General features: G+C 29.0%; 44 protein-coding genes and 1 other annotated feature. Of the genes, 6 read left to right on the forward strand and 38 right to left on the reverse strand.

Annotated elements, in window-relative coordinates:
• Nucleotides 1-577 precede the first annotated feature (577 nt).
• The 14 genes from ASHG_RS05425 to ASHG_RS05490 form a co-directional block, all read right to left on the reverse strand.
• Nucleotides 578-1,840, reverse strand: a complete 1,263-nt coding sequence (locus ASHG_RS05425; protein ID WP_040398044.1) for a glutamate-5-semialdehyde dehydrogenase — start codon at nt 1,838-1,840, stop codon at nt 578-580.
• Nucleotides 1,809-2,603 (reverse strand): glutamate 5-kinase, encoded by a 795-nt coding sequence (proB, locus tag ASHG_RS05430; RefSeq protein WP_040398046.1) that lies wholly within the window; start codon nt 2,601-2,603, stop codon nt 1,809-1,811. Before proB ends, ASHG_RS05425 begins: the two co-directional genes overlap by 32 nt.
• A gap of 508 nt (nt 2,604-3,111) precedes the next feature.
• A complete protein-coding gene (locus ASHG_RS05435) occupies nt 3,112-4,218 on the reverse strand; it encodes a 5-methyltetrahydropteroyltriglutamate--homocysteine S-methyltransferase (protein ID WP_040398048.1) in 1,107 nt (368 codons plus the stop codon).
• Nucleotides 4,219-4,313: 95 nt separating this feature from the next.
• Nucleotides 4,314-4,538, reverse strand: a binding site (T-box leader).
• 55 nt (nt 4,539-4,593) lie between these two features.
• The gene (locus tag ASHG_RS05440) at nt 4,594-5,769 is read right to left on the reverse strand and encodes an iron-containing alcohol dehydrogenase (protein WP_040398049.1); all 1,176 of its coding nucleotides are present in this window, start codon (nt 5,767-5,769) and stop codon (nt 4,594-4,596) included.
• Nucleotides 5,770-5,882: 113 nt separating this feature from the next.
• Nucleotides 5,883-7,307: a PTS sugar transporter subunit IIA gene (locus ASHG_RS05445; protein ID WP_244264251.1), complete on the reverse strand. Its 1,425-nt coding sequence runs from the start codon at nt 7,305-7,307 to the stop codon at nt 5,883-5,885.
• Nucleotides 7,308-7,326: 19 nt separating this feature from the next.
• Nucleotides 7,327-7,704: a PTS sugar transporter subunit IIBC family protein gene (locus tag ASHG_RS09350; RefSeq protein WP_244264252.1), complete on the reverse strand. Its 378-nt coding sequence runs from the start codon at nt 7,702-7,704 to the stop codon at nt 7,327-7,329.
• 18 nt (nt 7,705-7,722) lie between these two features.
• A complete protein-coding gene (locus tag ASHG_RS05450) occupies nt 7,723-8,472 on the reverse strand; it encodes a DeoR/GlpR family DNA-binding transcription regulator (protein WP_040398050.1) in 750 nt (249 codons plus the stop codon).
• Nucleotides 8,472-9,518, reverse strand: a complete 1,047-nt coding sequence (locus tag ASHG_RS05455) for a glycerol-3-phosphate dehydrogenase (RefSeq protein ID WP_040398051.1) — start codon at nt 9,516-9,518, stop codon at nt 8,472-8,474. The genes ASHG_RS05450 and ASHG_RS05455 overlap by 1 nt, the downstream gene beginning before the upstream one ends.
• 226 nt (nt 9,519-9,744) lie before the next feature.
• Complete coding sequence (locus tag ASHG_RS09355; protein ID WP_244264253.1) at nt 9,745-9,900, reverse strand: hypothetical protein; 156 nt, start codon at nt 9,898-9,900, stop codon at nt 9,745-9,747.
• Nucleotides 9,901-10,072: 172 nt separating this feature from the next.
• Complete coding sequence (locus tag ASHG_RS05465) at nt 10,073-10,576, reverse strand: hypothetical protein (RefSeq protein WP_040398053.1); 504 nt, start codon at nt 10,574-10,576, stop codon at nt 10,073-10,075.
• Nucleotides 10,566-11,216, reverse strand: coding sequence for a YveK family protein (locus ASHG_RS05470; RefSeq protein WP_040398054.1), 651 nt, complete (start codon nt 11,214-11,216; stop codon nt 10,566-10,568). The genes ASHG_RS05465 and ASHG_RS05470 overlap by 11 nt, the downstream gene beginning before the upstream one ends.
• Nucleotides 11,217-11,225: 9 nt before the next feature.
• On the reverse strand, nt 11,226-12,344 hold the full coding sequence (locus ASHG_RS05475) for an EpsG family protein (protein ID WP_040398056.1): 1,119 nt from the start codon (nt 12,342-12,344) through the stop codon (nt 11,226-11,228).
• 267 nt (nt 12,345-12,611) lie between these two features.
• Nucleotides 12,612-25,487 carry a SpaA isopeptide-forming pilin-related protein gene (locus ASHG_RS09360; RefSeq protein WP_244264254.1) on the reverse strand — a complete coding sequence of 4,292 codons (12,876 nt, stop codon included), beginning with the start codon at nt 25,485-25,487 and terminating at the stop codon, nt 12,612-12,614.
• A 368-nt stretch (nt 25,488-25,855) separates the two neighbouring features.
• Nucleotides 25,856-26,806 (reverse strand): alpha/beta hydrolase, encoded by a 951-nt coding sequence (locus tag ASHG_RS05490; protein WP_040398057.1) that lies wholly within the window; start codon nt 26,804-26,806, stop codon nt 25,856-25,858.
• A gap of 234 nt (nt 26,807-27,040) precedes the next feature.
• On the opposite strand from ASHG_RS05490, the gene ASHG_RS05495 reads away from it, so the two are divergent.
• On the forward strand, nt 27,041-29,023 hold the full coding sequence (locus ASHG_RS05495; RefSeq protein ID WP_040398059.1) for a C69 family dipeptidase: 1,983 nt from the start codon (nt 27,041-27,043) through the stop codon (nt 29,021-29,023).
• Between the two features lie 136 nt (nt 29,024-29,159).
• On the opposite strand, the gene ASHG_RS05500 is transcribed toward ASHG_RS05495, so the two are convergent.
• The 10 genes from ASHG_RS05500 to ASHG_RS05545 all read right to left on the reverse strand — a co-directional run bounded on the left by ASHG_RS05500 (nt 29,160) and on the right by ASHG_RS05545 (nt 38,634).
• A complete protein-coding gene (locus ASHG_RS05500; protein ID WP_040398060.1) occupies nt 29,160-29,684 on the reverse strand; it encodes a cysteine hydrolase family protein in 525 nt (174 codons plus the stop codon).
• Nucleotides 29,685-30,008: 324 nt separating this feature from the next.
• Nucleotides 30,009-31,058, reverse strand: coding sequence for an enoyl-CoA hydratase/isomerase family protein (locus ASHG_RS05505; RefSeq protein ID WP_040398061.1), 1,050 nt, complete (start codon nt 31,056-31,058; stop codon nt 30,009-30,011).
• Between the two features lie 72 nt (nt 31,059-31,130).
• Complete coding sequence (locus tag ASHG_RS05510; RefSeq protein WP_040398063.1) at nt 31,131-31,946, reverse strand: MurR/RpiR family transcriptional regulator; 816 nt, start codon at nt 31,944-31,946, stop codon at nt 31,131-31,133.
• A gap of 9 nt (nt 31,947-31,955) precedes the next feature.
• Nucleotides 31,956-32,852 (reverse strand): ROK family protein, encoded by an 897-nt coding sequence (locus ASHG_RS05515; protein WP_040398065.1) that lies wholly within the window; start codon nt 32,850-32,852, stop codon nt 31,956-31,958.
• Nucleotides 32,853-32,906: 54 nt separating this feature from the next.
• Nucleotides 32,907-33,356: a NanQ anomerase/TabA/YiaL family protein gene (locus tag ASHG_RS05520; RefSeq protein WP_040398066.1), complete on the reverse strand. Its 450-nt coding sequence runs from the start codon at nt 33,354-33,356 to the stop codon at nt 32,907-32,909.
• 8 nt (nt 33,357-33,364) lie between these two features.
• Complete coding sequence (locus ASHG_RS05525) at nt 33,365-34,876, reverse strand: sodium:solute symporter family protein (protein ID WP_040398067.1); 1,512 nt, start codon at nt 34,874-34,876, stop codon at nt 33,365-33,367.
• A gap of 10 nt (nt 34,877-34,886) precedes the next feature.
• Nucleotides 34,887-35,807: a dihydrodipicolinate synthase family protein gene (locus tag ASHG_RS05530; RefSeq protein ID WP_040398068.1), complete on the reverse strand. Its 921-nt coding sequence runs from the start codon at nt 35,805-35,807 to the stop codon at nt 34,887-34,889.
• Between the two features lie 29 nt (nt 35,808-35,836).
• Nucleotides 35,837-36,541 (reverse strand): N-acetylmannosamine-6-phosphate 2-epimerase, encoded by a 705-nt coding sequence (locus tag ASHG_RS05535; protein ID WP_040398069.1) that lies wholly within the window; start codon nt 36,539-36,541, stop codon nt 35,837-35,839.
• A 347-nt stretch (nt 36,542-36,888) separates the two neighbouring features.
• The gene (locus ASHG_RS05540; protein ID WP_040398070.1) at nt 36,889-38,190 is read right to left on the reverse strand and encodes a pyrimidine-nucleoside phosphorylase; all 1,302 of its coding nucleotides are present in this window, start codon (nt 38,188-38,190) and stop codon (nt 36,889-36,891) included.
• A 36-nt stretch (nt 38,191-38,226) separates the two neighbouring features.
• Nucleotides 38,227-38,634, reverse strand: a complete 408-nt coding sequence (locus ASHG_RS05545) for a nucleoside transporter C-terminal domain-containing protein (protein WP_244264255.1) — start codon at nt 38,632-38,634, stop codon at nt 38,227-38,229.
• A 160-nt stretch (nt 38,635-38,794) separates the two neighbouring features.
• Here ASHG_RS05545 and ASHG_RS05550 point away from each other — a divergent pair, with 160 nt between their 5' ends.
• Nucleotides 38,795-39,574 carry a DeoR/GlpR family DNA-binding transcription regulator gene (locus tag ASHG_RS05550; protein ID WP_040398071.1) on the forward strand — a complete coding sequence of 260 codons (780 nt, stop codon included), beginning with the start codon at nt 38,795-38,797 and terminating at the stop codon, nt 39,572-39,574.
• A gap of 64 nt (nt 39,575-39,638) precedes the next feature.
• On the opposite strand, the gene ASHG_RS05555 is transcribed toward ASHG_RS05550, so the two are convergent.
• Complete coding sequence (locus tag ASHG_RS05555; RefSeq protein ID WP_040398072.1) at nt 39,639-39,866, reverse strand: hypothetical protein; 228 nt, start codon at nt 39,864-39,866, stop codon at nt 39,639-39,641.
• 91 nt (nt 39,867-39,957) lie between these two features.
• Between ASHG_RS05555 and ASHG_RS05560 the strand changes: the two genes are divergently transcribed.
• Nucleotides 39,958-40,362, forward strand: a complete 405-nt coding sequence (locus tag ASHG_RS05560; RefSeq protein ID WP_040398074.1) for a hypothetical protein — start codon at nt 39,958-39,960, stop codon at nt 40,360-40,362.
• Between the two features lie 13 nt (nt 40,363-40,375).
• On the opposite strand, the gene ASHG_RS05565 is transcribed toward ASHG_RS05560, so the two are convergent.
• From ASHG_RS05565 to ASHG_RS05600, 8 genes are all read right to left on the reverse strand, one after another.
• The gene (locus ASHG_RS05565) at nt 40,376-40,825 is read right to left on the reverse strand and encodes a hypothetical protein (protein ID WP_040398076.1); all 450 of its coding nucleotides are present in this window, start codon (nt 40,823-40,825) and stop codon (nt 40,376-40,378) included.
• 63 nt (nt 40,826-40,888) lie between these two features.
• Nucleotides 40,889-42,292, reverse strand: coding sequence for a uracil-xanthine permease family protein (locus ASHG_RS05570; protein ID WP_051145887.1), 1,404 nt, complete (start codon nt 42,290-42,292; stop codon nt 40,889-40,891).
• 456 nt (nt 42,293-42,748) lie between these two features.
• A complete protein-coding gene (locus ASHG_RS05575; RefSeq protein WP_040398078.1) occupies nt 42,749-43,831 on the reverse strand; it encodes an ABC transporter substrate-binding protein in 1,083 nt (360 codons plus the stop codon).
• Nucleotides 43,828-44,625, reverse strand: coding sequence for an ABC transporter permease (locus tag ASHG_RS05580; protein WP_040398079.1), 798 nt, complete (start codon nt 44,623-44,625; stop codon nt 43,828-43,830). The genes ASHG_RS05575 and ASHG_RS05580 overlap by 4 nt, the downstream gene beginning before the upstream one ends.
• Entirely contained in the window at nt 44,615-45,412 is a 798-nt protein-coding gene (locus ASHG_RS05585; protein WP_040398080.1) for an ABC transporter permease, read from the reverse strand. Before ASHG_RS05585 ends, ASHG_RS05580 begins: the two co-directional genes overlap by 11 nt.
• Nucleotides 45,405-46,517 carry an ABC transporter ATP-binding protein gene (locus tag ASHG_RS05590; protein ID WP_040398415.1) on the reverse strand — a complete coding sequence of 371 codons (1,113 nt, stop codon included), beginning with the start codon at nt 46,515-46,517 and terminating at the stop codon, nt 45,405-45,407. The genes ASHG_RS05585 and ASHG_RS05590 overlap by 8 nt, the downstream gene beginning before the upstream one ends.
• A gap of 55 nt (nt 46,518-46,572) precedes the next feature.
• Complete coding sequence (locus tag ASHG_RS05595; protein ID WP_040398081.1) at nt 46,573-47,856, reverse strand: sensor histidine kinase; 1,284 nt, start codon at nt 47,854-47,856, stop codon at nt 46,573-46,575.
• Nucleotides 47,857-47,858: 2 nt separating this feature from the next.
• The gene (locus ASHG_RS05600) at nt 47,859-48,554 is read right to left on the reverse strand and encodes a response regulator transcription factor (protein ID WP_040398082.1); all 696 of its coding nucleotides are present in this window, start codon (nt 48,552-48,554) and stop codon (nt 47,859-47,861) included.
• Between the two features lie 124 nt (nt 48,555-48,678).
• Here ASHG_RS05600 and ASHG_RS05605 point away from each other — a divergent pair, with 124 nt between their 5' ends.
• Genes ASHG_RS05605 through ASHG_RS05615 form a run of 3 tightly spaced genes read left to right on the forward strand, consistent with a single transcriptional unit; the run spans nt 48,679 to nt 51,039 of the window.
• Complete coding sequence (locus ASHG_RS05605; RefSeq protein WP_040398083.1) at nt 48,679-49,572, forward strand: ABC transporter ATP-binding protein; 894 nt, start codon at nt 48,679-48,681, stop codon at nt 49,570-49,572.
• Between the two features lies 1 nt (nt 49,573).
• Nucleotides 49,574-50,326 (forward strand): ABC transporter permease, encoded by a 753-nt coding sequence (locus tag ASHG_RS05610; protein ID WP_040398417.1) that lies wholly within the window; start codon nt 49,574-49,576, stop codon nt 50,324-50,326.
• Nucleotides 50,327-50,334: 8 nt separating this feature from the next.
• Nucleotides 50,335-51,039: an ABC transporter permease gene (locus tag ASHG_RS05615; protein WP_040398084.1), complete on the forward strand. Its 705-nt coding sequence runs from the start codon at nt 50,335-50,337 to the stop codon at nt 51,037-51,039.
• Nucleotides 51,040-51,342: 303 nt separating this feature from the next.
• On the opposite strand, the gene ASHG_RS05620 is transcribed toward ASHG_RS05615, so the two are convergent.
• The 5 genes from ASHG_RS05620 to ASHG_RS05640 all read right to left on the reverse strand — a co-directional run bounded on the left by ASHG_RS05620 (nt 51,343) and on the right by ASHG_RS05640 (nt 57,417).
• Nucleotides 51,343-51,801: an NUDIX domain-containing protein gene (locus tag ASHG_RS05620; RefSeq protein ID WP_040398085.1), complete on the reverse strand. Its 459-nt coding sequence runs from the start codon at nt 51,799-51,801 to the stop codon at nt 51,343-51,345.
• 53 nt (nt 51,802-51,854) lie between these two features.
• Nucleotides 51,855-54,965 (reverse strand): isoleucine--tRNA ligase, encoded by a 3,111-nt coding sequence (gene ileS / locus ASHG_RS05625; RefSeq protein WP_040398086.1) that lies wholly within the window; start codon nt 54,963-54,965, stop codon nt 51,855-51,857.
• A gap of 319 nt (nt 54,966-55,284) precedes the next feature.
• Complete coding sequence (locus ASHG_RS05630; RefSeq protein WP_040398087.1) at nt 55,285-55,698, reverse strand: EamA family transporter; 414 nt, start codon at nt 55,696-55,698, stop codon at nt 55,285-55,287.
• 42 nt (nt 55,699-55,740) lie between these two features.
• A complete protein-coding gene (locus ASHG_RS05635; protein ID WP_040398088.1) occupies nt 55,741-57,204 on the reverse strand; it encodes a sodium:solute symporter family protein in 1,464 nt (487 codons plus the stop codon).
• Entirely contained in the window at nt 57,205-57,417 is a 213-nt protein-coding gene (locus ASHG_RS05640) for a hypothetical protein (protein ID WP_040398090.1), read from the reverse strand.
• Nucleotides 57,418-57,671 lie beyond the last annotated feature (254 nt).

Genomic DNA, 57,671 nt, shown 5'->3' on the forward strand with positions numbered 1-57,671 from the left:
CCCCTAAGAACCCCCATCTTTATAACCCCTTAACCGGCCCTTGCAGGGAGCAAAATTAGAAAGAAACTAAAGTTTCTTTCAGTTTTAAATTGTTTATCCAAATTTTTAAAAGAAGAAAAGCCCAAAATAAATAAATTCTAAGTTCATTAAAAGAGAAAAAATAAAATCACTACCGTTCAAACAATTTTTTCTCTAATAATTCACTTGAATTTATAGTTATTTTTAAATAGCTCTTAAACTTCAAAAACTTGAAAGAAGCGTTAGCTTCTTACAAAACCAGCTCCATGCAATGGTCGGTTGCAGGGGGGCAAAAAAGTGGGGGTTTTAGGGGATATAATTATCTTGAAATTGTTCCAGTGGTACAATTTCAATAATTATACCGCGGAGATTATTCGTAGTTTTAATTTGAAATTGAATTTTGATTTAAGATTTTTTTAAATTTAAAAATCAAGTTAGCGTGGAAAAAGGGGGAGAATCGAAACTCCCCCATTTCCTCCGCCCTAACATTACGAAGAATTAATTAAATAAAATAATTTGTTCTAAAACAAAAACTTTCTAAAATAATCTTTCAAAAAGATTATTCCCTAATTTGCCCTTTACCCAAAATCACATATTTATATGTTGTAAGTTCATTTAATCCAACTGGGCCCCTTGCGTGGAGTCTTTGGGTTGAAATTCCTATTTCTGCTCCAAATCCAAATTCTGAACCGTCTGTAAATCTTGTTGAGGCGTTTACATAAACGCAAGCTGAATCTACTTCATTAACAAATTTATTCGCCCTTTCTATTTTTTCTGTAATTATTGCATCTGAATGTCCTGTCGAATATTTATAAATATGATCAATCGCCTCGTTTATATTTTCCACTTCTTTTATTGAAAATTCATAATCTAAATATTCTTTTCCATAATCTTCATCGCTTGCAGGAATTGCACCTTTTATTTTTCCTATAGAATTTTTACAAGCATGAACTTTTAATTTGTATTTTCCAATAATTTTATTTAGTCCATCATAAAAACTTTGGTCTATATCCTTGTGAACGACTAAGCTTTCAAGAGCATTACAAACGCCAATTCTTTGAGTTTTGCCGTTTTCGAAAATCTTCAATGCTTTTTTTATATCAGCATATTTATCAACATATAAATGACAATTTCCTACTCCAGTCTCAAGGGTTGGTACACTTGCATTTTTTACGACAGCATTAATTAAAGATGCAGATCCTCTTGGAATTAATAAATCTACATATCCATTTAATTTCATAAGTTCAGTTGATGAATCTCTTGTAGTATCATCAATTATTTGTACAATATTTTCGTTAAAGCCAGACTCTTTTATAGCTTCTCTTATGGCATTTGCGATTGCAAGGGAAGAATTTATTGCTTCTTTTCCACTTCTTAAAATTATGGTATTTGAAGATTTTATGGCAAGAATTGAAGCGTCCAAGGTTACATTTGGTCTTGCCTCATAAATCATTGCCAAAGAACCTATAGCAACTGATTTTTTTCCAATCAAAAGTCCATTTTCTAAAGTTCTAACATCAGTCATTTTTCCAATTGGATCAGGAAGTTTTATCATTTGATCAATTGATAAAATCATTGAATCAATTCTCTTGTTATCAAGCTTTAATCTATCAAGAAGACCTTCTGCCATATTATTTGAAAGACCATTGTCATAGTCTTTTTTATTAGCAATAAGTATATTTTTTCTATTATTTTCTAAAGAAATTTTTATATTTTCTAAAATTTTATTTTTATCTTTTGTTGAAAGCTTTACAAAATCTTTTTTCGCTTTTTTGGAAAGCTCTCCCATCCTAGTTAATTTTTCTTTTAAAGATTGTTCCAATTTCTTCACCTTTCACAATTTTTCTTATATTTTTCAAATCACTTGAATTAGCAATTACTGTATCAATTCCTTTTTCCATACAAAGATTGGCAGCATTTATTTTTGTCGCCATTCCACCTGTACCTATATTTGAGTAAGAATCTTTTCCCATAGCTCTTAATTTTTCATCAATTATATTTACTTCTTTTACTAATTTTGCATCCTTATTAATTCTTGGATCATCAGTATAAAGTCCATCAATATCTGATAAAAGCATTAATAAATCAGCATCTACAAGTCTTGCAACTACTGATGAAAGTGTATCATTATCTCCAAAATCTATTTCGTAAGTTGAAATTGTATCATTTTCATTTACAATTGGAATAACTCCCATTTCCAACAAATCATTAATGGTATTTTTAGCATTTACATTCATAACCTTGTTGGTTTCTACCATTCTTGTAAGAAGAATTTGTCCTATAGAATATCCATATTCTGCAAAAGCTTTTAGGAAAGTATTCATCAAAGTTACTTGACCAACAGCAGCTGTGGCTTGTTTTTTACTTATATCATTTCTAGGTCTTTTTACATTTAGTCTATTTGATCCAGTTGCTATAGCTCCTGATGAAACCAAAATCACTTTGATTCCTTTATTTTCCAAATTTACAATTTCCTTGGCCAAATCTTCTATTCTTTCGATATTTACTCCACCGTTTTCGTGGCTTACGGAAGAAGATCCGACTTTTATAACTATTTTTTTTAATTCATTACTAAATTCTCTCATATTTTTCACCATATTATATTTTATAAGAAAACACAAAAATAAGCAATTTAAAACACCCAATTGCAGGGTGGTATTTGAGAAGAAATATTAGAATATTTTAATTGCTAAAGCTTAAATTTAATTCTACTTATCATTTTTTAAGAGATCTCTCCACACTAAAACCAATTTGCTTTGCAAATTTCCCCTTGATTTCACCTAGTTTTAGGGATAAATATGCCAAATCAAGGCATATTTATCAAGTCGAGATGGGTTATTGCGGTATGTTTTTAATTGCTGAAGTTTAATTTTTTTATTATCTTTCAAATTTAAAAAAATGAAATTTAAGCATTATATTAGTTTATTCTTCAGCTATTAGTTCCATATAAAAATTAACCCATCTCGAGCGAATGTAATGAGTCGAGAGATCTCTTTTATTTGCTTTTCTTATTAATCTATCTTCCCTAGAATTAACTATATACAAAAATTAAATTAATATATATAAAAATTAAATTATCTCCTAGTCAAGTATCTACAAAACTTCTTCAGCTACTTCTTTTATTAGGGCAATTTTTTTCCATTGATCTTCTTCTGTAATTTTATTTCCTTCTTCTGTTGAAGAGAAACCACATTGTGGGGAGATTGCTATTTGGTCCTTATCTAAATATTTTTTAGCCTCATTAATTCTAGCTATCAAATCTTCTTTTTTCTCTAAATCTGCCCTTTTACTTGTAACTAGGCCTAGGACAACTTTTTTTCCTTTTGGAACTTTTTTTAAGGCCTCAAATGATCCTGATCTTTTATCATCATATTCTAAGAAGAATCCATTTACATGCTCATCTTTTAGCAAATAATCTGCGATTTTATCATAACCACCCTTAAAGTGGAAGGCTGATTTATAATTTCCCCTACAAATATGGGTTAAAACATTTAATCCTTCTGGTGCCTTATCAATTGCCTCATTATTTATTGTCAAATACGTCTTCTTTAATTCTTCAACGTTTTTGCCGTCTTTTTCATATTCTTCTATTGCATCATCATCAACCAAGGCTCCCCAAGTGCAATCATCAATTTGAACAGTTTCACAACCTAAATCATGAAGTTCTTTGAAAAATTCTCCATAAGCCTTAGCCACATCTTTTATAAAATCATCTTCGTTTTCATAAACCCCGCCTTCTCCAATTTGATTATAAACTGTTCTTAATAATTGGGCAGGAGCAGGTATGGTTTGTTTTGCTTTTATGTCATTTTCTTCAAATTTTTGTACGTATTTAAAATGTTCTAAAAATGGGTGGTTTGTACCTAAAATTTTACCTACAATTTTTACAGAGTCTGGCCTTAAAACTTCTCCATGAAATTTTATTCTCTTATCTTCTTCTAGGGTATATTTTTCTATTCCATTTAGGCCCCAAAAAAAGTCATAGTGCCACCAGCTTCTTCTAAATTCACCGTCTGTTATAAATTTAAGACCAGCCTCTTTTTCCTTTTCAATTAACTTTTCAATTTCTTCATCTTCAATTTTTTTAAGGTCAATTTCCTTAATTACTCCCTTAGAAAAATCTTCTCTTGCTTTTTTTAATCTTTCTGGTCTTAAAAAAGATCCTACAATATCATATTTGTATGGTGCTCTTACTGTCATTTTTTTCTCCTTAAAAATATAAATTTTTAGGCCTGAGTTAAAATCTGGTTGATAATTTTGTAATAAAAAAGTCCTTATTATAATCAAATGATTATAATAAGGACGAAAATTCCGCGTTACCACCTTAATTGCATAATATTTTATGCCACTTATCAGATACATTCATATCCTATCTCTATAACGGGAGATCCCGTCTTGTCCTAAATATCGAACAAGCCCATCAGAGGCCATTTTCGTTTTTGCTTTGTTTTATTCCATCTCAGCTTACGGAACTCTCTTTGAAAACTCTACTAAACTACTTTTCTCGTTTTATGGTTTTTTATTCTTCTAACTTGATACTTATTCTAGCAGGGATTTTTTCTTTTGTCAAATTTTTTAATCTTCAAGGCACATTTCATAAATTTTTCTTACATCAGCTGGACTAAGTTCAATAAATCCATTGATTTTTCCTTTTTCACCACACGCTTTTTTGCTCATTTGGTCAAAATATTTTTCATCAATATTTATTTTTTTAAGATTTGAATCAAGTCCTAAAGTTTCGAAGAAAAATTCTTTTACTTTTTCTATTGCTTTTTTGGCAACTTCCATTTGGTCAAGATTTTTGTCAATATCAAATACATTTACTCCCAAATCATAAAATTTATGAGCAGTTGATTCATTTAATACATATTCCATCCATCTTGGTGTTAAAATTGCAAGACCAAGTCCGTGAGTTATATCATAAAAGGCTGAAAGTTCATGTTCAATTGGGTGAACTGTCCACTCAGATTTACTTGATGATGATACAAATCCATTAATTGCCCAAGAAGAAGCCCACATCAAATTTGCTCTTGCCTCGTAATTATTTGGATCTTTTACAGCAATTGGTCCATATTTAATTACAGTTTTCATTAATGATTCCATCATTCTATCAAGCATATACATTGATTCATCTTGGTTAAAATAATTTTCAAAAATATGAGACAAAATATCACTTGATCCACAAGCTGTTTGATATTTACTTACTGAGTAAGTTATTTCTGGATTTAAAAATGAAACTTTTGGTCTTGTATCAGGGTGACCTGATGAAAGTTTTTCTTTTGTTTCAGGATTTGTAATTACTCCTCCATTATCCATTTCAGATCCTGTTGCAGCCATAGTTAAAACTGATAAAAGTGGAATTGCAGGACTCATTGGTTTTGCTTTAGAAATAAATTCCCAAGGATCAAAATCTGCGAGGGCTCCTGCTGCCATAAATTTTGAGGCATCAATAGTAGATCCACCACCAACAGCAAGAATTGCTCCTATATTATTTTCTTTTATAATTTCAACACCTTTTCTTACAGAATCAATCCTAGGATTTGGTTCAATTCCTGAAAGTTCAAAGATTTCTACTCCAGAATTTTTAAGTTCTTTTACTACCTTGTCATATACACCATTTTTTTTGATAGATCCTCCACCATATGTCAAAAGAACCTTATTTGAATATTTTTTAACTTCTTCTCCCACAAAATCTAGGGCGTCTTTTCCAAAATGTATTTTTGTAGGAATACTATAAGTAAAATCTAACATAAATCCTCCTTAATTTTTCATCTAATTTATTCTTACCCAAATTATAAGTTAAAAATTTTTATCAATTAAAAAAGGCATATATAGCAAGTAAGATTCTATATATGCCCTTAATTTTATTCTAGTACTTTTTTAATTTTTTCCTTATCAGCGAGTTCTACTATTTCTTTTACTTTTTCTTCAGTATCAAATTCTGTAGCAATTTTTGATAAGATTTCTAAATGCTCGTCTCCTTTTCCAGCTATTCCTATCACTAAATATACTTTTTCATCATTCCAAGTAATTCCGTTTTTATTTACTATAACAACAAGTCCAGTATTTAAAATTTCTGACTTATAATCATAAGCTCCATGTGGAATTGCAAGACCGTTGCCCATATTTGTGTGGAATTCTGATTCTTTTTCTTTCATTCCATCTAAATATTTTTCTGTTGTATAGCCACCTGATACAAATTTTTGGTTGATTTTTATGAGGGCGTCTTCTTTTGTTGTAATTGAATTATCAATTATAATATTATCATTTGGTAAAACTTCCAAGCTTGTTTTTAAATCTGATCTTTTTTCATTTAATAATTTTACTACATCATCAAATTCTTTTGGGTTTATATAGGATGATATTATAATTCTTGTTTTATTTGGTGCTTTTTTCTTAGCAGCTTCTGCTAATTCTTTGTGAACAACTATAAGATCAGCATCATCAGGAATTGATTGGATTGATGTATGGATTACGTCAATATCAAAGCCTTCATTTTTTAATCTTTTCTTTAATGATGAAGCTGTCATTGCGCTTGATCCCATTCCAGCATCACAAGCTACTACGATTTTTTCAATTTCTTTTGAAGAAATTTCATTTCCAATATTTTCATTTAAATTTTCACTTGTTTCTTCTTCATCACCAGTATAATTTTTGTAATATCTTTTTACAAAGATACTTGCAACTAAGAAAGTTACTATTGTAGCTGATAATACTACAATTAACATAGCTAAATATTTTCCCTTAGGTGTCATAGCTATTACTGAAAATATTGATGCAGGTGATGGAGTATAAACTGTTCCGTAATGTAAAAGTTGCATTACAATAATATTTGTAGCTTGTCCTGCAATACAAGCAATTAATGTTAATGGGTTTGATAAAACATATGGAAAATATATTTCATGAATTCCACCCAAAAATTGAATAATCATAGCACCAGGTGCTGCTTCTTTCATATTTCCTTTTCCAAATTTCCAATATGCAAGTAGTATTCCAAGACCAATTCCTGGATTTCCAATTATCATAAATAATGGTGAATATCCTACTTTTGCAACTTGAGTTAGGCCAAGAGGTGCCATTATACCGTGGTCGATTGCATTATTTAAGAATAATACCCTACCAGGTTCTATTAATAATGAAACAAGTGGTAAGAATCCTTTGTTCATTAAATATTCAATTCCCCCAGCCATTGCATTTGTAACTGATACTACGACAGGTTCTATAAATAAGAAAGATAGAACACAAATAATTCCACCAAGAATTCCAAGTGAGAAATTATCAACTATCATTTCAAAGCCATTAGGAACTTTATCTTTTAACTAAATCATCAAATTTTTTAATTACTAAACCTGAAAATGGACCAATAATCATTGCTCCCAAAAACATTGGTATATCTGCTCCTACAACTATACCAAAAGTTCCTATAGCCCCTGCTACTGCTCCTCTTTTTCCATGTACAAGTCCACCACCACTATAACCAATCAAAATTGGTAAAAGATAATTTAAAAGTGGTATAATAAGTTTTGCTATTTTTTTATTTGGTGCCCAACCTGACTCTATAAAGATTGCAGTAATAAGACCAAAAGCTATAAAAGCTCCTATATTTGGAATTACCATTCCACTTAGAAACGACCCAAACTTCTGGAATTTATCACGAGTATTATTAATATTTTTTTCCCTTGCCATAATTTCACCTTTCAAATACTATATAATTTTTGTAGTTTTTATAATTTTTTCTCTATAATCTTCGCTTACCTTATCACTTATTAAATAATCAAAATCTTCAATTTTAGAAAAAGTAAATGATGAAACCTTATCAAATTTACTTGAATCTAAAAGCATTATTTTTGTTTTTGATGTTTCCATAAGTCTTTTTTTAAAGGCTGCTTGATTTTCATCAAAAGTTGAAAACCCTTTCTTTAAATCGAAGGATTCACAAGCTAAAAATGCCTTATCACAATTTATATTATCCAAAAAACTTAAAGCCTTTGGCCCATTGGTAGAATTTATATCTCTTCCAATAAGACCACCCACAAATATCAACTTGAAGGTAGAATTTTCTGATAAAAAATTTGCTATTGCAAAATCATTTATAATCAATGTTAAATTCTTAAAACTTGTAAGTTTTTTACATAGGGCAAAACTTGTAGTTCCTGAATCCAAAGCTATGGTGTCATTTTCTTCAACAAGCTCAATAGCTTTTTTTGCAATCATCATTTTTTTGTCAGTATTTATAATCTTTTTTTCACTAATAGTTTGATATTCGCCAATTTTTTTATTTAAAATTGCTCCACCATGTGTCCTAGTTAATTTATTATTTTCTTCCAAAAAAGTTAAATCAGCTCTGATTGTAGGCAAGGAAACATTAAATTTCCCTGCCAAATCAGCTACACTTGCTTCTTTTTTTTCTCTAAGGTAAGTTAAAATTTCGATCCTTCTTTGTTCAGTAAACATTATTTTATGTCTTCTTTATTAAATTTTTTCCAAGGTATATTTACTTCAGCACCATTTTCAATTATGTCATATACATGCATTAATAATGGATATTCTTCCTTATCAATTTTTCCGTTTTTATCAAGAACTGTTATAGCTTGACCCATTCTTTTTGAAATTACTACAGACTCTAAAGTAACTCCCTTTAGCTCTTCCATAGCCTCATCAAATGAAAGACCACGACCTAAAAGAGTTCCAATTTTTCTAGTTCTTCCACCAAAAACTGTTACATATAAATCTCCAACTCCAAGCTCAATTTGATTATCACTTCCATTTACAAATTCAAGTAAATGTGTCATTTCTCTTGTTGCTTGAGTAAATAGAGCTGCTTGAGAGTTATAATGAACTGCTCCTATACCTTCTCTTTTTACAGCAAGACCAACTGCCAAAGTTACAGCTAAAGCATAAGCATTTTTTAAAGCAACTGCAAGTTCAACTGCCCTTACATCTGTAGATGTTGAAATATGATAATAATCTGTTTCAAAAATTTCTTTAAAGAAATTTACAGTTTCTATATCTTCCCCACAATAACAAACAAGAGAATCATCTTTGTCTGCTAGTTCATAGGAAGTACAAGGTCCACCAACTGCGCAAATTTTTCTATCTATTCCTTTTTCTTTTAATTTATTTTGCCAATATTCTGGATAAGTTAACAAATTTCCTTCTTCATCGTTTATCATTCCCTTTGTAACAGAAATTATCGGAAGATTTGGATCGATTTTTGGAAAAATTTCATCTAAAATCCAATCAACACCAAAAGATGATACACCACAAATTACAGCATCTGCTCCTTCTAAAGCCTCATTCAATTCATTTAAATAATAAAATTTAGTGTTTTTATTAAGTTGTCTTTTTAAAGTGTTGTGATACGCTGTTTGTTTTCCTTCTTTGATGATATCATCATCGAGTGGAGATCCTACAAGTCTAATTTCATGGCCGTTTTCATTTGCTGGCATACTCATAGCTGATGCCATCATACCAGAACCTATAAAAACTAATTTTTTCATATTTTCCCTTCTTTCTTTGTTTATTTTTTATTTTTTCTTTTTCTTTCGTTAGCTTAATTATATTAGCTATAAACTTATTGTCAAATGTTTTCATAACTTTTTTATTAAAAATATTTATACAAGAAAATAAACAAAAAAAGACTTGCTAATCTTGAAATTAATCAAGATTTGCAAGTCTTTTCAATTATCAAAGAAAAATATTACAAGATATAATTTTTTATTAAAACTAACTATCTATATCTAAATCTTCTTTTTTCATGTAAGCTTGGTTTCCAAAATAATCTACCCTCACATAATCATCTTTTTCATTTGATATTATTTTTACGCTAGATCCTTTTTTTATTTTATCCCATTTTCTTAAAGGGTCTAATTTATCATACATAAAACAATCTCTTTTTACTACATACAAACCATCAATTTGAAATTCTTTTTCCTTTTTACTTTTATTACTTTGACTAATTTTTTCATTTTTAATTTCTAAGGGGTAATGATGATTTGTTTTTTTCTTGCATCCAGTAAGTGAAAATAATATTACTAGACCTAGGCATATTTTCTTAAATATTGTAAACCACCCCCACAATTGGGCAGGATAATTTTTTTAATTCTTCAAAACTTTCTTCAAATTTTTCTTTTTTACTTTTATTTTCTTTTACAAAGGCAATTTTACCATCTTCAAATTTTGCCATCATATATGAAATTGATTGGTAATTTTCTTCATTTATTAAAACTAAATCATAAGAATTTTTTATATCACCCATCATTTCTTTAAATTCTATAGAATTTATGATTTTTGCAATATCTTCTTCTATACTAATATTTAAAATTGACAAGTCTCCATCTTTACTAATTATTTTTTCAATATTTTTATCTATTTTATAATTATCTAATTTGGTGAAATCAATATATAAAGTAGATTTTATTTTTGCACATTCTTTTGCAATTTCTAATCTTTGACCTTCTTTTTTGCTATTACCTAAATTTATTAGGCCTAAAGTTTGTTCACTTTTGTTAGAAAGCTTTACTGCAATTTTTTCATTTACTAATTTATTATTTTTCATCAACAACTCCTAAAAGATCCACATCTTTATTATCAAAATAATGGTAAGATCTAATTCTTCCAGCAAAAAATTCTTTTGTTACTATAATTACAAGAGATAAAATCAAAGCCATAAGTCCTAAAAATATTCCTATAATAAGAGGTTTTTTGCTAGATGCATCTTCAACACTTACATTTTGTAAATTTTCAATGTTATCTTTTCCCAAAAGATTATTAACTTCTTTTTTAAATTCATTGATAATAAGGTTTACAACTTGACTTGTTTCTTTTTCTCCCTTATCCTTATATTCAAAAGTTATTATTCCAGCTGGAGCATTAATTTCTGTTTTTAAGTTATCTTTGATTTTGTCAGCTATTTCTTCATCATTCATTTTTTTTGCTACATTTTGATAAAGATCTTCTGAATTTAAAATTTCTCCATAGATATTGGCTAATTTTTCATTTAACATTAAAGTATTGTATGTTAAATCTTCTCCCTTATTTTCTGTTATAAGAATCGCTGCCTTTGCCTCATAAGTATTTTCTGTTTTAGAATTTGTGTAAAAATATCCAATAAGGAAAAATACTACAGCTGAAATACAAACATATTTTAAGTTATCTTTGATTATTTTTCCTATTTCTGACGATTTAATTTTTTCCATTTTCTCCCCCTAATCCTTCAGTGATAATATAGCTTGTTCATTTGTAAAGAAAAATTCATAACTTGGTGCCTTTGCCATCAAAAATATAGCATAAGGCAAAATATAAACAAAAATAGATAAGTAGACTAAAAAATGAACATACTCATCTTCTTTTCTAAGTTTTTTTACTAAAATTGGTATATAAAGCAATTGGAATATTCCAAAAAAGTTTGAAAATCTAAAAGCAATAGCTGTTGATGACCTAAATACCAACAAAACTATGGCACAAAACCAAATAGCTTTTATACTTATATCCTCAATTGACATTTTTTTTATTTGCTTTTTATTAAAATAAATTAAACTAGTAAAAAATAAAAACAAAGCAAACAAAATTCTAGGATCAACAAAGCTCATTTCCTTGGCAAATCTACCTTCAAAAGTGTAGTTCATAATCTTTACACTCATTGTGCCCATACCAATAGATCCTAAAATCTTACCTACAATCATTAAAACTTGCTTTGAAAATACAGAAATTAATAAACCAAGTCCTATTGCAATAATTTCAAATCTCTTGGATAAGTCTATCTGCATCAAGACAAAAAATGGCAACAAAATTACTGCCGATTTATGAAAAGAAAGTGCCAACAAAAGAGCCAAAATCGACTTAATTTTCTTATTTTTACTAAATAAATAAATGCTCAAAAAACCAAGTCCAATAGAACTTGCAGTTCTTGAAGTCTGCATATCAAATTGAATAAAAATCGGCAAAAAAATTATAGCCGACAAGAAAGGATTTTCACTTTCTTTTAAACAAATATATGCAGTAGGAACAATAGAAAGTAAATTCATCAAAATAATTATAGCTTGTCTAGAAATTCCCAATAAATTTATAAGATAAGATGAGATTCTAAAGCCTATTTCCACAGGATAAGAAGAAAAAACTTTAGATAAGTCTGTTCCAATATCTTTTGCAAAATATAGGTAATTATAATAATCTGCATCTCCACTTCCTCTAAGACCTGCAAATATAAAAAAGGCCAAAAACATCAGACCCGCAGCGTATTTTATTTGTTTTTTCTTATCAAAATCAACCATAGAATTAATAGCATACAAAGATAATTCTATAGTAGTAAACATTAAAAAACCCATTTTTACTCCTTCTAAGATATTATATCACAGAAAAAAATAATCATAGCATAAAATTAAAACAAAAGATTTTAAACACATATTTTCTTATATGAGAATCTTAATAAAATCTATTACTTTATTTTATTATTTAAAAAATAAAATTTAGGAATATACTTTTATAATTAAAATATTATTAATATCTACTTATTTAATATTCCAATAAATATTTTATTAATATAAAAAAGACCCCAGTAAAACTGAGGTCTAAAAATTATCTATAATTTTTATTTACTTAGAACTAATTTCTAATTCCTTGTTTTTTCTTTTGTTATAATACCAAACACCAAGAATCATTAAAATTAATCCTAAAATTGTAAATCCAAGCCATGGCCTAATTCCATTAGTTAATGGAAGAGTTAGTTTTTTATTTTCTATATTAATAGAATTATTACTAATATCTGCCATATTATCAAAATTAAAACTATGATCAATATGTTGATCTGTCCTTGTTCCTATATGGAAAGTTCTATCTTCTTTTTCTTTATCATTAATTACAAGGCTAGAATTAATATCTAATACTGTATCTTGATTTAGAAGTGAAGACATTTCAAAGACTATAGTTTTATTTGTAGTATCTTTCTTTTCTAGCTTGTTAACCAAATTATAAAGATCAATTTCTATTTTTCCTTTACCATTTGTATAATCACTATCTGTTAAAGTATAAGTTTCAGAATCAGTTTTCTTACCTTCAGAATCTACTAAATAAGCCTTAATTGATATTGGTGTATTTGAATTTGATGATTCATTTGCATAAGCAAATCCTGATAGAATAAGTTTTGATTTATCCTTAATATAAGTTATATTTTCATGATTAGGATTTATTTTCGTACTTATATCAGTCTTATACATTGGTTTTGAATTTGACCAAGTTTGTGTCTTTTTAACACTCATATCAGTCTTATATTTTTCTTCTTGAATCTTTCCATCGATTGCTGCAAATTCTTTTACATAATCTTTTGGTCTTATATATCCACTAGGAGCTTTAATTTCCTTTAGGGCATAATATCCAGACTCGTAGAAGGTAAAGTCTACTATTCCGTCATCACCTGATGTAAAGCTTTTAACTTCATTAAATCCACTTGGAGCTTTTTCATCAGATTTTAGTACTAATCTTTCAACTTTTCCATCTGTAGTTTTTTCATATAGTTTAAGAAGTTCATTTGAATACTCATCAGATTTATTTTTCTTGTAGTAAACATCAAATTTAGCATCTTTTAAAGTTTTCTTTGTGCTTGCATCAATTTTTTTGAAGCTAATATTTTGTTTCTTCTTATTTTCTATATAAATTGGAACAAGTCCTTCTTCTATTTCAGTATTTTCATCAGAATCAGTAGTTTTATTTGTAATTATCTTTCCATTACTATTTACTACAAACTCGTAGGCAGGATTTGTTAGAATCTTATAACCTTGTGGTGCGGATACTTCTTCTAACTTATAGAATCCTGGTTTTAGTTTAGTAAATTCAAACTTACCGTCTTCGCCACTTGTTAATTCTTCCTTAACATAAGACCATTCCTTGTCTGTAGATTTTGCTTTGTATTTTAGTTTAAACTTAGCATTTGCTAGAGCCTTACCATCTTGGTCTACCTTTTTGAACAAGATTTTGTTTTCTGGGTTGACTGCTTTAATTTCTGGCTTGACACTACCGCTTGCCTCATTTACAAAGTAATGAACTGAGTCATGTCTTTCAGCATAGGTTGGTGAATAATTTTGGTTAAATTTAAGGAGTGTTCCATGAGCTGTATATTCAGACTTATCCTTTTCAGCTACCCTTCCAGTTACTTTTATTATATAGGAGTGAGTATTGTAGATTCCATTATTAAATTTAACACTTGTGTAATATCCTTTATTTAATCTTTGAAAAGATCTTACAGTATCAAATTGAGATAGGTTAGAACTATTTTCATTTACAGCAAATGATTCTGGCATATCCTCTGCTACATTGGAATTATCATGTAAGTAGCTTACAGACATGTTGAAGTTTTCTATATCTCGGTCTGATACATATCTTAACTCAACAGGTCCATCTGTATTTTCTTTTAGTCTATTAACATAATAGTAATGTAGGAATTCACCTGTTTCTGGATTGTATTTTACTATCTTTGAAACAAGATTGATCCTATTTCCATATGCATCGATCTCGTGACCATAATCAAGATCATAGATTACTTTCATATCTCTTAATTGACTATTATCATTTCCAACGTAGAATCCAACTTTTTGTTTACTTAAACCTTGATCTGTTTGTTTAACCTTATATAGGTCAATAAAGGAAGTTAGTTTGTTTGAAAATTCTACTAGATCGTAGGTTTTTGCATAATCTGTGAATGTATAGGTTATAGTTCTCTTTTCTCTATCATAATCAGCTTTAGCTATAGTACCAATACCAGCTGCAATGATGTCTAAGTTTTCTACTTCATTTTCAGCTATACCATTTAGGTCTGTTACATCACTCATATTGAGTACGAAGTAATCCCCTGGGTTAATCTTTACGCTAGGATCAACTGCATATTTGTTGGTAAATTCCATACTTTCGCCCCAGTGTGGATGGATTTTATTTCTATCTTCACTGGTTTTATCTTCTGGATTTAGAACATTCATCTTTGTTGTATTTAAAGTAATCTTATCTGATAAATCTCTTCCATCTCTTGCGATAGGACCTGCATATGGATCTAAGCCTTCTCCACCTACTGTGAAGTTCCAAACTTGGTTAGTATTTACATATCCATCTGGTGATTCAATTTCTTCTAGTCTGTAGTTACCAATTGGCAATTTATCGAAAAGAATAGTACCATCTTTGCCTACAGTTTTAGTTGTTATTGAACCATTTTTTGATAAGTTAGTTAATTTAAACTTAGCACCAGCTAAGAGATCACTTGCCTTAATTTCATTACCATTTTGATCGACCTTTTTAACTGTCATTTCACCTTCGCCTGGTTTTTCGTTTATGATTTTACCCATGTTCTTGGCTGTAGCACTAGTTACAAAGTCTATAAGTTTACCATCTTTTGCAGAAGTTTTGTCTTCTGGAACGTATTGGTATACGCCATTTGCATTGTCATATTCTAGGGATATATAACCACTAGATGCTGGGACAATTTTGATTTGCTTTACTGGATATTCATTGTAGTATGAATTTCCTTCTTCATCAAATTGTTTCTCACCTACTACTATCATATCTTTTAGTAAAACTTCTTTTTTGGTATCAGGGTTAACTATTTTACTTGTTTCTATATTTATATCTTTTGAATCTACATCCTTGATATCAAGATTCTTAGTAGAATCTTTTGGATCTACCATTTGAAGGTCAGATAGATTATAAGTTTTTCCTTTACTTACAAATCTCACATTTATAGTTTTAATATCAACAGTATCACCTGTTTCAGGATCTACTACATCTCCTGAGTTTGTATTAACAGTTTTAATTGTGAAATAAAGTAGTGGATCTGTGATTGGCTTATATCCTTCTGGTGCTTTGACTTCCATTAGTCTATAACGACCTGGCTCCAAGTTTCTAAAACCAAAGTATCCGTTAAAGGCTGAACCAACATATGAACCATCTACATCTACATAGGTGTTGGCGATTTCTTTTTGAAGTTTGAATATTGCACCTTCAAGTCTGTTTGTTGTTACATTTTCACTATCAACTTTATCGTTTAGATTGTCACGACCGTGTTTAGAAAATGTTACATTATATCTTTCTTCTTCATTTATTACACTCATTCCATCTTGTGGAACTTCTGTATAGTTTTTAGATGAATAAAGTGTATGAAGATCAATACTTGTTGAAACTCTAGTTCTGTCTTCTTCATTTAATGGAGGATAAATACGTCCACCAGTTTTACCTAATTGACCAGTTGGAGATTTTTCAAATTTAGTTAAACCAAGGGCTATGTTACCAGCTTGGTAAGAGCCTTTTTCAACTTTTTTAAATATTATTTTTCCTTGATTATCTCTACCAACTGCTTGTTGGAATTCTCTCGCTCCATCGTAGAAGTCAAAATTGAGTTCAAGTTTTTGCAAATCATCTGGATTTGTAATAGTTTCTTTTCCACTTTGATGATTATCTTTTCCAGTAAGAATAGCATCATCGTAGAAACCTTCAACGTCAATATAATATACTTCGCCCTTATCTAGGTTCATTATATCTTCATCAAATCCCCAATCATATGGTCTCCATCTTGCAGTATTAAGCATTGTTACATCATTTTTAGATAAGTCATAATTGTTTAATACTGTATCAGCAAAGCTGTCATCATTTGGAGCACCTGTTATCTTGTAGGTTGATCTGTAGGCAGTTTTTACACCTTCTACATCTATATTAGGTTCTTTTCCTGGCCCATTGTCTGTTTCTTCTCTTTTATATTTTGGATTAATTTGAATATTAATCTTATTACTTTCTCCTCTATATCCTCTTGTATCAATGTATATTCTTTGAATATAAGTTTTAGACTGAGTATTTATATAAGTTATTTTAGACTTATACTTAATACCATTATCTGCAGTTTTTATACTTTCTCTATCATAAGACTTATTATCTTTTAGATAATCATATGAAGTATGTTCTGCTGATTTATATTTTGCTTTTAGCTGTCCAGCATTTTCATATACTTCTATATCAAAAGGAGCTTGTGGCTTTTTGTATCCTGATGGTGACTTAGTTTCTGTTAATCTATAGAAACCAACAGGTAAACTTACAGGATTATCATCCTTATCTTTTAGTGTAACATTACCATTTTGATCTGATACACCGAAAAGTTTTTCGAAAGCAGAGTCCTTAGTTGTATAGTTTCCATCAGTGTATTTTTCTAATTCAAACTCTGCCTTTTCAAGTCTTCTATCATAATTGTCTCTTTTTATAATCTTAAGAGCAAGACCTGTTTGTTTGTTGGTGATTATAGCAGTATTATCTATTAGTTCTTCTCCATCAGCTTTTGATCCATGACGTTCAATTCTGTCAGTTTTTTCTTTAATAGTTCTTACCAATTTGATATTGTAAGCTGCTATTCTTTCACCTTCTTGTTTTGCTGGAATTTCTAAATCATCTGGCCAGTTTTCAGGTTTAATTGCATCAGCTTTATTTTTTCTATCGAAAGTTACAGAATATTGATATTTCGCCTCGCCATTTTGACCTTCTGAATCAACTTTGATTTCACCTTGGGCTAAGTTCGGATCATCTTTTACAATCGTTTCAAATGGTATCTCTATAGTTTTATTTACTGGATCACTCGTTCTTGATTCTGGTCTTTTCTTTGTACCATGGTGGTACTCATCAGCTATAGCCTCTGGATTAGCTCTGGTATTTCCAGTAGCTGTTTTATTTCCAGATCTTATACCATCAGCTAATTCGTATTTATATTCTTTGTAAAGTTTTCCAGTAGAGCCTGCTACTGTCCAAGTTTCATCTTCATATCTGTCTGGTTCTGGAACACTAATAGTTTGTGGCTTTGGTATTTCACTATCATATTCCCAAACTGTTTCGTAAGTTACAACTGGACCTTTATTAATAGCTGATTCATTAGTGTATGAGTTAGCTAGCCATGATTTACTACTATGAGTCGCAGCAGTATTTGACTTATAGTTTGTTCCAAGACCTACACCATATTTTTCATCATACTGTGTTTCAATTTCTACTCTAATTGTTCCATTATATTTGGAAGGTATTGTAGCTACTAATCTTTTTTTACCATTTACAGTTTTTTCACTGAAAGTTATTTTTGATGTTATATCAGTGAGACTTCCTGGATTGTCAACATTATAGTTTGAAGCTTGATATACTTTGATAACTGAATTAGCTTTTGTTACATTAAAGTTTTCAGGTTGACTATGGATTTGGATTTCACGGTTTTTTGCACCATAAGGACTTTGTCCGTAGACAAAGACTTGTCTTAGTCTATTATCAACTTTATTAATTTCAGTAATCTTGGTTAAGACTGGAGCTGTATTATCATCAGCATGATTTGATCTAACATCTAATTTTCCTGATCTAGTTGGATCTATTTTTTCCCAATCGCTTACTGCTTTTTTAGTATTTTCCATAAGCTCGCTTGGATTAATCTCTGAAATTTCAAGTTCATCATTTTTATCTCTAGAATCTTTTGCTATTTTTACAAATAGATATGACCTCTTGTCTATAAATCCTTTATTTGAAATTCTATTATCTGATAGTACTCTAGCAAAATCACCTCGTAGAAGAGAAGATTCTCCAATATCAACCATATTTGATTTGATATAAGATTTTCCATCTTGGGTTATAGTTACAGTCCATATTTCATCGGTCTTTTGATAGCCTGGTGCAGGTTCGCTTTCTTCTAACTTATATTTACCTGGTTTTAGACCGTTAAATGAAATCATTCCGTCAGATCCTGTTGTCATATATCTTTCATTTGGACTATCGTCTGGACTAGTTAGTTTAAATGTTGCACCTTGGATTGGTGTAGTTTTATCAATTTCTCTTACCTTTTTAATCTTGAATCCATAAGTTTTAGGCTCGTTAGTAACATTAAGTGATCCTTCTGCTACGTAAGAACCTATTATAGATCCTTCTTCTCTTCTTGTTGGATCGCTTTCTACAATATCAGATACTCTTTCATAGTAGTCAGATTTCCAGTAAGTTTGTCCACCTTCAAACCAATCCATTCCAGTACCTACTCCACCATCTAAAGTTTTGTAAGGTATTTTGACATCTATTACTATTGGTTTATTGCTAGCTGGTAGATCTAGTTTTAACCTTCTTTCTCCATAATGAGAATCATCTACTGATTTTCTTACAGATGAAGTTATATCTGTTTCCTTAAAATCCGCAAGTCTTAAATCAGAGATAAATCCAGTTACTTTTCCACTAGTGTTGCCACCTTCTTTGGGTTCAAGAGTAAATACTTTTACTTCTTCATTGTTATACCAATCCATATTTGGATATTCTGGTTTTTCTCTATGAATTATTGCTTCTGATTGACCGATTTGTCTTGCTTCTGGATTTATTACATATCTTTGGATAACATAATTATTTTCTTTATTGATAGCTACGATTCTTGTACCCATATATCTTGCGTCAATTGAATTTGCAGCCCAGCCTGTAAGTCTATTATCATAGCTCGACCATCCTGTTGTTGGTCTTTCTTTTACATTAACCCAATGAGTACCATCTTCACCAAGGATTGATTTTATATCACTAGTATCTGATTTTGAATAGGTATAGATTTTGGTTTTACCATCTTCTATTCTTAGTACCCATTTTTTATTAAGTGAATTATATCCTGCTGGTGGCTCTACTTCTTCAAGGACGTAATTTTTGCCCTCTTGTGGAGTTCCATTAAAGTCTACAATACCATTTTGATCTGATGTTGCATATATTGGTAAGTTTTGATCTTTACCTTCTGGATCAGATATCTTAAATTTCGCTCCAGCAAGTGGTTTTCCATAGCCGTCTTTTTTGTATACTCTAAATTTTTGTCCTGCTGGTTTGTTCGTTACTGGAATATTTATAGTATCTTTTCCAGTGTATTCTTCACCTCCACCTATGATTGAAGCTGAAGTTATTTTTACATTTCCATCACTATATACTGTAACATTCCATCCTTTAGTAGACTTAATATATCTTTCTGGTGCCCTATATTCTTTTAGGATGTATTTCCCAGGAGCAAGATTATCAAAGCTAATCTCACCGTTTTGATTCGATGTTCTGTAGATTTTTTTATTATCAGAATCTGTTAGGACAAAGGTTGCTCCTTTAAGTTTTTCATTTTGATTTGCTTCATTTAGCTTAGTTATCTTGAAACTTGCGGGTTGGTATTTTTTATTTATGATACCAACTACTTCTTTAGCAAATGAGGGTAGTTGTTCACCTGTTTGGTCTGCCTTAGAATAGTTTTTATTAGGGCCTGTTACAAAGGATGAATTTAAAGATTTTGCCCTATTTCCGTTTTCATCACCATTTGCCATGTAGAAGGCTCTCCAGTGAGTGTTAAACTCGTCTATATCTCTAATCCTAAATGTTTGTTCTATTAAATAAGCATCTTTTATAGGATTTATCTTAGGTACGGATATAGTTAGAGGAGGATTTTTTGTATCATATAATTCTCCCGTGCTTATTACCTTATTTGGATCATAAGTTAAATTAAATCCACCTTGTGATATATTGTAAGCTTTTGTATGATCAATTTCTGCATGATATACAAGACTATAAATATCTGGATTTTGTTCAGGTCTTACACCCATTGACAATGGCATATAGTCATTTACTTGAGGGTAATAATCACGGTGAGCCTCGTATTTTTTAAGTGGTGGAATAGTTGTTTCATAAATCTTGACATCATCCAAGTAGTATGGAGGATCGTATTGACCTTGCCAAGTTTCTTGCTTTACACCTTGGTAGTTTGCAAATTTCCAGTTAAACCAAATCTTGTTGGCATTACCTGTCTTGTAATCACCAAGTGGGTTGTAGTATCCAATAGCTTTTACATACCAATTTCCATCGTCTGCCTTGTAAACATCTCTAAAGTAATAAGCTTGACTTGGGAATTTCCCTGCTGTGGTATGTGTGTCATAACCACCGTAGTCTGCATGAACTGTTAGATTTTGTACTTGATTACCTTCAATTTTTCCTGATTGGTTAGGAGCTACTGTATTAGTAAATTTCCAATCTCCAGAATGAGTTGCATAGAATTTAGATGGTATCATTCCCTTAAGATCTAGACTAAATCTTGTTTCACCATTACTTAGTGAGTTTTCATTAAAGACATAAGTTAATAGGTTAGTCTTATAATTAAAGTATGGCTCTGCTATCATTTTCCCATTGAAATATAAGTTTGGGAAAGTCTTAAAGTATTGGGTAAAGTCTAGGTTAGGGTCAAATTGGATTTCAAATCTAGATTCTGGAGCTGCATTACTTATGGTAGCATCTAAGTGATATTTTAGAGATTCTAGTCTGTATGCTTCCCATACTCCTCTAAAGTTACCTAATCCTTCATCATCATTTATAACCATGCTTTGATTTACACGAGTTACTATGGCAGTATCTTCTGTTTGACCACCTTCTTCTCTTTCTATATAATAGTCAACTCCTGCTTTTGGTGAACCAGATGAGTCTTTAAACTTAGCATCGTAAGATACTTGTCCGTCTTCACTTACAGTTACTCTGAAGTATACGTTAGATTTTTCATAACCTTCTGGAGCTTTCACTTCTTCTAGGTAGTAGGTTCCTGTTGGATATTTTCCAAAGCTTAACTTTCCATCTTCACCAGTGATTTTGTTTGCAATTATTTCTCCATTTTCATTTTTAAGGACAAATTCTGCTCCACCTAATCTATCTTTCTTGCCATCAGTAGAAGTGCCTGCAAATTTTGCCACTTCTATTTCACTTTTTGGAAGCTCTTCATTAGAAATTGTTATTGTTGGATGTCCATTTTCCTCAGAATTTTTGCTTAAATTTACATTTGCTCTAATTTTGGATTGACCCGCTGGGGCTTCTTTTGCAAGCCAATCATAAGATAAAACTGTACTATCTTTATCTCCAATATTGGCATTTACTTCCACTAAGAAACCCCATTTGTCACCAAATCTTCTTTGAGGGAATGTTATTTGATAAGAATTATTTCCTGATAGAGGATTTTTTGTATTTGCATTTCCTTCAATTGCTCCATTATTGTTTGGAGCTCCTGGAGTAATTTTACCTAGGCTAGATAGTTTTTGATCAACGTTTTGATTATTCATAGAGGCAAAAATATCTGGTCTTTTGTTAGGACTTACATCATATACCTTAATATTTGAATCTTGTAAATTTACTCCTGGTATAAAGATATTAAATGTTGTATCCTTGTCAGTTCTTCCGCCCACTCTTTGGTCGTATGGTTTTAGATATACATAAAATTTTAAATTTCCATTTTCATCAACTTTTCCGTAATGTTGAGTGTTCATAAAGTCTTTCCAGTTTGGAAAGTCAGAGTGTTCTAATATATCTGTTTTACCAGAACCAGAAGAAAATTGAGCGTTTTTACCTGATATAGATACTTTTCCATCATCTGAAATTGTGATAGTCTTATCTTCTTGATCAAGCTTATATCCTGCTGGTGCTTTTGTTTCTTTTAAAGTATATGTGCCTGGTTTAACATTATTAAATGTAGCTTCACCATTAGAATCTGTTGTAATTAAAATTTCTGCACCTAGTAGGTAGAAGTTTGCTCCTGGAATTCTTTTTTCAGGATTATTTGCATCTACTTTTATTACAGTAAATGTTGCAGGTATTTTGTCATTTTTTTCTATCAAGTCATTTACAATTTGGTGAGATTTTGAATCTATATCATAGTAGTTAGCATTTTCTTTAAATGTATATTTTTTATCACCTACTGAAATAATTTCAGTTGGTAGAACTTGATCTACCTTGTGGTCGATCATAGAAGCTTTGCCGTCACTTCCTATATTCCAAAATCTTACATTTGGTATATTTATTACTCTTTGATGACCTTCTTCTTCTTTAAGTTCAATTTTTCCTAATTCTTTTTTATCATTATCTATAATAGTTAGATTTTGAGCTGGCATTTTATCATAGTCTTCTGCTAATGACCAGTGTTGGTCAACTATTATGTCTTTATATTTTGAAATTGTAACTCCACCAACACTGTAATCAGTTGGGTCATTTGGTGTATTTAACTTTGTATCAAACTTATATACTCCAATATTTCCTACTGCTTGTGTGCCATTTGGATTAGTTTCTTTTTCTGGTACATTTGAGATGTTAGTTTCAGGATTTTTAACTTCCATCTTTCCAGTTTCTTTGTTTATACCATAAACTGCTCTTTTGCCAGTAGCTAATGTTTGGTTTTCCAGACTTCTTGTTTCTAGTGGAAGACCATTATTAGTATCTCCTGTAGACACCGCATCTGTTATTGTCCACTCTGCCTTATCTTCTTTTTTGAATTCTCCTTTTATAGTAGTTCTGTTATTCATACTAGTACGGTTAGGAGAATTTTGTTCGATTTTTTCTTGTGGGTATCCTTCTTTTAATATATGTCTTAGGGCACCAACTTTATTATTTTTAGCTGTAAGGATAGTTGATACATCTATCATATATGAAGCTTGTTTATTTGTTACTGGAGTATTGAAAGTATAAACAAGAGTTTTGACATTTTCATTTAGATCGTGGTGTTTAGAGTCTGATATTCCTAATTTTCCACCTAATTGATCTGTTAGGTCAACAGATTTTCCATTTATTTTAACATTTTGGATTTCGCCAAGACCAGAGCCTTCTACTGTAGTTAGGTTTAGTTTGTAGCCTAATTCTTTTAGGTCTACTGTAGAGTCGACTCTTAGTGTCCAGTTGATTCCTGCCATACCCAAGCCTTCAACTACAGGGTTTCCTACAATATCCATATTTACCTTGTAGTCCTCGTCATCTTCGCCAATTATTTGAACTACATCATCTCTACCTTCTTCTATTATAGTTCCTGCTGGATTTCCGTTTTTGTCTATTTTTTCTGCAGGTAGAGTTTTTGGATTTGTAACTCCTAGACCAGATATGCTATTTACTATAGTAAAGCTTTTATCTGCTGGAATGTTTGCTGTGTTATAATCAACATCTATATTTAGTAGCTTATTTATATCTTCATCTATATCGCTTACTATTTGATATTTAATGGTATTTGTAGCTTGATCATAGCTAGGTCTTGCTATAACATTTCCATTGTAGATAATATCTTCTAGGCTAGATGGGTCTTTTACAGTTAATTTTTTATCTAGGTGAATATTAAAATATTGGTCAGCCTTGATTGGACCAAGTCTGTTTGATGTATCAAAACGAGTCCTAATTGTGAATTTTTTATTTTCTAAATTTGATTCACTTTCATTATTTTGTGCTGCCTTAACTTTTTCTTTTGATGGTTCATCTTGACCCAAAAACAACATTCTAAGTTTTGGCATCAAGCCACTTTTTTCTGCCTTTTTCTTTTCATTTTTATCTTCACTTTTTTCTTCTACTTGATTATTTTTGGAAGATTTTTCATTTTCATCTTTATTTTCTTCTTTTTTTGTTGTTTGTGTAGAATCTTTTTTGTCTGTAAGATTTTCTTTTTCATCTTTACTTTTGCTATTTTCAATTGATTTTTCATTTGATTCTACTGTTACTTCAGTTTTACTTTCTTTATTTTCTTCTTTTTTATTTTGTGAAGAGTCTTCTTTATTTGAAGATGATTTTTCATCTTGTTTCTTTTCTTCAGTGATAGAAGAAATTGAAGTATTTTTATCTAGTTCTGTTTTTATTGGTTGATCTTGTTGAGATTTTTCTTTCTCAGCTTCTTCTTTTTGAATTTTTTCTTCTTGTTTTTTATTTTCTTCTTGTTTTTTATTTTCTTCTTCTATTAAGTTATTTAAATTTTCAAAATCTTCTTTTAAAGATTTTGTAGTATATAAAGTTTTATTTTCGTCTCTAATTAAGGCAAAAATATCCCCTTCATTTTTTATAGTCAAATTTCCTTCTTGGTCTTTTTCATAAAGGTTGAAGTTTGGATCTAGGGATTCATATTGAAGAAATTCTAGATTGAAAACTAACTTGTCTTCATTAAATATTTTTTGATTTCCTTTTTCATTAAAGTCAAAATCATCCATTATTTCAAAGTCTATGTATGAATAGTTTTCTCCATAAGGATTTTCTTTTTCTGTGTCTTTATTTTCTAGTTGTTCATTTGTTAGTAATTTAAAGCCATTTTCATCTTCGATTATTTCTAAATCAAGATCAAGTCCTTGGTCATTTAGCATATCTTTAACACGCCAATATTCCCTACTAGCCTGTTCGTTTGAATCAAAATATCCGTCATCATACAATTTTAAATCAATTCTTTTTACTAATCTAAAATTTGAAGTAGTATCTGGCATTGTTACAGCTACAGAAAATTTATCCTCATCTTTTTTGATATTTTTTTTATAATAAATTTGCTGTGCTTTTGTGATTGAAAGATTCACATTATAACCATCTTTCATCTGTTCAATTGATTTTATGGTATTTAGATTATCTTCTTGAGCTTTGGATGTCGTCTTAAAAGCTGGAAGCATTACTTGAAGTACCATAAATAAAGCCATCAAAAATGACGTCATTTTTCTTGATAATGTTTTCATATGAGCTCCTTTTTATAGATTATTTTTATAAGTAACTATATTTTTATTAAGTTATAAATATTAAGACATTTTAATTTTCTTATTTATCTTTTTACCTTGGTAAAGTTAAATAGTAAAGTTAAATACAAATTTTCAACCTTTTTTCCTTTAAAATCATGTAAAAAAACTAAATTTACACAATCTCCCTTATATTAATTATAAAGCCAATAATTTTTTTAGTCAATCATTTTTATCTTTATTATTTAAATAAATTACATTACTAAAATTATTTTTGGTCTTAATTTAAAAACAAAAAAATCTGCTACAAAATTATAATTTTTGCAACAGATTTTAATTTAAAATAAGTTTTTATTTAATTTTTATAAGAATTATTTATTAAATTGGTCTAGAACCCATAAATAAGATTCTTCTGTAATTTTGTTCCAATAATCCCAATTATGTTCAAATTCTTTTCCATCTTTTTTAAATTCAGTATTTATTTCAGCTTGTTCAAGTTTCTTGTTGAAATTTTCGATATCAGAAATTTTTATTGTTGTATCTCCCTCGCTAGATCTTATATAAAAATTCATATCTTTTGTATTCTCATTTATAAAATTTGCAGGGAATTTTTCTTTATATACTTGGTCTGACCAAATTTCTTTTCCATCAGAAAAAGCCCTGTAATTTCTTCTAATTAAGCTATCTTTATCAAGTTTTTCCCAAAGCGTTGGTGATATTAAAAGTGCTTTTGAAAATAAGTCAGGATTTCTAAGACTAAGACTTGCTGCTCCATATCCTCCTACAGAAAACCCACCTACTGCCCTATTATCTTTGTCAGATTTTGTCTTATATTTATTGTCAATTTCATTTATAAGTTCATCTTTGATTGCGCTTTCCATTTTTTTATCATAATCACTATCTACATAAAATGAAGAAAATCCATCTACAAAAACTACAATCATCTTTTCTTTTTTATCTTTCATTATTTTATCAAGTACATTTTTTGTATTTGATTTTTCGAGTATTAATGAAGAGTTTTCTCCCATTCCATGAAGCATATATAATACTGGGTATTTTTCTTTGCCTTTTTCCTTATATCCATTTGGTAGATAAACCTTATATTTCCAATTTTGTTTTAAAATTTCAGAATTAATTGATCCATCTAAAATTCTCCCCTGATCTTTTTTGTCAATATTTGATTTTTTCTCATTTGAAATATTTTCACTTGAAGAGAAGCTTTTCGAATCTATATTTTGTTTTTTTTCATTTTTATTAGAACAAGACGAAAAAATTAAAGCTAAAGCTAAAAAAGTTCCTATCAATTTTTTATTCTTTTTCATAAAATCACCTCATCATAATCAATTGTATTTATTATACATTAAAGATATTTTTTCTTCAATAAGGAAATATTTTCACAAAAAATTTCCAGATTTTTCAAAAAATTATAATTTTTAATAAATATTTGCCAATTAGTATTTCTTTTTCACAATATTATGATAAATTATATCAATTTTATTGTGTTAACGTTTGTCTATTCTTGTTTAATGTTCTATAATAAAAGTCGGAGGTACACTATGAAAATATTTAATAAATTATGTGTTTCAATATTTGTAGCAGTATTTTTATTTACTGCCCTTGCCTTACCTGCAAAAGCTTGTACAGGCGTTATAGTTGGTAGCGATTTGACTGAAGATGGTTCTACTATTTTTGGTCGTACAGAGGATTTGGAAATAAACCACAACAAAGTTTATAAAATAAACGAAGCTGGTAAGTATAAAAAAGACGAAAAACTTACAGACGTTTCTTATGCTGAAAAAGGTGGTTACGAATACAAACTTCCACATGATTCCTATCGTTTTACTTCAATAAGTGATACAACACCAGAATACGGATTATTTGATGAAGCTGGATACAATGAAAAAGGTCTTATAGCTGATATGACAGTTTCAGCATCAGCAAACGAAGATATACAAAAAGTTGATCCATATCTTGACGGAGCAAATGAAGGAGATCCTATAGGAATTAGTGAAGCAATAATTACAACTGTTGTTTTATCAAGTTCTGATAATGCCTTAGATGCTGTAAAATTAATAGCTAATGAAGTTGCTACAAAAGGCGCTGCTGAAGGTAATGCTCTAGTAGTTTCTGATAATACAAATACTTGGTATGTAGAAATTTATTCAGGACATGAATTTGTTGCAATGAAATATCCAAAAGATAAATTCTCAGTTTTCCCAAATACTTTCTGGTTAAATGAATCAAAACTTACAAAAGGTGAGGAAAGTGAAAATTATATAATGAGCGAAGATGGAAACTATCTTTATTCAAAGACAATTTTCGATACAGCTAAAAAAGCCAAAACTTTCCAAGGAAATGAAGATGAAAGAGTTATAGATTTAGCTAAATCTTATGCCGAGAAAGATTTCTCTCCATCAAATCGTTCAAGAGTTGCATCAGGAATTAAATTCTTAAATCCAGATTCTAAAGTTGACATGGATACAAAAACTTACGAATTTTTACAAGATGCTAAAAAAGGTTCAATTTCTGTTAAAAATGTAATGGACTTTACAAGAAACAGATTAGAAAATTTTGACATAGAGGCAAATGACAGAGGAAGAGATGAAACTTATCCAATAGGAAATAGAAATACAATGGAATCTCATATCTTCCAAATTCCTAAAGATGCTGAAGCAACAAATCCTGGAGTAATGTGGTTAACACTTGGTTCTCCATTAGTTCAACCATACCTTGCATACTATCCAAACCAAGAAGATGCAATTGATGAAGTTAAAAATGAAACAAATGATCCTGAAAAAGATAAATCTCATTATTGGATGGCAATGGATACACTTCATATGGTAGAAGCAAATAGAGATGAATTTATGAAAGATATATCTCAAGAAATTGACAAATTTGAAAAAGAACAAATAGCTAATACAAAAATTTCAGGAGAAAATGATCCTACAAAAACAAATAATGAAAATGCCAAGAAAGCATTTGATTTATTAAAAGGATTTAATAAAGATCTAGAAGGAAAATATAAAGATTATTTAAAAGAAAATGACTACGAATATACTTTCTACGGAAGACGTGATACAGAAAACTTCACTAACACTACTATGGAGGTTCCAAAAGATACTAACGAAACTGCTTTAAATCTTAATATAGAAGCAAATGAAGATGGAAAAGGTGGAAAAATCGATATAGTAGATAATTACGGAAATACTGTAGAAAAAATAAATAATCCAGTAAAAATTTCAGTTCCTAAAAAAGGATTTGAAAAACAACCTACATTTGATGCAAAAGATTCTAAAATCGAAGTTAAAGAAGACAGTGATTCTTATGTATTCGAAACAGAAAAAACTTCTTTGAATTATAAGAATGACGGTGAAAAATCTGAAAATAAAGACAATAAAGAAGAAAAAACAGAATCTAACGATAACTCAAACGAAAATAAAGATGAGAAAAAATCTGATAAAAAATCAAATAAAGGATTAATAATAGGAGCAATTGTAGTAATTGCAGCACTAGTAGCATTTTTCAAAAAGAAAAAATAAGATGAAAAATCAGGGGTAATATAATATCCCCTGATTTTTTTAATTATTTATAAATTCTAGTCTTTTTCCATAAATATTTTGTTTCAAATTTTTACTTTGTAATTTTTCTATAGTTTTTATTAACATCAAAATTAAATCACTTATTTTCTGGATATTTACTAACAATTACTTGGCAAGATTTCATTGCTTCAAGGGCAGTTTGATGATTTTTTTCATTTGTGCCCTTGCACAAATTTTCATATACTTTAACTTCCGTATCCAAAAGTGCATTTTTTATTAAAATTGCATTTGATAATACACAAATATCAGTACAAATTCCTGTCATATAGATATTTTCTATTTTTTCTTTTTCATTTAATTTTTTTAAATATTCTACAAGTTCATAAGAGCCGAATGATGGTTTATCAATTATTTTATTATTTTTTGTATCAATTCTAATCTCCCAACCTTTAGTATTTTTTATACAATGGGTCACCGGTAGATGTGATCCCTCAAGTGTTTGTAAATAATTTTCATCATGGCTATCTCTTGTAAAAATTACTTCTCCATCAAAATTTTCTACTAATTTTTCTATAGGTTCTACTATTTTTTCGTTACCTTCATTTCCTAGCGCTCCATCCACAAAATCATTTTGCAAATCAATTACTAATAATACGTCCATACTTTCTCCTTTTTGTTATTTTTATTAGTATATAACTTATAATTTTTTTAATCAACTTAGAAAATCCCAAAAAAAATAAACTTAGGTTTTATCCTAAGCCAGACTGTTGATAAAGTATACAAATCCTCATGCTAAGAATATCATACGGAAAAAGTTGATTTGATTTCAAATTTTAAAATTCGTCAAAAAAACGCACTTTTTGAGCGTTAGCGAGTTTGCGTTTTTAGAATTTTGGAATTTAGAAATCAACAATTTTTGAAGTCCGATATTCGTGCTTGAGGGTTTGTATACTCTCTGAACTTAGGTTTTATCCTAAGTTTATCTTTATTTATATAATTTTTCTATTTCTAAAAGTTCTTTTATTTTTTCTTTTGAAACTTGATCAAGTGATTTTTCTTTCCAATTAGCACTTTCTTTATCAATTATCAAAGATCTTATTCCTTCTTGCATTGAACCTGTTTTTCTCGCATATTTTAATATTTTTAAATCGAGATCAAAGACTTGATCCTTGCTTAAATTTTTGCAAGCAAAATATTTCTCAAATTGAACCTGTAACATAAAAATATATCTTTCTTTAAGATTTTCCAAAGTTTTTTGTGCAAATTCATCTTCTTTATTTGATTTTAAACTTTCAAGAATCTCATCAAGGCTATCATAGGAAAAATATTTTTCTATTTTTTCCATATTTTTATCAACTTTAGAAATTTTATTTTCTAATTTCAATTTTTCTGTATTAAGTTTTAATTCATCTAGTAATTTTTCACCTTCATAATTTTTTGATAAGTCTATTAAAATATCTAAAAATTCTTGATAATTATTTGAATCTAAATAAAGATTAGCCAAATTATATTTTATCAAATCCGAACTTTCTAAACTTTCTCCACAAAGACCTAGATATTGGCCAAGTGATTGAGGAAGTTTTGAAATATGCCAACAAACTCCAACATCTGGAACAAAACCCAATCTTGTTTCTGGCATAGCCCAATTTACACTTTCATCACAAACTATAAAATCAGAATTTATGGTAAGACCTATTCCCCCTCCCATAACTATTCCAAAATAATGACTAATAATTGGTTTTTTGTAATCTTTTACGTACTTATCTAGGATAAATTCTTCTTCATAAAATTCATCCTTGTTTTGACAGTGATTATTTAAAAGATAATCATTGTAAATTGTTTTTAAATCTCCACCCGCACAAAATCCTTTTTGGCAAAGTGAATCAAATAAAACAGCTTTTATTTTATCATCATTTTCCCATTTTTTGAGGGTTTTTTCTATATTCTTGACCATTTCTAAATTTAGGGCATTTATTACTTCTTTTTTGTCTAAATAAATTATTCCTATATTTTCTATTATTTTTTCTTTAATCATTTTATCACCTATATTTAGGATATTTTAAAAGTAGAAATTGTCAAGAAATTTGACCGATAAATATTTTTTAAATTATTCGGTTCCCAAGGCTTTTAGGGTATCGCCGTGAAGTTTTTCTTTAGTATTTTTATCTTCTTTTACAAAAAACGAATACAAGATATCCACCATTATAGATATTGGAAATTGTGGACTTATCGCATTTCCATAATCTAAATGCTTAAGTGATGGAACTAGGATAACTTCATCACAATAATCTTGGTATGACTCTCTAACTTGTGAAGTTATAAGAACTGTTTTTGCATTTTTTGCACGAGCTTGTGATAGAAAAAGCATAACTTCACTTGTATTTCCGCTTATACTAAGTCCAAAAATTAGAGAATCTTCATCATGAAAAGCCCCTCTCATTTTCATTTGGTCAGAATCTGTTATGGAATCTATATTAACTCCAATTCTCATAAATCTAAGTTCCATTTCATTTGCCGCAAGTCCTGATGATCCTTTTCCGCAAGCTACAACTCTATGTGCCTGGCTTATATATTTTATTACTTTTTTTATTTGATTTTCATCTATTAGGCTGTAAGTTTTGTTTAATAATTCTTGATAAGTGTTTAAAACTTGGCTTACATTTCCATTTATATCTTCGTTTTTTTCTACAAAATCTTGACCATATTGATAAATAAATTCCCTATATCCTCTAAATCCACATTTTTGTGCAAATCTTGAAAGAGAAGCCTGAGATACAAATAGTTTTTCTGCTATACTTTTGCTTGAAAAATCATCTCTTTTATTATTATGAATAAAAAAATCGGCTACGTTTTTTTCAACTTCTGTAAAATTATCATAATTTGATTCTATTATTTCTACAACAGATTTATTATAATAGTCCAAAATATTCTCCTATTTTTCTTCTAAATCTCTAAAATTATAATAAGCTCCCAAGATTCCTGCTTGATTTTTATGTTTGGCAAATTTTAGGCTTAGCTTATCAAAAAATCTTTTTTCTAAATATAAAGAGATTTTTTCTTCAATTCTTTTTTTCAAATATTCTTCTTGAGCCATAATGCCTCCTCCAAGTACAACCGTATCTGGATTTAACATATAGGATAAATTTGCTATTCCTAGTCCCAAAACATCACACATTTCATCAATTGCCTCTATACAAATTTGATCTCCATTTTTTGCATTTTCGAAAACTTTTTTTCCATCCCATAAAGATAATTCTTCATTTTTTTTCTTAGAAACTTTTTCAACCAAAGTTTTTGCTGATCCTAAATTTTCAAATTTATCACCATTTATATTCATATATCCAACCTCAAAAGCAGAACCATTTGCCCCATGGATTATTTTTCCATCAACTATTCCACATCCACCAATTCCTGTTCCAATTGTAAGAGTCAAACAAACTTTACTATCTTTTGAAGCTCCTGATTTATATTCAGCATATCCTGCACAGTTTACATCATTTTCAACCTGGCAAGACAAAGAAAATTTTTCTTTTATTGCCTTTTTAAAATTTATTCCTATATAATTAGGTATTAGATCTGATGCGTGATAAATTGATCCCTTTATTGTATCAACTACACCTGCTGTTGAAATACAAACTCCCATTATTTGATCATTTTGATTTTTCTTTACAAAGTTATCTACAATTTTTATAACTTCATTTAGAATATGATCTCCTCCTTTTTGGGCATTTGTTTTTATTTGGTCATTTTCCAAAATATTTGCTTTATCATCAATAAGACCATATTTTATAGCTGTTCCACCTATATCTATACTAATATATTTTTTCATAATTTCTCCTTTAAAATAAGAGGCAAATGCTCATCACACTGCCTCTATTATATCCTATAATTTAATTTTAAAAATTGCTTTTTTAATTTTTTGTGGATTATCAACTTCTATGGCTGTCATATGAGAATCATTAGGATAACAAATTAGAAAATCTCCCTCATTTAAAATTACTGATGAATTTTTTTCGCCTTCCATTGCTTGATAATCATCTTCTTTTTTATAAGGACCCAAGTCCATATTGTCGATAAAATTTAAATCAATTTGTTCAGTTCCATCAAGCATTAAGTGAAGATCTAAATAATCTTTGTGAGCTTCCCAAAACCTATTTTCAGGACTTGTTGTCTCATATTCTACAATATTTACAAAAATATCTTCGCCTTTTATAGGATGAGTCCCTTTTTCCATTTTTTTCATATCATTATTTTTATAAAATTCAAAACATTCTTTAATTTGATCACTTAAATAATCAAACTCTTCTAAATTTTTTATATTTCCAAATATCATTTTTACCCCTAATTTTGATTATAAATTGTTGTATTTTTTGGTAATATAGTTTCTTTGCCCTTAACTTTGTTGTAAATTGCTGATCCAATAAGTCCAACTACCAAAGAAACTAATATTGATATAATTGAGTATGACCAGAAAGAAATTTTTGCTGGATCTACAAAATATTTTATATAAATCATAACGCCGCTTGCTGCAATAAAGGCAAGTGTTGCCCCAAATTTATTTGCAGTTTTTGTAAAGGCTCCAAGTATAAAGGTTCCTACAAGTATTCCCAAAACAAGACCCATAAATCCATTAAACCATTCGTAGGCTGATTTTATATCTCCATTTGCCAAGATCATTGAAACAATTATTGCAAAAATCCCCACTACTAATGAAACTTTTTGACCAATTTTTGTTTGTTTTTCAAAACTTAAATCTTTTTTCACACTTGATTGAATATCCAAAGCCCAGCTTGATGCAACTGAATTTAGTCCAGTTGAAAGTGTTGATTGGCTTGCTGCATAAATTGCTGCAAGTAATATTCCGGTAAATCCTACTGGAAGCTCAAAAGCAATCCATGATGCGAAAATTTGATCTTGTTGAGCTGCTGGAGGTAAAGGATTACCTTGAACTTTATAAAATACAAAAAGTCCTGTTCCTATAAGATAGAATACTGTTGCAATAAAAATTGATAGACAACCGTTTGTTACCATCATTTTATTTAATTTTTTTGTATCAGTTGTAGTTGTGAATCTTTGTACAATATCTTGGCTTGAAACATAAGATCCTATTGTGTTTAAGCCTGCTCCAACTATTAGTAAAAATATTGAATCCCTAAATATATTTGCATCAAATATTGGTTCGTTTACTGCTAAAAATTTGTGGTTTGTGAAAAGTTCATTTGCAACTGCCCCAAATCCGCCGTTAATATTTGCCATTAAATAAAATAAACCAAATGTTACTCCAATAAGTAAAACTGATCCTTGGATGAAATCTGTCCATAATACTGATTTAAGTCCACCAGTATAAGAATAAATTATTGCAATAACTCCCATGATTATTATTAGAATATTTACATTTATTCCCATAAGTTTTGATAAAACCATACATGGAAGATACATTATAATTGACATACGACCAACTTGGTAGATTATAAACATAATAGCACCAAGAATTCTAAGTCCCTTGCTGTCAAATCTTAATTCAAGATAATGATAGGCTGTATCTATATCAAGTTTACTATAAATTGGTAAGAAAAATTTTATAGTAAATGGAATTGCAACTAGCATTCCAAGTTGTGCAAACCACATAATCCAAGTTCCTGCATAAGAATTTCCTGCAAGTGATAAAAATGAAATCGGACTAAGAAGAGTTGCAAAAATTGATACTGAAGTTACCCACCAAGGTACTGTTCCGTCACCTTTAAAATATTCTTTGCCCTTCATTTCTTTTTTAGAGAAATGAAGGCCTGCAAATAATACTGCTGCTAAATATACTATTAATATTATTAAATCAATGTTAGTAAATCCCTGCATTTTTTTCACCTTAATCTATATATTTATCCTTAGCATCTTTTATCATCTTGGAAGCTTCTTTTACAATTTCCATATCAGAATCGATCAAGTTTTCAAGAGGTTTTCTAACTCCGCCTATATCCAAATCTTCATTAATTCTTAATATTTCTTTGATAACTGCATACATATTTCCACGAGCTGAGCACATTTTATAAATTATAGAATCAACAGCATATTGGATTTCACGAGCCTTGTCTAAATCTTTATTTTTTAGACATTCATCCATTTTTAAAATTAATTCAGGCATTACTCCATATGTTCCACCGATTGCTCCTTCAGCTCCAATAAGTCTTCCTGAAATAAATTGTTCATCTGGTCCGTTAAAAATTATATAATCATCTCCGGCATTTTGTTTAAACATTTGAATATCTTGAACTGGCATTGAAGAGTTTTTAACACCAATTACATTAGGATTTTTTCTCATTTCACTAAACAAAGACTCTGTTAAAGCAACTCCTGCAAGTTGAGGAATATTATAAATTACAAAATCAGTATTTGGTGCAGCAGAAGAAATATCATTCCAGTATGAAGCAATAGAATATTCTGGAAGTCTAAAATAAATTGGAGGAATAGCTGCGATAGCATCAACACCCAAACTTTCAGCATGAGCTGCAAGTTCCATAGAATCTTTTGTATTGTTGCAAGCTACGTGAGCAATAACAGTAAGCTTACCCTTAGCTTCTTTCATTACATTTTCAAGAACAATTTTTTTATCTTCAACACTTTGGTAAATACATTCTCCAGAAGAACCATTAACATAAACACCCTTCACACCTTTACTGATGTGATATTTTGTAAGTTCTCTTACCCTTTCAGGACTAATTTCTCCATTTTCATCATAGCATGCATAAAATGCTGGAATAACTCCCTTATATTTGTCTAAATTTCTCATAATTTTCCCTTTCTTTTATTAAATATTTTTTATTTTTCTAATTCATCAATTTTACTAGCAAAATTTTTAGTTATAACTTGTGGCCTTGTAATAATTGAACCAACAACAACGCTATAAGCGCCTAGCTCAAGCACTCTCTTTGCTTTTTCAGGTGTATTAATATTTCCTTCAGCAATAACTTTATTATTTACATTTTTAATTATATCTCTAAGAATTTTGAAATCATTTTCTTCGATTTTATCATTTTTAGATTGGTCAGTATATCCAACCAAGGTCGTTCCGATAAAATCAAAACCAAGTTTGTCAGCATTTATAGCCTCATCAACAGTAGAACAATCAGCCATAAACAATTGATTTGGATATTTTTTCTTAACTTCCTTAAAAAATTCATCGATTCCAATTTCACCAGGTCTTAAATCTTTTGTAGCATCCATTGCAATTACTTCTACATTAGATGAAACTAAATCATCAATTTCATCCATAGTTGGTGTAATATAAACTTTAGAATCTTCGTAATCTTTTTTTACAATACCAATAACTGGTAAATCAACTTCATTTTTAATTTCTTTAATATCTTCACTAGTATTAGCTCTGATACCCTTTGCTCCACCTTGCTTAGCAGCTTTTGCCATTTTTCCCATTATAAATGATGAGTGTAAAGGCTCATCTGGCAAGGCTTGACATGACACTATTAATTTCCCTTTAATAGAACTTATTTCCTCTATATCAGTCATATCTACCTCCTTGATGGTTACAGTATATTACATGATAAATTTAATTTCAATAAATATAATTAATTTGAAATTACTTTCGAAAAATTGAATTAACAAATTCGTTTTCCCGTTTTCAAAAATTATTTTTTTAATTTCACGAAATTAATTTCAATAATTCTAAAATTTTTAAAAATAATTACTAAAATAAATAGCAAATATCCATCAATATACTTAAAAGAATTTAAAATCTATTATTTTTATATTTGAAATATAAATTTATAATTAAAAATCCTAGCAAATATTATCTGCTAGGATTTTTTGGAAAATTTTTATAATTTATATATGGATAATTTAATATTATTTTGTGTTTAACCCAGTATTTCTTCTACTATTGGAATTGGATTTGTTTTTTCTTTTGTGTATGAGAAAGTATCATAGAAACTTTCTATCCATTCTTCTGTTAATTCTTGATCGTGATAAACTGTACAAAGTAGGTCACCTTCTTTTATTTTGTCACCTTTTTTGACATTCATTTCAAGTCCTACTGCATAGTTAATATCGTCTTCTTTTTTCTCACGACCTCCACCAAGTTTCATTGATAGAATTCCTAAATTCATTGAATGAATATGTTCAATATAACCTTCTTCTTTTGCTTTCATTTCTGTTTTATATTTTGCTTGTGGAAGTAAAGATGTATCTTCTATTTGATCAACATTTCCACCTTGACTTTTTACCATTTTCTTTAATTGTTCAAATGCTTTTCCAGAATTTATAGCATCTTCGATCATTTTTCTTGCTTGATCTTTATTTTCAGCTTTTCCAGCTTGCATTAGCATTATTTCTCCTGCTACTGTTACAAGTTCTGTAAAGTCTTTTGGCCCTTGTCCTTTTACAGTATCAACCGCTTCTCTAACTTCCAAGGCATTTCCTATTGTATTTCCTAAAGGTTGGTTCATATCTGTAATCATTGCCTTTGTATTTCTTCCAAGTTTTGTACCAATTGCTATCATAGCATTAGCTAATTTTTTAGCATCTTCTTTTGTTTTCATAAAGGCACCCTCACCATATTTTACATCCAAAAGAATTGTATCTGATCCTGATGCAAGTTTTTTACTCATGATTGATGATGCGATTAAGGGAATTGAATTTACTGTTGCTGTTACATCTCTAAGTGCATATAATTTTTTGTCTGCTGGGACTAATTCTCCAGTTTGTCCTATTATTGCAAATCCTATTTCATTTACTTGTTTTTTAAATTCTTCTTCTGTTAAGAAGACATTTAATCCTTCTATTGATTCTAATTTATCTAGAGTTCCTCCAGTATGACCTAAGCCTCTTCCACTCATTTTGGCAAGTTTTAATCCACAAGCTGAAACTATTGCACCAAGGGCAATTGATGTTTTATCTCCTACTCCTCCTGTTGAATGTTTGTCAGATTTTATTCCTTCTATATCTGATAAATCCATTACATCTCCACTATTCATCATAGCTTCTGCAAGTTTTGCTGTTTCATGATCTGTCATTCCATTTAATACAATTGCCATTAATAGGGCTGATGTTTGGTAATCTGGAATTGATCCGTCTGTTACTCCGTCTATCCAATATCCTATTTCAGCATCTGTTAATTCTTCTTTATTTTTCTTTTTTTCAATTATATCTACTATTCTCATAATTTCCTCCTTAAAATAGCATCCATATTCCAACTATCATTGATGATAGTAAACTCCTAGTATTCCATTTAAAAGGGCTACAATTGAAATAATTGCTATAAGTAATGCACCTATTACCATGGCCATATTCATTCCATCCATAGCTCCTGCTGATAAGGCATCTAATACATTCTCATTATTACCCTTATTATCCATTTTTATTTCTCCAAGTTCTTTAACTTGTTCTATTTGTGGGCAAATAATTTTTGAAATAATAATTGATCCTATAGGAACAAGAGTTGATGCTATTAATAATGATTGCATTGGTATTCCAAGAGCAATGTATCCTGCAATTATTGATACAGACATAGAACCCATACCTGATACTAAAACAAGCATTACTTCAGAATCTGTCATCATTTTTAAATATTTTGCAACAAGTATTGGGGAATCTGTTTGTCCCAAAAATATATTTGCTACTGCTACAAAAGATTAAACCTCTGATGTTTTAAATACTTTTCCTATAACCCAGCCAATTTTTGATACTATAAAACCTAAAATTCCTACATAATATAAAACTACAACAAGGGCTGATATAAATACAATATTAGTTAAGGGGATCTATATGAGCAAAAAAGATGATAGGATAGAAAAAATAATTTCAATTATAAAAGAAAATAATGAAACAAGTGTAAAAGAACTTGCAAATTTTTTAAATGTTTCTGATATGACTATAAGACGAGATGTAAAAGTTTTGGAAGAAAAAAATATTATTGAAACTTTTCATGGAGCTATTGTTTATAATTCAAGAAAAGATAATCCTATTGAAGATAATCAGTATAGTCTTGGTACAAATTCTATGATAAAAGATAGGGAAAAATATTTAATTGGTCAAAAAGCAAATTCTATGATAAATGAAGATGACATAATAATTATAGATACCGGTACAACAACCGAGAAATTAAGTCAAGCTATGACAAATGATATAAAATACACAGCTTTAGTTTTTTCATCAAATAATCTTATAAATTTATTGTTTAAAGATAAAATAGATCTTATAATTGGTGGAGGATGTTTTCATAGAGATTCTGGTATGATTGAATCATCATTTAGTATAGAAATGATTAAAAATATAAGGGCTTCAAAACTTTTTTTGTCAGCTGCAGGAATTCATCCAAAACTAGGACTTACTTGTGAAAATTCTTATGAGCTTGAAAGTAAAAAAATAATTATTAAAAATTCTCTAGAAGTAATACTTTTAATAGATTCATCTAAATTTGGTCAAGTAAAATCTACTCATTTTGTAGAACTTGATGATATAGATAAGATCATAACAGATGATAAAATAGATGATGAGTGGAAAGAAATTATAGAAGATAAAGGAATAGACCTTATTATAGCTTAGAAATTTAAACATAGAAAAAATACTAGAAAATTTAGTAATTAATAAATTTTCTAGTATTTTTTATTTATATATCTTTTTTATTTTCTATCAATTTTTCAATATTTTTATTAAGTCTATCAAGCTGTTTAATCATAAGCCAATTTTGTGCATACAATCCATTAATTCCACCACCAGAAAACATACTTGAATTATTAAAAATAATTTCTAAATCTTCTTTTTCTATATCTTCTAGTTCATAATAATCAACTATTTGTTCAAATGCTTTTTCATTTTTTCTATCAAAAATCGCCATATATCCCTCCTATTTTATTTTCTACCCAAAATAAATGCTAAATAATTTTTAAAGTTTTTATCATATGATATTATTATCCTAGGAGGATTTTATGATAAAAAAATTAATCAAGATTTTTAAGCCTAATATTTTTAGAGTATCTATATTATTAGTTTTATTTTTAGCAATGGGTGCTTATTTTTTAAAAACTAATATGAGTGGAGGATTGCTTTTAATCGGGGATTTAGCTTTTATTTTAGTTACCCTACTTTTTTCAGATCATTTTGATTTATATAAATCAAATAAATATAAAAATCAATTTTTTCTTGCAGTTATATTTACTATTATTATAATTATGATTTTATCAATGGTTTTGGTATCTTTGGATATGGATGCCAATGATTTTAAAGGTTTTAAGTCTATTTCTTTTAATTTATATATGCTTACAGGAGCTTATATTTTATCCCTACTTTATAAGGAAATAAGGTATACTTTGGATAAAAGTACAAAAAAATAAGAAGTATTACTTCTTATTTTTTTAATATCTCCAAAGGATCTATAGCTTGAGGAGATATGGATAATTTATTTTTACTATTATAAAAAACAAATATTGGGAAATTCGTTTTTCCATCTTCTATATTTTCCACCAAAGTTTCCATAAAAAATTTCAAATCATTTTGACTTATATCTTTTTGTTTTGTATTTTGATTAAAAATCCAAAAAGGTGATAAAGGTTTAAATTCTTTTATATCTAAAAGTAAACCTGCAGTTTGTTTCAAATTTGAAAAACTTACCCCAAAAGCATAAATTCCATTATCATGATCTTCTTTTTGGTCTATTTTTACATTATCTGGAATATTTACCACATCAATTTCCATTACATTTGTAATCTTTCCATTATTTTTTTCAAATTTTTCTAATATTTTATCCTTATCTAATTGTTTTTTTACTAAATTATAATATTTTTTATCTTTTAACATTTATTCTCCTATTTTAAATAAAAATTTAGGGATGAAATTATCTTACATCCCTAAATTTTTTATTTAATTTTCTATCTCTTTTAGTTCCAAACTTTCTAATGAATCTTCTTTAGCCTTATCTTCTTCTTTTTCTGGTATTAATAAATTCATTAATATTGCAGATATTGTTGAAAGAACAACTGGTGATGACCCAATAGCAATTGAAAGTCCTTCTGGCATAAATGAAACTCCTGCAATTTGTGCACTTGATACAACTGATGTAAATCCTATTCCAAGAGCTACTGATACTCCAACAATTGAAGTATTTCTTGCAGAAAGAGGTTGACTTGTTATCATCCTAATCCCATTCATTGTTATAGCAGCAAAAATTGAAAGGGTTGCCCCTCCCAAAACTGGATATGGGATTGTTGTTAGAATTGATGATAATTTTGGCACAAGTCCTGATACTAAAATTATTAATGATGCTAGGGTAAATACTTTTTTATTTATAACCTTATTTATTGATACAATTCCTGCGTTTTGTGAAAATGTTGATGTTGGCAAGCAACCTAGAGCTGCTAAAAATATATTTGCAGCACCAAATCCGATAGTACCACCGCTTAATTCTCTTTTTGAAGGAATTCTATTCATTCCTCCAACAGTTGTTGAAGTCATATCTCCTATTCCTTCTATGGCCGTTACTATAAATATAATTGTGATTGAAAAAATTGCTGATGGTTCAAAGGATATTCCAAAATGAAATGGTTCAACAACAGATATCCATCCAGCTTGGCTTACTGATGTAAAATCAACCATATTAAAAAATAAGGAAATTATGTATCCAATTATTATTGCAAATAATACATTAGCAAGTTTTATCATTCCTTTTCCAAAATGAGTAAAACCTAGAGATAAAATTAAAGTTATTCCTCCAACAAGCCAATTTTGCCATGCTCCCCATCCAGCTACATCTACGCTTCCTGCTCCTCCAATATTTGTAATTGCTATTGGATAAAGTGAAAGTCCAATTACAAGAACAACAGTTCCTGAAACTAGGGGTGGGAAAAGTGGCATTATGTATTTTAATCCAAGTCCAAAAAGTACAGCACAAATTCCTCCTATTACTTGAGCCCCAAGAACTATAGCAACAACTTCTTTGGGTCCTCTTGCTCCAAACTGAGTTGAAAGTGCAATCATAGTTGGAACATAGGAAAAGGAAACTCCAAAAATCATGGGAAGTTTTGACCCTATTTTTTTTATAGGATAAATCATAAGTAAGCTTGTTAGGGCTGATCCTATAAGAGAAATTTGAATCATTATAATTGTGTCTGAAGGATTAAGTCCTGCTGCTCCAGCAAAAATTAAAGTTGGAGTTATACATCCTGCTATCATTGCTATTACATGTTGAAAAGCAAGAGGCAAGGACTCTCTCAAAGTTGCATCTCCATCAAAACTAAAAAGTCCGTTAAGTGATTTGTTTTTTTCCATATTCTTCTCTTTCATATAAAATTTTTTGCTTAATTTAATCAATTAAAAGGACAATAAAAATTGCTTTTTATAATTGATATAGTAACAAAATACATAATAAGAATATCATAGGATAAAAATTATTACAAACCCTTAAAAAATTTATTTTAAAAATCTAAATTAATATTTCTTATTAAATTTTTAAGGTCTAAAAATAAAATATAAATAAGGAGATTAGAGGAAGAAGGGCGTGTGATAGTATATAAGAATAACTTATGATATCTTTGTATTTTTGTCCCTCTTTAATATTTGTGTAATAAATCGTTATATAAAGGCATAAGAATAATTTGACCCAATATCACCCAAACTAAATCCGATTTTTTGCATTTTTTTCAATCTTTTTTCTATATTCATATTTTTTAATTAATTAAATTTTATATAATAAAATTCCCTGCCTATTTCTAGACAAGGAATTTATTAATTATCTGACTGTGGAGAAATTTTTAAATCTAAAAAAAGATCATTGTATAAGATTGTCCTCTCCTTACCAAGATTTTTAAAAACTTCTAATTTTTCTATATATTCATCATCTGGATACAGTATTTTATCAGCTCTTGCTTCTTTATCAATATATTTCATGGCCTTTTTATTTGGAGTTGGGTACCAAACATAATCAGCATTTTTTGCTGCAACTTCTGGTCTTAAAAGATAATTTATTAAGGCATAAGCACCTTTTGTATTTTTGGAAGTTTTTGGAATAACCATAGTATCAAACCAAATATTTGAACCTTCTTTTGGAATGGCATATGAAAGATTTGGATTAATTTCTTTTGCCATAGATGCTTCTCCAGAAAATGTAATTCCAATATCAGCCTCACCTTGGGCCATATACATCCTAATCTCATCAGCAAGTATCGCTTTTACATTTTTCATAAAACCAACCAGGTCATTTTTAGTATCTCTTAAAACTCTTTCATCAGTTTCATTTAAAGATTTGCCCCTTGCTAAAAGTCCAATTCCTAAAGTTTCTCTTGCTCCATCAAAAGATAAGATTTCTCCCTCAAATTTAGGATCCCACAAATTTTTCCAAGATGAGAAATCTTCTTCTTTGTATTTTTTATTGTTATAAATTATACCAAAAGATCCCCAAAAATACGGAATTGAATACTGGTTATTTGGATCATATGATAAATTTAAAAATCTAGGATCTATATTATCAAGTCCCTTTATTTTTGAATGGTCCAATTTTTTCAAAAGTTTCTTATCTCTCATCATTTCAACTGTGTATTCTGAAGGAAAAGCCAAGTCATAGGAAGTTTTTCCTTGCTCAACTTTTGCCATCATGGCCTCGTTTGAATCAAAAGTTTCATAAATTACGTGATAGCCTGTTTCTTTTTCAAAATCCTTTATAATATCAGGATCTATATAGTCCCCCCAATTATAAAAATATATATTTTTTGAATCTTGATCTTTTTCTTTTTCATTTAATTTTTTTTGACCAAGAAACAAAAGAAGGCAAAGAGCTAATATTCCTATAAAAAATTTATAAACCTTATTCATTTCGCCCTCCTTTTTCTTTCTCTACTTTGTATAACATAATATCCTATAGCCAAAAGTAAAGACAAAAGAAAAATCATAGATGAAAGGGCGTTTATTTCTAAAGATATTCCAGTCCTAACTCTCGAATAAATTTCTACAGAAAGAGTAGAAAATCCTGATCCTGTTACAAAAAAAGTAACAGCAAAATCATCCAAAGAATAAGTTAGTGCCATGAAAAATCCAGCAAATATTCCACTTGCAATATTTGGAAGAATTATCTTGTTTAAAATTGTAAGATCATTTGCTCCCAAATCTTCCGCCGCTTTCATCATATCAGAATTTAGGGCGTAGAGTCTTGGTAGAACCATTAAAACTACTATCGGAATTGAAAAGGCAATATGTGAGAGCAAGACTGAGTAAAAACCCATGGGAATTTTTAATAAAAAAGAAAATAAAATCAAAAATGAAGCCCCCATCATAACATCTGGCAAAACCATCAAAACTGAATTTAGGCTTAAAACTTTCTTTTTTAAATTTTTATCTTTCATATAATAAATAGAAATTGCCCCAAGTGTTCCAATTATTGTTGCTATCAAAGACGACAAAAGTCCAATTATTAGGGTATTTATTACAATATTTATAAGTCTTTCATCTTCAAAAACTTTTTTATAATATTTTAATGTAAAGCTTTCAAAAACATTCATATTTCCCCCGCTATTAAATGAATAGAAAATCAAAAAAGCCAAGGGCAAATACATTATTATAAATATAAAAAATAAATACAAATTTCCAAGTCTATTTTTTTTATTTTCCATCTTTAACCGCCTTTTTATTTAAAAGAGAAATAACTGCAAACATCATAATAATCAAAACTAGACCAATTGTCGATCCCATCCCCCAATTTTGTGTTACCAAATAATGTTCTTCTACAGCAGTTCCCAAAGTTATAATTTTATTTCCTCCAATAATTCTTGTTATAAGAAAAAGTGAAAGGGAAGGAATAAAAACTGCCTGACTTGCAGCCATTACTCCGTCCATGGAAAGTGGGAGGATTATTTTCCTAAATGTTTGAAATTTACTTGCCCCCAAATCTTCACTTGCAATTATATATTCATTTGGAATAGAATCAATCGCCCTAAAAATTGGAATTATCATAAAGGGAAGCTCAACATATGATGCAACCAAAATAAAGGCAGGATTTGTAAACAAAAACCCCTCACTTGCAAGAGATAAAAATCCCATAATATTTCCATTCTTATTGAAAAGTCCAATAAAAGCATAGGTCTTTAAAACCAAATTTATCCAAGTTGGAAGAATTACCAAAAGCAAGATAAAATCCTTATTTTTTGTCTTTGATAAAAAATAAGAAAATGGATATGCCAACAAAAGTGTAAAAGCTGTAATTAAAAATGCAGTAAAAAGAGAATTAAAGGTCATAATCATATAATTTTTATTTGAGAAATAGGAAATGTAATTGTTTAAAGTAAAATTTCCATAAATATCAAAAAAAGATTGGTAGACCAAAAGAAGGATTGGAGCAATTATAAAAATTAAAATCCACAAATAATAAATTGCAGATAATTTTTGGTATTTTTTAGCCATCATCTTCTCCTATTGCATATTTTTCAATTCTTTTATCAAAATCATCCTCGCTTTCGTTATAACGCATAACGTGGATATTTTCTGCGTCAAAAGAAATACCTATATCATCACCCTCTTCAAAAATTCTTGTAGTATGAATTTTCCATTTAAAATCAGAAGAATCAAAACAAATCAACTCATTAAAAACTCCCCTGTACAAAATATTATCAATATTTACAACAATATCTGCCTCATCAATTGGGACGACATTAATATCTTCAGGTCTAATTACAACCTCAACTCTTTCATTTTTACGAATTCCAGCATCAGAACAAGCAAAAATTTTATTTGAAAATTCAACCTTATAATCATCAACCATTCTAGCCTTCAAAATATTACTTTCCCCAATAAATTGGGCAACATAGCGATTTATTGGTTCATCATAAATATCTTTTGGACTTCCTTGTTGGACAATCTCACCTTTATCCATAACAAAAATCCAATCGCTCATAGCAAGAGCCTCTTCTTGATCGTGAGTTACAAAAACAAAAGTTATTCCAAGCTCCCACTGCAAATCACGAAGCAAAACTTGCATAGATTTACGAAGCTTCATATCAAGAGCAGATAAGGGCTCATCTAATAAAAGCACATCAGGTTTATTCACAAGAGCACGAGCAATAGCAACTCTTTGTCTTTGCCCACCAGACATTTGAGAAATTTCACGCTTTTCAAAACCAGATAAATTAACCATATCAAGAGCCTTTTCAACCTCTTTTTTAATTATTTTTTTGTCAGTTTTTTTAATCTCAAGACCAAAGGCAACATTATCAAAAACATTCATATGAGGAAAAAGAGAATAATTTTGAAAAACCGTATTAACTTTTCTCTTACTTGCAGGAACATTCAAAACATTTTCACCATTTATATAAACTTCTCCAGAATTCGGTTCCAAAAAACCAGCAATAAGATTTAAAATTGTAGTTTTCCCACAACCAGATGGACCCAAAAGGGTATAAAATTTTCCTTTTTCAAGTTCCAAATCAACAGATTTTAAAATAGTTTCATCATCAAAAGACTTAGAAACGCCCTTTAAAACCACAGAATATTTATATAAATTTTCACACACAAGACCACCCCCATTAGTTTCTTTAAAAAGTATAACATAAAAAATGAAAAAAAACTCAAAACAAAAAAGATACTTCAAGACCCTTATTTTTGTTTTTTATAATAAATTTTCCACCATGTAATTCTGCAATTTGTTTTGAAATAAAAAGACCCAAACCATGTCTTGTAACATCGGTCAAATCTTCCTTATTAATTTTTTCTATTATTTTTTCAGATACTCCCCTTCCTTGATCTATAATTTTGATTTCTAACTTATCATTAGAATCTGAAATTGTAAGTTTAATTTTTCCATCTGTATAAATTAGGGAGTTTTTTAAAATATTTTCAAGCATCCTTATAAACAAATTTTCATCCATTTTAAGATTAATATTTTTATCTTCCACCTTATTTTCAAAGATAATTTCCCTGTTTGGATTTTCATTTAATTTATCTACTATAAGTTTTCTAATTACTTTTATAGGATTTTCTTCCCTAAAATTTTCTTTATCTATGTTAGAAAGTGATAAGGTGAGATTTAAGCCCTCCAAGATATTTGAAATTTTTAGGACTTGGTCTTTCATATTTTCTATATCAAAATTTTCCTTATTTTCTTTACTTAGCTCCCATGAAATTTTTGCAAGGGGAGTCCTTACATCATGACTTAGGCCTCTAATCCACTTATTTTGGGATTTTTTTAAATTATCGTATTTTTCATTTGCCTTATTTATGGATATGGCCAAATCTTTTAATTCTCCATTTTCATCCAAGCTTTCATAATCATCTTCATAAAGCCTATCTATCGCTTTTTGAAATGGCAGGGTATTTTTAAAGATTTTTTTAATATCAATCCTATAAAAAATATAAACTAATAAGAAAAACAAAAGTGCAAAAATTATAAATAATTTAAAATTAAAAATAAGGTTCTTGTAATTATAATAATTGAAGGGAAATTTATCCAAAGAATTTTTTGGATAGGCAAATAAAATCAAACCATCTCCAACAATGTAGGTAAAAACAGGATAGTCAGACAAATAAAACCTAGTAAATCTTGCAACATCAATAAGTTCAAATTTATCTTTAAGATTTTTTGGTTTATTGAAACTTTCTATAACATTTCCATTCTTATCAAGTCTTATGGACCAAATATTTTTTTCTTTTAAAAATTTCTTATTTTTTTCATTCAGATAAGTCTGAGTTTTGTTTTTCTCCACATAAGAATAAACATCATTAGGTTTTGGATATTTATTGCTTAATTTGTAATTAATGTAGAGAAAAATCATAAATAAAAATATTAGAAAAAACATCAAAAACAAAATTCTAAGGGTGATCTTTTTTAATCTTTTTAAAAAATAATCAAACATTTCTACTCCTTATTAACAAGCTTATAACCAAGTCCCTTTATTGTAATTAAAATTTTGGGATCTCTTGGATTATCCTCAAGCTTTTCACGAAGCCTATATATGTGAGTTATTAAGGTATTTTCATAGCCATAAGAATCTTTCCAAATATGATCTAAAATCCTATCAATTGAAACTATCATATTTATATTTTCACATAAGTAATCTAAAATTTTAAATTGTGTAGCTGTTAGAGGAATTTCTTCACCATTTTTTTCAATAACCCCCTTAGATTTATCAAAAATCACCTTGCCTAAATTTATATTTTCTTCATTTTTTATTTTTTTACTTCTTCTTAAAACTGCATCAATTCTCCATAAAAGCTCGTCAGGGAAAAATGGCTTTACTAAATAATCATCAGCCTTGTTTTCAAAGCCTTCTTTCCTGTCATCTATTCCATCAAGGGCAGATAAAATTATAACGGCTAAATCAGAATTTTTCCTTACTTCCTTTAATAAGTCAAAACCGCTTCCATCTGGAAGCATTAAATCCAAAACTATTAGGTCAATTTTAAAATTTTCAAGTTTAAACCTCGATTCCTTTAAATTTTTAGCAGTATAAATTTTTTTAAAACCCTTGTCTTTTAAAAAGTTATATAAATTTTCTAATAAATTTTTTTCATCATCAACGACTAAAATACTACAATTTTCTCTAAAATTCATTTCCCCACCTCGTTAAGCTAATTATACACCACATATTTAATTAATTTTATTTTGTGATGTAAAAGTGACCTTCTTAAAAGCTTATTTTTATCTATTTTTGTTATTTTATATTTAGGAGGAAATTATGAAAAAAATACTGGAAATAAAAAATTTAGAAAAATCATACAATAAGAAGAAAGTCTTAGATATAGACTCTTTAGAAATAGAAGAAAAATCTATTTATGGATTAATTGGAAAAAATGGAGCAGGAAAGTCCACTCTTATGAAACTTATACTAGGTCTTGTAAAAAAAGATGGAGGAGAAATAAAAGTTTTTGGATGCGAATTAAATTCAAAAAATCAAAAAGATTTCAATAAAAATCTTGGTGGTCTAATTGAAAATCCTTCCTTTTATGACCATTTAACAGGATATGAAAATCTAGAAATAATATCAAGCCTAAAGGGAGTGGATAAAAAAGAAATTTCAAAAACTTTAGACCTTGTTGGTCTTAAAAATGTAGGAAAAAAGAAAGCTAGAGAATATTCTTTAGGTATGAAGCAAAGACTTGGAATTGCCATAGCCTTAATTGGAAATCCCAAACTTTTAATCTTAGATGAACCGATTAATGGTCTTGATCCTCAAGGAATTGAAGAGATGAGAAATTTATTTAAAAATATTATAAAAAATACTTCCACAAGTATCCTAATTTCTTCACACATTCTTGATGAAATCGAAAAAATTTCAACTCACATTGGTATTCTAAAAGATGGAAAATTAACCTACAATGGAAGCTTAGAAGAATACAGAAGTCTTCATCCTCCATTTATATCAATTGCTACATCTGATAACAAGAAAGCCATCGAGCTTTTAGATCTTGATGGAGCTTATTTAAAAGATAAAAAGATAATTTTAGGAAAAAAATCAAACCAAGATATTGGAGAAATAGTAAACTTTTTACATGGAAAGCTTGATATTTATAGGATTGAGGAAGAAAAAGAAAGTCTTGAAAAATTATTTATTGAAGAAAGCAGGTCTTAAAATGAAAAACTTAGAAAGAAAAAAATTCAAAAGGCTTGGGATAAATTTTTTAATATTAATAGTTTTTATCTCTCAAATGTTAATAGTAACAGGTCAAAGTTTTTCAAAATCTTTTTTAGAAAGTAAACTCCCACTTTCCTATATAATGGATACATATTTATTAATATCTCTACTAATAAATCCCATCCTCATTTCATCTCTTGTAAAAAAGGTACTTGAAATTGAAGAAAAAAACAAGATGTGGCAGATGCAAATAATTCTTGGAGAAAAAGTTAATTCTATTCTACTTAATAAATTTAAAAATTTATCCCTTAGGCTAATTTTTTTACAAATAATTGAAGCTTTAACTTTTATTATTTTAGCAATGAAGTCAAAAAATTTCAGTTTTAATAATGAAATGATTTTAAGATTTTTAATTGTAAATTTATCATCTATTATAATAAATTTATTTTTCTTGGGATTTTTTATGATAATAGAGATGAAAACAAAAAAAGTCTACACCCTATCATTTATTTCTATAGTAGGAGGCCTTACTGGAGTAATAACAATGCTTACATCTGAAATTCTCTCTTTTATAAATCCTTTTGCTTGGATGGCAAGTCTTTTAAATATTTCTTATGTAAAAGAAGGAGGGAAATTTGTTCAAGTGTTAAATCCAATAAATTTCTATCCCCTAATCATTGCCCTAATTTTTTTAATAGCAAGCATTTACTATATAAATACAATGAAATCTTACAACTTATACAAAGACTAGGAGGAAAAATGTTAAAATTAGAATTTAAAAAAATAAAATTTATAAATATTTTGCTGGTAAGTCTTTTAATTCCTCTACTCGCAAATGCCTTTGGACTTATAAATTACCTGGGAAATAGGGAAAGTTTAACTCACAATTGGCAAAGCCTTTGGACTCAAGTAAGTTTATTTTACTTTTCCTTTTTCTATATACCTTTAATTGCAATAATAATAGCAAGTTTGTGGTCAACAGAACACAAGGCAGGACTAAAATTTATAAGATTAAGCCCAAAGAAAAATATATCATTTGTAATAGGAAAAATAATTTTAGCTTTTATAATAATAAGCCTTTGTCAATTATATTTTTTGGCACTTTTTTATCTTGGTGGAAAATTTATAGGAAATTTCCCAAGCGTAAACTTTAATATTTATTTTTACTATACAATCCTTAGTATATTTTTAGCACTTCCTATAATCGGGATTTTTGGAGCTTTATCTATAAAGATAAAGTCTTTTGGAATAATAGTTCTTCTATCTATAATTTTTACAATGTTTGGCTTTGCAACTGCCTATAAATCTTTAAAAATAATAGGACTTAGCTTTTTGGCAATAGAATCTAGTAACTTTAGATTTATAAGTCCACATGATCTAGCCTTATTGGGAATTTTTGCAATAGGAGAGATAATAATATTTTTATATTTTTCTAAGAGATTTTTAAAATACGAAAATAAATAAATTTTCCTATATTTTTCATAAAAAAACTGACCTCATAAAGTTAATTTTTATAATTTTTGAGGTCAGTTTGTTTGTACACATGAAATTTACAAATTAAAAATAATCTCTTAGCATATTTGTCAAATCAAATTTATTACTAGACTTAATTATTTGGTATAGATCTGTCCTTTAGCTGTAAACGAATTTTATCATCTATTGAATCTTTCTAAGATTTTCAGTCAATTTTATTATTTAACTTTAACATATTAGTAAGAGTTTTTATTTATTCTGGTTTTTTTAGATATTTTGTTCCTATATTAAAAATTAATGAAATTTTTTCCTATCCTTATCCACATCCCAATAAATTTCCCTGTATTTTCCATCATAAATTTTTAAAATTTCTGGCATTGACTCGCTCATATTATTCATTTTTTTAAATTCCTCATAATCTTTCCAAAATAATTTTCCTTCCCTATTATCTTCAATTAATTTGCCAGAAAAATTCTTTGTTTGATACAAAAGTCCTACATCTTTTTGAAATTCGCCCTCATCATTTGTGAAGGTCCATGTTATTATTCCAACAAGTTCAGGATTTTTTATATCTAAGTTTGTTTCTTCTTTTGCCTCTCTTATTACTGAATTTTCAAAAGATTCATTTTCTTCAACTTTTCCTCCAGGAAAGGTGAGACCTTCCCAGCCATATTTTTTCTTTTTATCTAAGACTAATACCTTATTATTTTTTTCATCGTAAATTTTTACCATATTCATTAATCTAATTTTCATTATTTCTCCAATCCATAAAAAAAGGAAGCAAGTTTCCTTACTTCCCTTTGTTTTTATTTTCTTTCAAGTTCGATTTTTACAGTTTTATCATTTAATTCGAATTCTTCTGTATCAAGGTCTTTTACTTCCATTGTATCTGCCAATGTTTCTTTTTTGATTTCTTCTTTGTATTCTTCAAGAGCTTTTTGTAAATTATCATCTGCACTATAGAATATATTAATCCTATCTGTAACTTCGTATCCATTATCTTTTCTAAGGTTTTGGATTTTTGATACAAATTCTCTTGCATATCCTTCTTTTTTAAGGTCTTCTGTGATTTCTGTGTCTAATACTACAAAGACATTACCGTCCATCTCAACATCAAATCCTTCTTTTGCTTGGATTCTTACGTCAAGATAATCTTTTTCAACTGTGTATTTTTCTCCATTAATTTCTATTTCTTGTGGGGAATTTTCAACCTTTTCTACAAATTCTTTTGCATCAACTCCAGCTAAGAATTTACCAAAGGCTCCTACGTTTTTAGCAAATATTTGTCCAACTTTTCTAAAGTTTGGCTTTAAATAATAATCCATAAAGTCAGTAAGATCATCTGCAAATTCAACTTCTTTAATATTTAATTCTTCTTTGATTAGTCCTGTTAAATCGCTAATTTTTTCTTTATATGATCCATCTACAATTATTTTTTCTAGAGGTTGGCGAACCTTGATTGATTCTTTTTCCCTTGATGCACGACCAAGTGTTACCATTTTTCTTACAAGATCCATTTTCTCTTCTAATTTTTGGTCAATTAAATCTTCATTAACTTCATCGAGTTTTTCAACGTGAACTGAAAGTCCATTTGTTAAATTTCTGTAGATTTCTTCTGATATAAATGGAGCTATTGGAGCTGTCATTTTTGATAAAGTTACCAGTACATCAAAACATGTTTTATAAACTGCTTTTTTAGATTCTGTTAAATCCTCTCTCCAAAATCTTTTTCTATTTCTTCTTATATACCAATTTGATAAATCTTCTACTACAAAATCATTTACTAAGTGAACAACCTTGTTGTAATCAAAAGATTCCATTTGTTCGTAATAAGTTTTTAATAGTGAATTTAATCTTGAATATAGCCACTTGTCGATTTCTTCAAGTTCTACATTTTCAAAATTTTTGATCTCATCAAGTCCAATATTATCTGTGTTTGCATAAAGAACAAAGAAATTATAAACATTTTCGATTGTCCTAAAGAAATTATTTTTAACTTCGATTAGACCTTTTTCGTCAAATTTTGTTGGCACCCAGCAAGGTGAAACAAAAAGTGAATAAAATCTTACTGCATCTGCCCCATATTTATCGAATAATTCAAATGGATTTAGGGTATTTCCTTTTGATTTTGACATTTTTTGTCCATTTTTATCAACAACTAAGTCATTTACTAATACATTTTTGTATGGTGCTTTTCCTGTAATAATTGTTGAAATAGCCATTAATGAATAGAACCATCCTCTTGTTTGATCGATTCCTTCGCAAATGAAGTCTGCTGGGAAATAATTTTCAAAATCTTCTCCCTTTGCAAATGGATAATGAACTTGTGAAAATGGCATTGCTCCTGAGTCAAACCAAACGTCAATTACATCTGGAACCCTGTGCATTACTTTTCCACAATCCGGACAAGTTATTGTTACATCATCAACATATGGTCTGTGAAGTTCTATATCTTCACTTATATCTTCTCTTGCTTTTTCGGCCAATTCTTTTCTTGAACCAATTGATTCAACGTGACCACAATCGTCACATCTCCAAAGATTTAGTGGAGTTCCCCAATATCTTGATCTTGAAATTGCCCAATCTTTTACATTTTCAAGCCAATTTCCAAATCTTTTATCTCCGATTGTTTGTGGATACCAATTAACTCCGTTATTATTTTCAACCATTTTTTCAGAAAGTTTACTCATTTCTATATACCAAGATGGTTTTGCATAATAAACAAGCGGAGTTTTACATCTCCAACAGTGAGGATAATTGTGTTCTATTGTTTGTTTTTTATAAACTTTTCCTTCATCTCTTAAATGCAAGAAAATTTCTTCGTTTGTATCAAAAATAAATTTGCCATTCCAAGGAGTTTCTGTAAAACATCCTTCAAGGTCAACTGGTTGAACAAATGGTAAATTATATTTTCTTCCAAGTTGGTAGTCGTCCTCACCAAAGGCTGGAGCTGTGTGAACAATTCCTGTTCCATCTTCTGCTGAAACATAATCAGCACAAGTTAAGAAAAATGCCTTGCCATCTGGTTTTACATATGGAAGTAGCTGTTCATATTCTACATATTCAAGATCTTTTCCCTTCATCTCTTCAACAACTTCATATTCATGATCTGCCATAACTTTTTCAAGCAAAGATTTTGCCAAATAATAATAACAGCCATCAGTTTTATCATTTACCTTTACATAATCAAGTTCTGGATGAACTGTAAGAGCAACGTTTGATGGAAGAGTCCATGGAGTTGTTGTCCAAGCTAGAAAATATTCATTTTCAGCATCTTTTTTCTTAAATTTACAAATTAAAGTTATGGCCTTATCCATTTGATAGCCTTGAGCAACTTCGTGACTTGCAAGACCTGTTCCACATCTTGGGCAATATGGCATAACTTTTGCCCCTTCATAAATTAATCCTTTTTTGAAAGCTTGGTTTAAAAGCCACCATTCAGTTTCTATATAATCATTGTCCAAAGTTATATAAGGATTATCCATGTCATAAAGAAAAGCCATCCTATCTGACATATCTCTCCACATGTCTGAATATTTAAAAACTGAGTCCTTACATTTTTGATTGAATTTTTCTACTCCGTATTCTTCAATTTGATCTTTTTCACTAAATCCTAATTCTTTTTCAACTTCAATTTCTACAGGAAGTCCGTGTGTATCCCATCCAGCTTTTTTTAATACCTTAAAGCCTTTCATATTTTTATATCTTGAAGTCATATCCTTCAAAGTTCTTGCAATAACGTGGTGGATTCCAGGTTTTCCATTTGCTGTTGGAGGTCCATCAAAAATTATATATTCTTCAGCATCTTCTCTTGTTGTAAAAGTCTTATCCAATAGGTCAATTTCTTGCCAATATTTGGAAAGATCAAGTTCTCTTTGTTTAGTATTTTTTGTATCTAATGATTTAAAACTTGGCATAATTCCCTTTCTTTCTAAATAATAAATTATAATAAAAAAACGCCCCCAGAAGGGACGGTCCACCCAAAAATTGAGTATAAAGTTAACGCCTTTTTTACGTAATAAACTAATTTCTTTTCATCTATTAAGCTAAAAGATGATCTTCATAATAAAAAACGCATAGCCACTTTCACCTAAAGGCCTCTCTGTAAATTATTTTTTAAAACTACTCTTCTTTTAATTGCTTATATCTATTGACTAATTTACTATTTTTAAAGAAAAAAGTCAAATTGATTTTTATCTAAAAAAATATATATTTATAAATTAATAAGAAGTATATTTATAAAATAATAAAAAGAGTTCCCACTGTAATTAAAATACATCCGATAATAGACTTTGTAGAAAATTCTTCACCCAAAAATAAAAAGGCAAGTATTAAAGTTAAAACCACACTCATTTTATCTATTGGTACAACCTTTGAGGCATTTCCATATTTTAAAGCTCCATAATAACAAAGCCAACTTAATCCTGTCGCAAGTCCTGATAAAATGAGAAAAGTCCAAGATTTTTTGCTAATGTTATAAATTCCAGAAAATGATGAAGTAATAAAAACCATGCCCCAGCTCATAAGTAAAACTACAAAAGTTCTAATTGCAGTTGCAAGATTCGAATTTACTCCTTCAATTCCAACTTTTGCCAAAATCGAAGTTAAAGCTGCAAAAATTGAAGAGAAAATTGCAAGTACTAACCACATAAAATCCTCCTTGATTATTATAAGTTTTTATAGATTTAAATTTTAAAAAAATCTTTTTTCAACTCTTTTTTTGTTGATTTTATTTTTATATATTATTGAAACTATTATGTTTAAAATTATATTTATTACGAAAGCCCATAAAAATCCTGGAATATTCAAAGGTGAGACTTGTAATATTCTTAGTAAAAATAATACTATTATTCCTACACTTATTCCAAAAGCTGCACCCTCTTTTGTAGAATTTTTCCAATAAAGTCCCAATATAAAGGCTGGTGCTAATTGAGCAAGTCCTGTATAAGCAACATCTTGAACAACTTGTACCAAGGCTTTTGGTGGATTTATTGCAATTAATGCTCCAACAATTGCAATTATTACTATAATAATTCTAGAAATTTTTAAATTTTTATTGTCAGATATTTTATCTTTTCTATGAAAAAATATTAAATCTTGTGAAACTATTTGTGAACATGATAAAAGCATGGCGTTGATTGTACTCATTCCTGCAGAAATAGCTGCTGCCATTACAAGTGCTGATACCCACCAATTACTATATTTCATCATCATTATTGGTAAAACTTGATCAGATCTTTCTATTACTGGAAGAAGATTATGACCTGCAAGACCAATAAAAAGTGCTGAAAATCCAAAAATTAAAATTTGTGATACTGGAACACTTATTGCTGATTTTGTTAATGAATTTGTATCTTTTGCCATCAATGATTTTGACCAAATATAAGGACATAACCAAATTCCAAATGGTAAAACTATAAATTGCATAAACCAATATGGATCAGTATATGTATTTTGTGGTCCTGGTCTTGATAAAAGTTCTGGGAAAGAATCTTTGGTTGTTTGAAATAAATTTACTATTCCTCCAAAAGGATGGATAGCAATAAAAGCTGCAATAATAATTCCAACCATCAAAATTATTGCTTGGAAGGCATCAAGTAATACAACTCCTCCAGCTCCTCCAATTAAAACATAGAATAAGGAAAAAACTACTGAAATAATAAGGGCAACTTTGTAATCTAATAAATCTCCAGTTACAACAGAAAGGGCAGTTGCATTTCCCACATATTGCATGGATAAAAATATCAAAGTCATCAAAACAGAAATTATTGATGCTATTATTTTTAAATATCCTGACTGAAATCTATCTTCAAAATAATCTCCTATGGACATATATCCATATTTATTTGCTTGTTTTCTAATTTTATTTCCTAAAAAAATAACCATAAAGGCTACCCAAACTTGACTTAGTACTATAACAATATAAGAAATTCCATGAGTATAATACATTCCAGGACCTCCTAAAAATGCAAAAGTACTTTGCATTCCAGCAATCATTGTAAGAGCCATTAAAAGTCCACCCACACCCCTGTTCGCCAAGAAAAATCCTTGAGCATCAGATTTATTTTTTTGTTTTTTAGAATTAAAAATTGTAACTGCAAGCATTAATACTAAATATAAAACTACAATTAGTAAGCTATAAATATTTTTACTCATCTATTTCTCCTCGTCCTTTTCATTTTTTACAAAATCATAAGCCACAAACAAAACAAATATAAGGTTTAAAAACATCAATATCCACCAGTAAAATAATGGAAATGGTAACCAACCAAATAAATAAGGTTCTGGACTTTTTGTAAACTTAAAAGGTATCATTGCCAACAATAATAAAATTGCGAATATAATTTTTATAATATTCTTTTTCTTCATTTTCCACCCTTTCTCATAAAATATTTTACACGTACTAATTTTAGGCAAAATTTTTTTCTAAATTTTTCAATTTAGATAAAGTTAACATACAATAATCTTTCTGATATTATTTTAAAAATCAAAAATAATTAGAAACAGATTTGCAAATATTTAATTTTTCTTCTACCTATTTTACACAAAATATTCATATTTAACAAATTTTATTTAAAATTTTCTAAAAAAATACTCTTCTTACTGATAGTGCAGTAAAAAGA

Origin of the sequence: Anaerococcus senegalensis JC48, assembly GCF_000321005.1 — a bacterium.
GTDB lineage: Bacteria > Bacillota > Clostridia > Tissierellales > Peptoniphilaceae > Anaerococcus > Anaerococcus senegalensis.

Bases quoted from the DNA above. Each gene is read 5' to 3' on its own strand.
- ASHG_RS05640 (WP_040398090.1), bottom strand. From the start codon at position 57,417: ATGAAGAAAAAGAATATTATAAAAATTATATTCGCAATTTTATTATTG.
- ASHG_RS05465 (WP_040398053.1), bottom strand. From the start codon at position 10,576: ATGAAAAATAATAAATTAGTAAATGAAAAAATTGCAGTAAAGCTTTCT.
- ASHG_RS05600 (WP_040398082.1), bottom strand. From the start codon at position 48,554: ATGAATTTTAGAGAAAATTGTAGTATTTTAGTCGTTGATGATGAAAAA.
- ASHG_RS05445 (WP_244264251.1), bottom strand. From the start codon at position 7,307: ATGATAGTTGATAATTTCTCACTTGGAATTCTTGGTGGAATTATTTGT.
- ASHG_RS09350 (WP_244264252.1), bottom strand. From the start codon at position 7,704: ATGGCAAGGGAAAAAAATATTAATAATACTCGTGATAAATTCCAGAAG.
- proB (WP_040398046.1), bottom strand. From the start codon at position 2,603: ATGAGAGAATTTAGTAATGAATTAAAAAAAATAGTTATAAAAGTCGGA.
- ASHG_RS05555 (WP_040398072.1), bottom strand. From the start codon at position 39,866: ATGGCGATTTTTGATAGAAAAAATGAAAAAGCATTTGAACAAATAGTT.
- ASHG_RS05535 (WP_040398069.1), bottom strand. From the start codon at position 36,541: ATGACTGATATAGAGGAAATAAGTTCTATTAAAGGGAAATTAATAGTG.
- ASHG_RS05505 (WP_040398061.1), bottom strand. From the start codon at position 31,058: ATGATTAAAGAAAAAATAATAGAAAATATAGGAATAATTTATTTAGAC.
- ASHG_RS05495 (WP_040398059.1), top strand. From the start codon at position 27,041: ATGAAAATATTTAATAAATTATGTGTTTCAATATTTGTAGCAGTATTT.
- ASHG_RS09360 (WP_244264254.1), bottom strand. From the start codon at position 25,487: ATGAAAACATTATCAAGAAAAATGACGTCATTTTTGATGGCTTTATTT.
- ASHG_RS05470 (WP_040398054.1), bottom strand. From the start codon at position 11,216: ATGGAAAAAATTAAATCGTCAGAAATAGGAAAAATAATCAAAGATAAC.
- ASHG_RS05610 (WP_040398417.1), top strand. From the start codon at position 49,574: ATGAAAAACTTAGAAAGAAAAAAATTCAAAAGGCTTGGGATAAATTTT.
- ASHG_RS05630 (WP_040398087.1), bottom strand. From the start codon at position 55,698: ATGTGGTTAGTACTTGCAATTTTCTCTTCAATTTTTGCAGCTTTAACT.
- ASHG_RS05575 (WP_040398078.1), bottom strand. From the start codon at position 43,831: ATGAATAAGGTTTATAAATTTTTTATAGGAATATTAGCTCTTTGCCTT.
- ASHG_RS05450 (WP_040398050.1), bottom strand. From the start codon at position 8,472: ATGTTTACTGAACAAAGAAGGATCGAAATTTTAACTTACCTTAGAGAA.
- ASHG_RS05560 (WP_040398074.1), top strand. From the start codon at position 39,958: ATGATAAAAAAATTAATCAAGATTTTTAAGCCTAATATTTTTAGAGTA.
- ASHG_RS05565 (WP_040398076.1), bottom strand. From the start codon at position 40,825: ATGTTAAAAGATAAAAAATATTATAATTTAGTAAAAAAACAATTAGAT.
- ASHG_RS09355 (WP_244264253.1), bottom strand. From the start codon at position 9,900: ATGTATGATAAATTAGACCCTTTAAGAAAATGGGATAAAATAAAAAAA.
- ASHG_RS05580 (WP_040398079.1), bottom strand. From the start codon at position 44,625: ATGGAAAATAAAAAAAATAGACTTGGAAATTTGTATTTATTTTTTATA.
- ASHG_RS05595 (WP_040398081.1), bottom strand. From the start codon at position 47,856: ATGTTTGATTATTTTTTAAAAAGATTAAAAAAGATCACCCTTAGAATT.
- ASHG_RS05550 (WP_040398071.1), top strand. From the start codon at position 38,795: ATGAGCAAAAAAGATGATAGGATAGAAAAAATAATTTCAATTATAAAA.
- ASHG_RS05570 (WP_051145887.1), bottom strand. From the start codon at position 42,292: ATGGAAAAAAACAAATCACTTAACGGACTTTTTAGTTTTGATGGAGAT.
- ASHG_RS05585 (WP_040398080.1), bottom strand. From the start codon at position 45,412: ATGGCTAAAAAATACCAAAAATTATCTGCAATTTATTATTTGTGGATT.
- ASHG_RS05530 (WP_040398068.1), bottom strand. From the start codon at position 35,807: ATGAGAAATTTAGACAAATATAAGGGAGTTATTCCAGCATTTTATGCA.
- ASHG_RS05615 (WP_040398084.1), top strand. From the start codon at position 50,335: ATGTTAAAATTAGAATTTAAAAAAATAAAATTTATAAATATTTTGCTG.
- ASHG_RS05540 (WP_040398070.1), bottom strand. From the start codon at position 38,190: ATGAGAATAGTAGATATAATTGAAAAAAAGAAAAATAAAGAAGAATTA.
- ASHG_RS05605 (WP_040398083.1), top strand. From the start codon at position 48,679: ATGAAAAAAATACTGGAAATAAAAAATTTAGAAAAATCATACAATAAG.
- ASHG_RS05440 (WP_040398049.1), bottom strand. From the start codon at position 5,769: ATGTTAGATTTTACTTATAGTATTCCTACAAAAATACATTTTGGAAAA.
- ASHG_RS05635 (WP_040398088.1), bottom strand. From the start codon at position 57,204: ATGAGTAAAAATATTTATAGCTTACTAATTGTAGTTTTATATTTAGTA.
- ASHG_RS05455 (WP_040398051.1), bottom strand. From the start codon at position 9,518: ATGAAAAAATTAGTTTTTATAGGTTCTGGTATGATGGCATCAGCTATG.
- ASHG_RS05520 (WP_040398066.1), bottom strand. From the start codon at position 33,356: ATGATATTTGGAAATATAAAAAATTTAGAAGAGTTTGATTATTTAAGT.
- ASHG_RS05475 (WP_040398056.1), bottom strand. From the start codon at position 12,344: ATGGGTTTTTTAATGTTTACTACTATAGAATTATCTTTGTATGCTATT.
- ASHG_RS05490 (WP_040398057.1), bottom strand. From the start codon at position 26,806: ATGAAAAAGAATAAAAAATTGATAGGAACTTTTTTAGCTTTAGCTTTA.
- ASHG_RS05620 (WP_040398085.1), bottom strand. From the start codon at position 51,801: ATGAAAATTAGATTAATGAATATGGTAAAAATTTACGATGAAAAAAAT.
- ASHG_RS05525 (WP_040398067.1), bottom strand. From the start codon at position 34,876: ATGCAGGGATTTACTAACATTGATTTAATAATATTAATAGTATATTTA.
- ASHG_RS05515 (WP_040398065.1), bottom strand. From the start codon at position 32,852: ATGAAAAAATATATTAGTATAGATATAGGTGGAACAGCTATAAAATAT.
- ASHG_RS05500 (WP_040398060.1), bottom strand. From the start codon at position 29,684: ATGGACGTATTATTAGTAATTGATTTGCAAAATGATTTTGTGGATGGA.
- ileS (WP_040398086.1), bottom strand. From the start codon at position 54,965: ATGCCAAGTTTTAAATCATTAGATACAAAAAATACTAAACAAAGAGAA.
- ASHG_RS05435 (WP_040398048.1), bottom strand. From the start codon at position 4,218: ATGACAGTAAGAGCACCATACAAATATGATATTGTAGGATCTTTTTTA.